Origin of the sequence: Limnothrix sp. FACHB-881, assembly GCF_014698135.1 — a bacterium.
Lineage (GTDB): Bacteria > Cyanobacteriota > Cyanobacteriia > CACIAM-69d > CACIAM-69d > CACIAM-69d.
On record NZ_JACJSN010000012.1, the window covers coordinates 1 to 57,671 of the forward strand.

General features: G+C 55.3%; 46 protein-coding genes, 1 tRNA gene, 1 pseudogene and 1 CRISPR repeat array. Of the genes and pseudogenes, 21 read left to right on the forward strand and 27 right to left on the reverse strand.

Annotation, left to right across the window (positions count from 1 at the left end; genetic code table 11):
* Positions 1-248: 248 nt before the first annotated feature.
* The 3 genes from sfsA to H6G52_RS19110 form a co-directional block, all read right to left on the reverse strand.
* Positions 249-1,004, reverse strand: a complete 756-nt coding sequence (sfsA, locus tag H6G52_RS12015; RefSeq protein ID WP_190528587.1) for a DNA/RNA nuclease SfsA — start codon at positions 1,002-1,004, stop codon at positions 249-251.
* Between the two features lie 213 nt (positions 1,005-1,217).
* Positions 1,218-1,964 (reverse strand): DUF975 family protein, encoded by a 747-nt coding sequence (locus tag H6G52_RS12020; RefSeq protein ID WP_190528589.1) that lies wholly within the window; start codon positions 1,962-1,964, stop codon positions 1,218-1,220.
* A gap of 191 nt (positions 1,965-2,155) precedes the next feature.
* Complete coding sequence (locus H6G52_RS19110; protein WP_199312374.1) at positions 2,156-3,826, reverse strand: type II CAAX endopeptidase family protein; 1,671 nt, start codon at positions 3,824-3,826, stop codon at positions 2,156-2,158.
* A gap of 607 nt (positions 3,827-4,433) precedes the next feature.
* Between H6G52_RS19110 and H6G52_RS12030 the strand changes: the two genes are divergently transcribed.
* From H6G52_RS12030 to H6G52_RS12040, 3 genes are all read left to right on the forward strand, one after another.
* Positions 4,434-5,159 (forward strand): alternative oxidase, encoded by a 726-nt coding sequence (locus H6G52_RS12030; protein WP_190528591.1) that lies wholly within the window; start codon positions 4,434-4,436, stop codon positions 5,157-5,159.
* A gap of 206 nt (positions 5,160-5,365) precedes the next feature.
* A complete protein-coding gene (rsmB, locus tag H6G52_RS12035; RefSeq protein WP_242026352.1) occupies positions 5,366-6,904 on the forward strand; it encodes a 16S rRNA (cytosine(967)-C(5))-methyltransferase RsmB in 1,539 nt (512 codons plus the stop codon).
* 354 nt (positions 6,905-7,258) lie between these two features.
* Complete coding sequence (locus tag H6G52_RS12040; RefSeq protein WP_190528594.1) at positions 7,259-7,480, forward strand: hypothetical protein; 222 nt, start codon at positions 7,259-7,261, stop codon at positions 7,478-7,480.
* Between the two features lie 536 nt (positions 7,481-8,016).
* Here the strand turns inward: H6G52_RS12040 and H6G52_RS12045 are convergent.
* Positions 8,017-8,088 (reverse strand) — tRNA-Val (locus tag H6G52_RS12045).
* Positions 8,089-8,223: 135 nt separating this feature from the next.
* Here H6G52_RS12045 and H6G52_RS12050 point away from each other — a divergent pair.
* Positions 8,224-8,721 carry a hypothetical protein gene (locus tag H6G52_RS12050; protein WP_190528597.1) on the forward strand — a complete coding sequence of 166 codons (498 nt, stop codon included), beginning with the start codon at positions 8,224-8,226 and terminating at the stop codon, positions 8,719-8,721.
* A gap of 345 nt (positions 8,722-9,066) precedes the next feature.
* Here the strand turns inward: H6G52_RS12050 and H6G52_RS12055 are convergent, their stop codons facing one another.
* Positions 9,067-9,261 (reverse strand): hypothetical protein, encoded by a 195-nt coding sequence (locus H6G52_RS12055; RefSeq protein ID WP_099534869.1) that lies wholly within the window; start codon positions 9,259-9,261, stop codon positions 9,067-9,069.
* Positions 9,262-9,528: 267 nt separating this feature from the next.
* On the opposite strand from H6G52_RS12055, the gene H6G52_RS12060 reads away from it, so the two are divergent.
* The 3 genes from H6G52_RS12060 to H6G52_RS12070 all read left to right on the forward strand — a co-directional run bounded on the left by H6G52_RS12060 (position 9,529) and on the right by H6G52_RS12070 (position 16,041).
* The gene (locus H6G52_RS12060) at positions 9,529-12,204 is read left to right on the forward strand and encodes a TIGR03960 family B12-binding radical SAM protein (protein ID WP_190528600.1); all 2,676 of its coding nucleotides are present in this window, start codon (positions 9,529-9,531) and stop codon (positions 12,202-12,204) included.
* A gap of 1,058 nt (positions 12,205-13,262) precedes the next feature.
* Entirely contained in the window at positions 13,263-15,341 is a 2,079-nt protein-coding gene (locus H6G52_RS12065; RefSeq protein WP_190528602.1) for an Rne/Rng family ribonuclease, read from the forward strand.
* A 4-nt stretch (positions 15,342-15,345) separates the two neighbouring features.
* Positions 15,346-16,041 carry a ribonuclease HII gene (locus H6G52_RS12070; protein WP_190528604.1) on the forward strand — a complete coding sequence of 232 codons (696 nt, stop codon included), beginning with the start codon at positions 15,346-15,348 and terminating at the stop codon, positions 16,039-16,041.
* On the opposite strand, the gene H6G52_RS12075 is transcribed toward H6G52_RS12070, so the two are convergent.
* From H6G52_RS12075 to H6G52_RS12090, 4 genes are all read right to left on the reverse strand, one after another.
* The gene (locus H6G52_RS12075; RefSeq protein WP_190528606.1) at positions 16,022-16,612 is read right to left on the reverse strand and encodes a Uma2 family endonuclease; all 591 of its coding nucleotides are present in this window, start codon (positions 16,610-16,612) and stop codon (positions 16,022-16,024) included. The genes H6G52_RS12070 and H6G52_RS12075 overlap by 20 nt on opposite strands.
* Positions 16,613-16,663: 51 nt before the next feature.
* Positions 16,664-17,893 (reverse strand): ATP-binding cassette domain-containing protein, encoded by a 1,230-nt coding sequence (locus H6G52_RS12080; RefSeq protein WP_190528608.1) that lies wholly within the window; start codon positions 17,891-17,893, stop codon positions 16,664-16,666.
* A gap of 68 nt (positions 17,894-17,961) precedes the next feature.
* Positions 17,962-18,540: a Uma2 family endonuclease gene (locus H6G52_RS12085; protein ID WP_190528610.1), complete on the reverse strand. Its 579-nt coding sequence runs from the start codon at positions 18,538-18,540 to the stop codon at positions 17,962-17,964.
* Between the two features lie 8 nt (positions 18,541-18,548).
* Positions 18,549-19,073: a hypothetical protein gene (locus tag H6G52_RS12090; RefSeq protein ID WP_370567701.1), complete on the reverse strand. Its 525-nt coding sequence runs from the start codon at positions 19,071-19,073 to the stop codon at positions 18,549-18,551.
* A 307-nt stretch (positions 19,074-19,380) separates the two neighbouring features.
* On the opposite strand from H6G52_RS12090, the gene crtD reads away from it, so the two are divergent.
* On the forward strand, positions 19,381-20,934 hold the full coding sequence (gene crtD / locus H6G52_RS12095; RefSeq protein WP_190528614.1) for a C-3',4' desaturase CrtD: 1,554 nt from the start codon (positions 19,381-19,383) through the stop codon (positions 20,932-20,934).
* A gap of 12 nt (positions 20,935-20,946) precedes the next feature.
* Here crtD and H6G52_RS12100 read toward each other — a convergent pair whose 3' ends face one another.
* Positions 20,947-21,510, reverse strand: coding sequence for a hypothetical protein (locus H6G52_RS12100; protein ID WP_190528616.1), 564 nt, complete (start codon positions 21,508-21,510; stop codon positions 20,947-20,949).
* A 242-nt stretch (positions 21,511-21,752) separates the two neighbouring features.
* Between H6G52_RS12100 and H6G52_RS12105 the strand changes: the two genes are divergently transcribed.
* Positions 21,753-22,700, forward strand: coding sequence for a YkvA family protein (locus H6G52_RS12105; RefSeq protein ID WP_190528618.1), 948 nt, complete (start codon positions 21,753-21,755; stop codon positions 22,698-22,700).
* A gap of 163 nt (positions 22,701-22,863) precedes the next feature.
* Here H6G52_RS12105 and H6G52_RS12110 read toward each other — a convergent pair whose 3' ends face one another.
* Both H6G52_RS12110 and purS read right to left on the reverse strand, forming a co-directional pair.
* Positions 22,864-23,739, reverse strand: a complete 876-nt coding sequence (locus H6G52_RS12110; protein WP_190356205.1) for a 4-hydroxybenzoate solanesyltransferase — start codon at positions 23,737-23,739, stop codon at positions 22,864-22,866.
* 24 nt (positions 23,740-23,763) lie between these two features.
* A complete protein-coding gene (purS, locus tag H6G52_RS18810; protein ID WP_099534877.1) occupies positions 23,764-24,018 on the reverse strand; it encodes a phosphoribosylformylglycinamidine synthase subunit PurS in 255 nt (84 codons plus the stop codon).
* A gap of 257 nt (positions 24,019-24,275) precedes the next feature.
* On the opposite strand from purS, the pseudogene H6G52_RS18570 reads away from it, so the two are divergent.
* Positions 24,276-24,647: pseudogene (locus H6G52_RS18570) on the forward strand (Fur family transcriptional regulator); the annotation flags it as partial.
* Positions 24,648-24,897: 250 nt separating this feature from the next.
* Here H6G52_RS18570 and H6G52_RS12125 read toward each other — a convergent pair.
* The 4 genes from H6G52_RS12125 to H6G52_RS12140 form a co-directional block, all read right to left on the reverse strand.
* Positions 24,898-25,836, reverse strand: a complete 939-nt coding sequence (locus H6G52_RS12125) for a ribokinase (protein ID WP_099534879.1) — start codon at positions 25,834-25,836, stop codon at positions 24,898-24,900.
* Positions 25,837-25,899: 63 nt separating this feature from the next.
* Positions 25,900-26,814 (reverse strand): homoserine kinase, encoded by a 915-nt coding sequence (gene thrB, locus H6G52_RS12130; protein WP_099534880.1) that lies wholly within the window; start codon positions 26,812-26,814, stop codon positions 25,900-25,902.
* A 68-nt stretch (positions 26,815-26,882) separates the two neighbouring features.
* Complete coding sequence (locus tag H6G52_RS12135; protein WP_190528622.1) at positions 26,883-27,539, reverse strand: HAD-IA family hydrolase; 657 nt, start codon at positions 27,537-27,539, stop codon at positions 26,883-26,885.
* Between the two features lie 27 nt (positions 27,540-27,566).
* Positions 27,567-28,532 carry a lipid kinase gene (locus H6G52_RS12140; RefSeq protein WP_190528624.1) on the reverse strand — a complete coding sequence of 322 codons (966 nt, stop codon included), beginning with the start codon at positions 28,530-28,532 and terminating at the stop codon, positions 27,567-27,569.
* Between the two features lie 187 nt (positions 28,533-28,719).
* On the opposite strand from H6G52_RS12140, the gene H6G52_RS12145 reads away from it, so the two are divergent.
* Positions 28,720-29,190 (forward strand): cupin domain-containing protein, encoded by a 471-nt coding sequence (locus H6G52_RS12145; RefSeq protein WP_190528626.1) that lies wholly within the window; start codon positions 28,720-28,722, stop codon positions 29,188-29,190.
* 44 nt (positions 29,191-29,234) lie between these two features.
* Entirely contained in the window at positions 29,235-29,594 is a 360-nt protein-coding gene (locus H6G52_RS12150; protein WP_099534883.1) for a nuclear transport factor 2 family protein, read from the forward strand.
* A gap of 324 nt (positions 29,595-29,918) precedes the next feature.
* On the opposite strand, the gene H6G52_RS12155 is transcribed toward H6G52_RS12150, so the two are convergent.
* From H6G52_RS12155 to H6G52_RS12180, 6 genes are read right to left on the reverse strand one after another with little or no spacing between them, the layout of a single operon-like run.
* Positions 29,919-30,404: an MEKHLA domain-containing protein gene (locus H6G52_RS12155; RefSeq protein WP_370567702.1), complete on the reverse strand. Its 486-nt coding sequence runs from the start codon at positions 30,402-30,404 to the stop codon at positions 29,919-29,921.
* Positions 30,401-31,204, reverse strand: coding sequence for a rhodanese-related sulfurtransferase (locus H6G52_RS12160; RefSeq protein ID WP_190528628.1), 804 nt, complete (start codon positions 31,202-31,204; stop codon positions 30,401-30,403). The genes H6G52_RS12155 and H6G52_RS12160 overlap by 4 nt, the downstream gene beginning before the upstream one ends.
* A 27-nt stretch (positions 31,205-31,231) precedes the next feature.
* Complete coding sequence (gene dtd, locus H6G52_RS12165; protein WP_190528630.1) at positions 31,232-31,678, reverse strand: D-aminoacyl-tRNA deacylase; 447 nt, start codon at positions 31,676-31,678, stop codon at positions 31,232-31,234.
* Between the two features lie 50 nt (positions 31,679-31,728).
* Complete coding sequence (locus tag H6G52_RS12170) at positions 31,729-32,415, reverse strand: PaeR7I family type II restriction endonuclease (protein WP_190528632.1); 687 nt, start codon at positions 32,413-32,415, stop codon at positions 31,729-31,731.
* Positions 32,416-32,448: 33 nt separating this feature from the next.
* Positions 32,449-33,459 carry a site-specific DNA-methyltransferase gene (locus H6G52_RS12175; RefSeq protein ID WP_190528634.1) on the reverse strand — a complete coding sequence of 337 codons (1,011 nt, stop codon included), beginning with the start codon at positions 33,457-33,459 and terminating at the stop codon, positions 32,449-32,451.
* Between the two features lie 8 nt (positions 33,460-33,467).
* The gene (locus H6G52_RS12180; RefSeq protein ID WP_190354665.1) at positions 33,468-33,947 is read right to left on the reverse strand and encodes a CRR6 family NdhI maturation factor; all 480 of its coding nucleotides are present in this window, start codon (positions 33,945-33,947) and stop codon (positions 33,468-33,470) included.
* A gap of 674 nt (positions 33,948-34,621) precedes the next feature.
* Here H6G52_RS12180 and H6G52_RS12185 point away from each other — a divergent pair.
* From H6G52_RS12185 to H6G52_RS12195, 3 genes are all read left to right on the forward strand, one after another.
* On the forward strand, positions 34,622-35,188 hold the full coding sequence (locus tag H6G52_RS12185; RefSeq protein WP_099534887.1) for a DUF2808 domain-containing protein: 567 nt from the start codon (positions 34,622-34,624) through the stop codon (positions 35,186-35,188).
* Positions 35,189-35,478: 290 nt separating this feature from the next.
* Positions 35,479-36,825, forward strand: a complete 1,347-nt coding sequence (locus tag H6G52_RS12190; RefSeq protein ID WP_242026353.1) for an HhoA/HhoB/HtrA family serine endopeptidase — start codon at positions 35,479-35,481, stop codon at positions 36,823-36,825.
* 568 nt (positions 36,826-37,393) lie between these two features.
* Entirely contained in the window at positions 37,394-37,735 is a 342-nt protein-coding gene (locus tag H6G52_RS12195; protein ID WP_190354664.1) for a hypothetical protein, read from the forward strand.
* A gap of 84 nt (positions 37,736-37,819) precedes the next feature.
* On the opposite strand, the gene H6G52_RS12200 is transcribed toward H6G52_RS12195, so the two are convergent.
* Entirely contained in the window at positions 37,820-38,353 is a 534-nt protein-coding gene (locus H6G52_RS12200) for a pentapeptide repeat-containing protein (protein WP_158234528.1), read from the reverse strand.
* A 140-nt stretch (positions 38,354-38,493) separates the two neighbouring features.
* Between H6G52_RS12200 and coaE the strand changes: the two genes are divergently transcribed.
* From coaE to H6G52_RS12215, 3 genes are all read left to right on the forward strand, one after another.
* Positions 38,494-39,081 (forward strand): dephospho-CoA kinase, encoded by a 588-nt coding sequence (coaE, locus tag H6G52_RS12205; protein WP_370567703.1) that lies wholly within the window; start codon positions 38,494-38,496, stop codon positions 39,079-39,081.
* 47 nt (positions 39,082-39,128) lie between these two features.
* A complete protein-coding gene (gene arsS, locus H6G52_RS12210; RefSeq protein WP_190528636.1) occupies positions 39,129-40,133 on the forward strand; it encodes an arsenosugar biosynthesis radical SAM (seleno)protein ArsS in 1,005 nt (334 codons plus the stop codon).
* 294 nt (positions 40,134-40,427) lie between these two features.
* Positions 40,428-40,877: a DUF3531 family protein gene (locus H6G52_RS12215; protein ID WP_099534892.1), complete on the forward strand. Its 450-nt coding sequence runs from the start codon at positions 40,428-40,430 to the stop codon at positions 40,875-40,877.
* A gap of 51 nt (positions 40,878-40,928) precedes the next feature.
* Here the strand turns inward: H6G52_RS12215 and H6G52_RS12220 are convergent, their stop codons facing one another.
* Positions 40,929-43,643 carry a chloride channel protein gene (locus H6G52_RS12220; RefSeq protein ID WP_370567704.1) on the reverse strand — a complete coding sequence of 905 codons (2,715 nt, stop codon included), beginning with the start codon at positions 43,641-43,643 and terminating at the stop codon, positions 40,929-40,931.
* 235 nt (positions 43,644-43,878) lie between these two features.
* Positions 43,879-44,394: a DUF309 domain-containing protein gene (locus tag H6G52_RS12225; RefSeq protein ID WP_370567705.1), complete on the reverse strand. Its 516-nt coding sequence runs from the start codon at positions 44,392-44,394 to the stop codon at positions 43,879-43,881.
* Between the two features lie 302 nt (positions 44,395-44,696).
* Between H6G52_RS12225 and H6G52_RS12230 the strand changes: the two genes are divergently transcribed.
* The 3 genes from H6G52_RS12230 to H6G52_RS12240 all read left to right on the forward strand — a co-directional run bounded on the left by H6G52_RS12230 (position 44,697) and on the right by H6G52_RS12240 (position 50,045).
* A complete protein-coding gene (locus tag H6G52_RS12230; RefSeq protein WP_190528638.1) occupies positions 44,697-45,473 on the forward strand; it encodes a PEP-CTERM sorting domain-containing protein in 777 nt (258 codons plus the stop codon).
* 344 nt (positions 45,474-45,817) lie between these two features.
* Positions 45,818-46,972, forward strand: a complete 1,155-nt coding sequence (locus tag H6G52_RS12235) for an RNA-guided endonuclease TnpB family protein (RefSeq protein ID WP_190528640.1) — start codon at positions 45,818-45,820, stop codon at positions 46,970-46,972.
* 295 nt (positions 46,973-47,267) lie between these two features.
* Positions 47,268-50,045 carry a CHAT domain-containing protein gene (locus tag H6G52_RS12240; RefSeq protein ID WP_190528642.1) on the forward strand — a complete coding sequence of 926 codons (2,778 nt, stop codon included), beginning with the start codon at positions 47,268-47,270 and terminating at the stop codon, positions 50,043-50,045.
* Positions 50,046-50,065: 20 nt separating this feature from the next.
* Here the strand turns inward: H6G52_RS12240 and H6G52_RS12245 are convergent, their stop codons facing one another.
* Together H6G52_RS12245 and lepA are read right to left on the reverse strand one after the other, a co-directional pair.
* Positions 50,066-53,497 carry a response regulator gene (locus tag H6G52_RS12245; protein WP_099532122.1) on the reverse strand — a complete coding sequence of 1,144 codons (3,432 nt, stop codon included), beginning with the start codon at positions 53,495-53,497 and terminating at the stop codon, positions 50,066-50,068.
* Positions 53,498-54,109: 612 nt separating this feature from the next.
* Complete coding sequence (gene lepA / locus H6G52_RS12250; RefSeq protein WP_099532124.1) at positions 54,110-55,921, reverse strand: translation elongation factor 4; 1,812 nt, start codon at positions 55,919-55,921, stop codon at positions 54,110-54,112.
* Positions 55,922-56,341: 420 nt separating this feature from the next.
* Positions 56,342-57,479: a CRISPR direct-repeat array (repeat unit 36 nt; unit sequence GTGATCAAACCTCTGATGCCGTAAGGCGTTGAGCAC).
* The last annotated feature ends 192 nt before the right edge of the window (positions 57,480-57,671 follow it).

Consider the following 57,671-nt stretch of genomic DNA (forward strand, 5'->3'; position numbering starts at 1 on the left):
ATCCCGAACTCGGTTGTGAAACGCTGTTACGGCGACGATAGTTGGGGGGTAGCCCCCTGCGAAAATAGCTCGATGCCAGGTTAATAATTGAAGAGAGGGGAGGGGGGTTCTAGGTTATGACCTAGAACCCCTCCCCTTTTTTAGCGATGTTTAGAACCACCAAGGCTTGTGGGCCTAGGCTGGTTGAATCAGTAGTGACTGGCTCCTTAGCTCATCCCCAGAGCTTTATAGCAATTATTTGGATTGAACTAGTTAAACTGTTGGGCCGCTAGACCTATAAAGCTGAGACCAGCGGGTGAAACAGAAAAGCGACAGGGTAATACGATCAGTCCTTGTTCGATCGCCTGGCGCAGTAGTTGCCCATAAGTGGGGTCTCGATCGTCCCCGGGGGCGAAAGAATCGCAGTCCGATCGATTGATGAAGTACAGCATGACGGCCTGGGCTTGGGGCATCACGGCCATCATCTCGCGCAGGTGCTTTTGCCCACGATCAGTCACTGTGTCGGGAAACTTGGCTAAGGATCCATCGCTCCAAGTTGTATTCTTCACCTCGATGTAGATAGGTTTGCCGGATGAAGTGCCCTCTAGGAAGAAGTCAACACGGCTATTAGTACCGTATTTCACCTCCGATCGAACTGTTTCGTAAGGTTCTAAATCGGTCAGCAGTCGTTGGGTCAACAGCTCTTTAACTACTCGATTGGGCAGGTTGGTGTTGACCCCTACCCAGATTGGTTTTTGCTGATGCCCAAGAACTTCGATCGCTTCCCAGGTGTAAGCTAACTTGCGCTTAGGGCTGGGATTGTGGGAAAGAAGAACTCGCGATCCAACTTCACAGACACCACTCATGGGGCCCGTGTTGGGGCAGTGGGCGGTAATGATTTCGCCTGAATCTAGTTCAATATCAGCGAAAAATCGCTTGTAGCGCTTTACAAGTTTTCCCTGGGTGGAATTGGGGTAGCAATATAGTTGTATTTCTTGCGTAAAAGATGGTTGAGCGCTAAGCATTAATTCTTCCAACTAAACTTTGATTGGGTTTATCTTAAATGCTCTTAGTAATGAATTGATAGTGAAATTGTAGAGATGAATCATTAGAGATGAATTAGAGAGCCATACTATGCGATTACTGGAAATTAACTTGAAATTAAGTTGAGGTATTTAAATGGAGGTGACAAGTGGTCACCCCCTAATTATTCAGAAAGTTCAGTTTGTGGGACGATGCTAGCTGTTATTGCCTGAATCGCTCATGGCAACTTTGGGTGCTAGACCAAAGATCTGAGAATAGGCGTAGGCGATCGCGCACATGGAAACGGGTGCAGTGACCAGAATGCCAACAAAGCAAAGAATCACGCCTGCCAGATTCAGCAGACCGAGGAGAAAGGAGAAACCAAAAATTCCCCACCAATGTTTGTTAACGACCTTCCGGCTCATTTCCATGGCGGGCCAGAACTGCACTCGCCGATCGATAATGAGAGGCATTCCCATGGAGTAGCAGATGCCCAAGTAGATCGCGGGAATGATGCCGACGAGCAGGAGAATCCCCCCAACGATGAGCAGGGGAGAGGGGGATTCGCTACCTTCGCTCATGGCAGTACCGATGCCCAACAGAATTGCACCGGGCAGCATGGGCAGTGAGGAAATAAGACCGGAAACGAGGGCAAAAAGGAAGAGGTCTCCGAATTGGCTAAAGCCTTCAAAAAAGTCTCCGAAGCTACGAGTTTGCTCTCGTAAAATCTTGAAGCTGTAGATTAAAAAGCCTGCGTTTAAGATTGGGCCAATGACGGAGCTGGCGATCGAGCCGATACCTGGAATAACACCTAAAACGATGTTAATTAGAAGGACGACTACAAAGAAGCCCACTAAGGGGCCAGCGTCTTTCTGAAACATAGACCAGCCTTTGCCGATCCAGTCTCCTGAGTTGACGCTGTAGTCGCGATCGCCCAGTGAAGACCACTCGGGATTTTGCATGGTGATAGACTCCACGACGTTGAAACCAAGCACCCTGAGTCGTCGTCAGATCTTGTAAATCTTGATGACACAAGGGTTTGGCCACAAGCTAGCACCGGACTCCTCAGGGGTCGTCCGATTGAATGAATTTTTAATGAATGGTTGAGGGCCTGCAGACTAGGGCTGGAGGCTAGATTGGCCGAGGACTGTGGTTAACGACTGGAGAGCAGAATCAGGCTGGCGAGCGTGCCGCTGTTCCATAAACCATGCAGCAGGATTGAGGACAGAAGATTGCGCGATCGGGCATAGACCACGCCAAGAACGATGCCCAGGGTTGTGAGCGGCAGGACTTCCGAAAGACTGAGGTGGGCGAGAGCAAAGATCAAGCTGCTGAGGCCAATGGCTCCCCATGGGGGTAGGTAGCGAGTGAGGGAAGGAAGCAGGAAGCCGCGAAAGAGGGTTTCTTCAAACAGGGGAGCCGCGATCGAGGCGGTTAGGAAAAAGCAGGTGATGGCGACGGGGTCGCGGTTTTCAAGGACGATCGAGAGGATGGGATTGCTGCCCCCTTGTCCTTGCCAAATTTGCTGATTTGCCAGGGAAACAAGAATGACGATCGGGAGCGCCACACAGTAACCACCGATGCCCCAGACCAGCCAGCGGCCATTTTGCCATTTGAACTGAAACCAGCCTTCTGGAAGAGGTAGATAGGATTTGACGGCGTAGCGCAGGGTTAGGACGCTCCCGGCGGCCATGAGTCCGTAACTGAAAAGGATGATGCCGGCTTGGGTTCCGCCCGTGAGGGTGCTGGGCTGAATGCCAAGCAGTTGCAGCCCGATCGAGCGGATGAGGGGAACAACAATCTGTCCGATCGCAAAAAAGCCAAGGATGAACACTTCCCAGATGGTTTCACCCGTCCAAGGAACCGTCCATTGCACGGAGGCGAGGGACAGGAGTGAGTTAGATCCCTTCAGGAAGCGTTGCACCAGCAAGACGATCAGGCTAATGATGCCGCAGAGAAGGGCCAGGCCGGGGATGAGGTTAACGGCGGCCAGTTTCAACAGCAGGGACTCGGCTTGCAGGTTGGTTTCGGCGGCCAGGAGGCTGAGTTCAGCCGGCCGCTGTTGCAGACGGTACAGTCTGGCCAAGCTGGCATTGCGGAACCACCCCCCCAAAAATTGTCGGATGTTGTCTTCAATGCCTTGGGCGATGGCGGGTGGTAGCGCTGGGGTGACTTGGTTGGTGATTTGGTTGCGATTTCCCCACAACAGAGCCAAATTTTCTCGAATTTCGTCAAAGTCGCTGAGGAAACTTTGGGGATCGATCGAGTCGGGCACGGGAGCTGAAAGGCGGGCAAGCTGCTGCCAAGTGGTCAATGCGGCGGCGGAATCTCCCAACCGGGCCTGAAGCAGGCCCAATCGTAGGTCTACGGCGGCCAGCTCGCGCAATTGTTGGGCTAGCCGATCGAAGTCAGAGTCTGGCCCCGCTGTGGCTAAGTCGCTGGCCTCAGAATTTGCCGATCGATTGTTCGCCGGGGTGGTTAATTCGCGGATGAATTTTTCTGCACTCAAGGCAGCTTTCTCGCGAAAGGCCTGATATTGCTGGCGAGCATCGGCAAAGGTGCGATCGCCCAACAGTTGCTGCCGCAGGACGGTGATCGGGTCGTCGGTTTCGGTCGGGCGATCGGGCGGTAAGTCCAGTTCTCCCGTGGCCCGCAACATCAGATTGGTTTGATATAGCTCCAGACGACTTTGGATCTGGGTTTGGGTAAAGCTGCCCACCAAGGACAACCCAGAAACCGACAAGGCCAACACGGTCAGCACCACTAAAACCAATCGCTTGAAATTTCCGCTTCCAGTTATTCCCGTCACAATGTTGCTGTCCACCGTTCAAATGCTGTTTTAAAGGCTAGCCAACTCGATCAATTCGACAAATTCGATGGCTTTGATCGCTCGATCGCCCGATCAAGACGATCCACACAGAACTGCATCGCAAAATGCCATGAAATTTAGGAAATCATCCAAATTGTCCAGCCAAAGGTCATGAAACCCTTAACAGCTTACCTGGCCCTTACAAACTTATAAACCACGTTGCGGAAGCTAGTAATCCGATAAGTTCTGATAGATTCCGAAATCTTACTGAATTTATTTGTATCAGTTTTGTAATTTGTTAGGGTTTTTCGGAATTTCTTTAGCAATGCTCGATCGGGTGACTTGACAACTCTTTGGCCGGGGCGAGATTACCTGAATTTGCCTAACTCAGCCCTTTCATCCCTTCACCGCTCAGCTATTTCCTACAGCGGTCGTTAGGATCAAACCAGCTTAGGTCAAAGGCTGGCACGGCGTGACCAGGGTGAGCGATCGAAACCCAAAACCAGCACTCAAAACCAGCACTGGTTCCTAAACAAGGTTATTCGATCAAAATCTTCAACCACAGCTTCCCAGTTCTTCCGTGCCATAGCACCTTTGCCTGCAACCTTCCTGGAGCAGCACCATGATTCGTTTGCTAGTTGGCATTCTTGTTTGGGTGATCAATGTTTTGTATAAAGATCGCCCCTATCCTCGGTTTTACGTGTTGGAAACCGTGGCCCGCGTTCCCTACTTTGCTTACATGTCCGTGTTGCACCTTTACGAAACCCTCGGTTGGTGGCGCAAGGCGGACTGGCTGAAGGTGCATTTTGCGGAATCTTGGAATGAATTGCACCACTTGCTGATCATGGAAGCCTTGGGAGGAAATCGGGTTTGGAGCGATCGCTTGATCGCCAAGTCTGCCGCCCTGGTTTACTACTGGATCATTGTGGGGGTGTATTTGGTGTCTCCCCAATCTGCCTACCATTTCATGGAACTGGTGGAAAAACACGCCTATGCGTCCTACAACAAGTTTTTGCATCAAGCGGAAGCCATGTTGAAAGCGGAACCTGCGCCGGAAATTGCTCAGCGCTACTACCGCGACGGAGATTTGTATCTGTTTGATGAGTTCCAAACGGCCCAAGTGCCCGAAAGTCGCCGCCCAATCATTGACAACCTCTACGATGTGTTTGTGGCCATCCGCGACGACGAAATGGAGCATGTGAAAACGATGGTGGCATGTCAGCAGCCCCAGGATCAGGCCTGTCTGAGTCCCCATGAGGTGGGGAGTTTGGCTGGCAAGACCCCCGAGTCGCTGGAGGTGATCGCGCCGTCTTTGGAGATGACTCCTGATCGCCCGCAAATGGGTTAATCAACGGTTACCGCCCCTATTGCCCCGCAAATCTCTGTGGGACTGGTGGGCCCGGAAACCATGGCAATGACTGACCACCACGGGTCGCCCTCGATCGCTCCTTAATGACCATCAACTTTTCCAGGCGGATCGGGTTTGCCCGGTTCGCCTGTATTCTGGACAGTCTCCCTGTTCTCTATCTGTGCTCCCGTTTTTGGGTGTTTGTCATGGCTATGCAAGGTGCAACGCTTCCTAAAAATCGCGCCCTGGTGGCTCGCCATGCGGCCTTCACGGCCTTGGGGATGATTGAAGCGGGGGCCTATGCGGATGCGGCACTCGATCGGGTCATGCGTCAGTATGGGGATTTGGACGGGCGCGATCGCCGGTTGGTGACAGAGTTGGTCTATGGCTGCACCCGACAGTTGCGGGCCTTGGACGGTTGGATCGATCGCCTGGCGACCCGTTCCGCCCAAGAGCAGCCGCCGACCCTCCGCAATTTGTTGCGGTTGGGGTTATATCAGCTTATTTATCTCGATCGAATTCCAGATTCGGCCGCCGTGGACACCACCGTGGAGTTGGCCAAATTCTGCGGATTAAAGGGGCTAAGTGGGTTCGTCAATGGCTTGCTGCGGGGATATTTACGCCAAAAAGCCAAAAACCCAAACCCGCTGACCTCAGTGGCGGGTCTTGAGCCGGTGGAACGGTTGGCCCAAACCTACAGTTACCCAAACTGGATTGTGCAAACCTGGCTCGATCGCCTGGGGGAAGCGGAAACGGAACGGTTGTGCCAATGGTTTGACCAGCCCCCGACGATCGACTTGCGGGTGAATACCTTGGTGACCGATCGAGAAACGGTGATGGCGGCCCTAACGGCGGCCGGTGTGGCCGTCACCCCGATCGACCACCTGCCCAACGCTCTGCGGCTAGCTGCCCAACGGGGCCATGGGGATGACTCTTTGACAGAAACCATCGTCACCGAGCCAGATTCCCGATCAACCAATGCGCCGGACAATGGCCGGGCCTGGATCGCCACCCTTCCGGGGTATGGAGCCGGTTGGTGGACGGTGCAGGATGCCAGCGCCCAGTTAGTGGCTCTGTTGTTGGATCCGCAACCGGGCGAAACGGTGATCGATGCCTGCGCTGCGCCGGGTGGAAAAGCAGCCCACATTGCGGCTCTGATGCAAGATCAGGGTCAAATTTGGGCGATCGATCGTGCTGGATCTCGCCTGCGGAAGGTGCAAGACACGGTGCGGCGGTTGGGACTGCGATCGATTCGGATGGTGGAAGCGGACAGCACCGGAGGCAAAGCACCCCTGGTCACCGCTGCCCGCAAGCGTGATCGGTCTCGATCGAAATCGGGCCCGATCAGCGGTTTAGAGGAAGTGCCCACCCAGTGCGATCGCCTCTTGCTTGATGTGCCCTGTTCTGGGTTGGGGACGTTGCATCGTCGGGCCGATGCCCGTTGGCGACAGACTCCGGAAACCGTGGCCCAGTTGGTGCAAATTCAGCGAGATTTACTCGATCGCGCCGATGCTTGGGTGCGGCCCGGTGGCGTAGCCGTTTATGCCACCTGCACCGTGCATGAGCCGGAAAATGGGGCAATTATCCGCGACTTTTTGCAACGCCATCCTCATTGGGCGATCGAACCGCCCACCCCTGACTCTCCCTTGGCTCCCTTTGTGACCGCCGCCGGTTGGCTGGAACTGTGGCCTCACCATTGGCAAATGGATGGCTTTTTCATGGTCAAACTCCGGCGACAGCCCTGAAGTCCGTGGGATTTGCGAGCGGCGACCATTATGTTTCAATGAATAGACGAGCAAAATTATGGTCGCCAAAATTATTCATTATTAATTTTTGATTATTAACGGCAATTGTTGCGTTTTGAGCGGGAATTTTAAGAATTGACTACTGATGAATTGACCGCAATTCCAGAACCAGTCAGGATCTGAGCCAAAATTGGGATGTCAGGGAAATCAGGGCAGGATCGAGCCAAGTGTAACGCTGTGAATCGATTTGTTGCATGACCTCGCGCAACAGCTATCGTCTTGTATCATTCCCTGCTGTTGGTGACTGCGCCGGTTATCTTATCAACATAAAGAAAACCTTAAGGAGGGTCTCTCATGAAACCTCTACTGATGCGGCAACTGTGGTCGGTGGTTGAATCGATCCAAACCAGCACCCTCTTAGCTTTGGATGATGACAGTCTGGTGAACTTCTTGGCCGATCGCCTCATGACCGGTTGCCCCGGCATCGATCGCAGTGATCGGGCCGAGCTGGATGGCTACCTGCAAGCCAAAGTTTCCCTAATTCGCGATTTGGCCAACGGTCGCTCAGTGGCTTAGGTGGCTTGCTTGATCGTGGCCCCTGAATCCATCACCAGGCACAGGCTCAAATCTAGCCACATGCTCAGCAATCGAACAGCCGAACCATCGGCACAGCGATCGCTCAATGATCGCTCAATCAATCATTTCTAACCTGCCAGAGGATTGCTCAGAGCAGCGCTCAGAGTAGTTTGTGAATCTGGCAAAAACTGAGTTTGGCAGCAACTGGCAAAAACTTAATCTGGCTCAGCAGTCACTTGGCTTAGCCGAATGGGATATGACGCAATCAAAATTCCCGCCCAGCCGCCCATCAGCGAAATGCCCCAACGATGGACGGCTCAACCATGTGACTGCAAGCAAGCACCGGCACAAAGCTTGAGCATGAGACTCTAAAGCCAAAATCCAAAGCCAAAACCCAAGCCAAAACCCAATTAGCAAAATCCAATTAGGAATATGACTGACTGGCGCTAGCCGTCTCGACGATCACGAGTTGGTGCTAGCAAGCTGGCGCTAGCGGGTTAATTAGGAAGAGTGGTCTGAGTGACCGTTTTAAAAAATGGGCGGTATAGGATTTGAACCTATGACAGCCTGCTTGTAAGGCAGGAGCTCTACCGCTGAGCTAACCGCCCCTAAGGGGTTTGAGTCGTTGTCAGGCGCTTTGACCGCTGACCGGATAACAATATACCAGAGATTTGGAATTTTGCTACGGTTTAGATCGCTGAGATTGCAAAATTGTCCTTTCTGATTGATTCTGTCTGGCTCCGATGGATGGTTTGCCATTGCCCGCTTTGCCCGCTGCGCCGTTGATTAACCCCGCGATCGAGATTGAATCGGAACCTGGGCCGACGGTGGATGATTCCGGGAACTCACCAACCCCGCCCCTGACTGCAAGGCCGGTGCTCTGTTTGGAGCACGATCGGTGGCAATTGTTGGCGGAGGCGATCGACCAAAATTTGGAACGTCAAACCACCTGGGTGCGACCGATCGTGCTGGCGGAATACGCCGATCAACTAGCCCGGGAAGCTAGCGATCGTCCCCAAACGATCTATTCGGAAGAATATGCTGTGGACTTGGTGTTGCCAAGTGCCCTGTTCCGGGCGGCCTTCGATTTGGAACTGCTGAACTTGCTGGCCCTGAAGCCCCATTGCTTGCCCAACATTGAACCGGCGGCGGGCCGCATGGTTTTCCAAAAATTTGTGCGACTACTGTTTGCCCGCAAGCTCCCACCGATGCGGATCAGTGGGCCCCTGGAAGTCCGTTGATTAACCCTCGCTGAGGTGTTGGACAAGGGGCGATCGGGCCCAAGGGTGCTGAGTCGTGCCGCAGCGATTTTCGATCAAGATCTCTGATCAAGGACTTTTTGGCTCAAAGACTTTGACCGAAGCTTGCGATCGGGAGCTGTAGACTAAGACCCCTGACTCAACTGAATTGACTGAATTGAAAGTCTATTTGATCGGAATCCGTGGGGCTGGATTGACTGGATCTCGATCGATTGGATCAGGCCAATCCGGCTGATCGGTTTGATCAGGGATTCGATCAAAAAGTTTTGATCAGGTAGTTGCCATGAAGCTTAAGAGGAGCTTAAGATTTAGGCATCAAGCTTTTGACTAAACGCTCGGAACCAGTTGGATGCGACCTTCATCCATCTCGCTCATGAGAAGTTCCAGCGCTTCATAATCCGCATCTGAAACATAACCCTGGCGGGTTAACTCATAATTGATCTCGTTCTCGATATCGGGAGTCAGTTGGCGGAGATAGAGGGCCTTTTCCACCAACCGCCGGATTGCATGGGTTGCTTTCACGGTCAGCTCCTGTTAATTACGAACAGTTGGCTATTGGTATTGTCGGTTGTTGGTGCGGGAGCTGATGCGATCGCGCCGCTTTTGTCTGCGTGATCTTTATCACCATCGCACGGATGCCCACTGACGATTGAAATTAGCCTATTCAACAAGCGACTTCCTTGGAATTGATCGCTGTGCCACTGTTTTGTCCGGATTGAGTTTGGCTGGATTTTGCCGAATTCGGAAGTTTGCTCGGTACGATCGAACTGAGTCCACTGGAGAATGCCTGTGACCGTTGCTGTAGACCAACTGATCACGACTGAGATTAATCGTCCTGCCCGCTACCTGGGGAACGAACTGGGATCTGTCCACAAGCCCTGGGAGTCGGCCACGGTGCGTTGGGTGCTGACCTACCCGGAAATTTATGAGGTGGGCGCGTCGAACCTGGGCCATGTGATCCTCTACAACATCATCAACGCCCAGCCGCGCCAACTGTGCGATCGCGCCTATTTACCCGCCCAGGACTTGGCCGACAAGCTGCGAGCCAGCCAAACGCCCCTGTTTGCCGTTGAAAGTCGCCGCCCCCTGAGTGATTACGACATCTTGGGCTTCAGCCTCAGCTACGAGCTGGGGGCCACCAATATTTTGGAAATGTTGGCTTTGGCCGGGTTGCCCCTGACTTGGGCTGATCGAGCCGATCGCCCGATTGCCGACTGTCCCTTGATCTTCGCGGGCGGGCAAACGGCCACCTCCAACCCGGAACCCTACGCGGACTTTTTTGATTTTGTGGCCCTGGGTGATGGTGAAGAGCTGTTGCCGGAAATTGGCCTCGTGATCCAAGAGGGCAAAGACGCGGGCCTCAGTCGCCAAGAAATTTTGCTGGACTTGGCCCAAGTGCCGGGGGTCTACGTGCCCCAGTTTTACGAGATGGCGGCCGATGGGTCGGTGCATCCCGCTCGGCCCGATGTGCCGGCCCGGGTGCTGCGGCGGGTTGCCACCCCCATGCCCCACTACTCGATCGGGCTGGTTCCCTATGTGGAAACGGTGCACGATCGCCTAACCGTAGAGATTCGGCGGGGCTGCACAAGGGGCTGTCGGTTTTGCCAACCGGGCATGTTGACCCGCCCGGCCCGCGACGTAGACCCCGAAGAAGTGATCGACGCGGTGGCCGACGGGATGCGGGCCACGGGCTTTAACGAATTTTCGTTGCTGTCCCTCAGTTGCTCCGATTATTTGGCTCTGCCGGCCGTGGGACTGGAGATTAAAAACCGGCTCCAGGGCGAAAATATTACCCTGTCATTGCCCAGCCAACGGGTCGATCGCTTCGATCAAAACATCGCCAATATCCTCGGGGGCACGCGCCAAAGCAGCTTGACCTTTGCCCCGGAAGCGGGAACCCAACGCCTGCGGGACATCATTAATAAGGGCTTGACCAATGAGGAACTGCTGCGGGGCGTGAAAACTGCCTGGGAACAGGGTTGGGACAAAATCAAGCTCTATTTCATGATTGGGCTGCCCGGGGAAACCGATGCGGATGTGTTGGGGATTGCGGAAACCGTCCGTTGGCTCCAGCGGGAATGTGGCGCACGCGGTCGCAAGCGGATTCAGTTCACCCTGACGATCTCGAACTTCACGCCCAAGCCCCACACGCCGTTCCAGTGGCATACGGTTTCAACGGCGGAGTTTTTGCGTAAACAGGATCTCTTACGCCAGGAATTTCGGACGATTCGCGGCCTGAAGGCGAATTTCACCGATGTGCGGATCTCGGCCATGGAAGATTTTGTGGGCCGGGGCGATCGCCGGTTGGGGCCGGTGGTGCGCCGGGCTTGGGAGTTGGGCGCGGGGATGGATTCCTGGTGGGAAAGCCTCGATCGGGCCTTTGGGGCTTGGCAACAGGCGATCGAAGAAGCGGGCCTGCATTGGAAATATCGCCAAGTGGAAGCGGGTGAGTGGAACGCCTTTGACGAAGGAGAATCGGCCGCACCGGAAGTGATCGACCCGGCCGCCCTGCTCGATCGCCCCTTGCCTTGGGATCACCTGGACAGCGGCGTGGACAAAAAATGGCTGAAAGAGGATCTGCAACGGGCCTTGGAGGCGGCCACGGTTCCCGACTGCTCCTTTGAGGGCTGTTCCCATTGCGGGGTTTGTGGCTATGACTTTGGCAATAACGTGGTAGTGCCGCCGCCTGTGATTCCGCAGTTCCAGGGCCACTTCAAGCCCAATCAAACCCGGGCCCAGCGGGTGCGGCTGCGGTTTGCCAAGCGGGGCGAAATGGCCCTGCTCAGTCATTTGGATCTGATGCGCCTGCTCGATCGCGCCGTGCGTCGGGCAGCAATTCCGGTGTCCTACACGGGCGGTTTCCATCCCTCGCCCCGGATTGTGCCGGCCCATGCCCTCTCCTTGGGCGTGACCAGTGAGGGAGAAATTCTCGATCTAGAACTCACGGATCTCTGGCCCCTGGCGCAGATCCAGGCCGCTTTGGCGGCCCAATTGCCGGTGGATTTGCCCTTGCTGGCGATCGAGGAAGTGCCCCTGAAGGATCCGGCGGCGAACCAACTGCTCGATCGCGCGGAATACGAAATCACCGTCACTGCCACCGATGGCGAGGCGATCGATTGGGCCGCTGCCTTGGCTGCTGTGCTCGATCGCCCCGAATGGCTCTGGGAAAAAACCACCAAATCCGGCAAAACCACCCAAGTGAACCTGCGCGATTGGCTAGATCAGGTGCAACTGATTGACCCCACCGAGCCACCCCTGGGCGAATCCGCCACCCTGCGATTCCGGGGCCTCTGCCGCAACGATGGGCAACAACTGCGGCCCGAGCATTTGGTGTGGTTGCTGGAGCAAGCCACGGGCCAAGACATCAGTTTGGTGCGATCGCACCGGTTGCAACTGCTGTTGGCGGCCGCAGTGCGATCGGTTGCATCTCCCGAGTTGGCAATTGATTTGGCAATTAGCAATTAATTGATCGGGCAATTAATTGATCGGGCAACTGAGGCGTAGTCATGTAGCGCGGTTAGGTAGAGGCGATCGTCCATTGGTGGCTGCATTCCTGGGTTGCTGCTGCACGCTGTTACCGTGAACCGTGAACAAGCCTCGCAAATCATTGCAATTCGTAACAATTTGCGAGAAGAGTCGCATGATTCTAGTGAACCCCCCAGTTCTGTGCTAGCCACCTGCTACACTGGAGATGACTGCTAGGCAATTGTCCCGGTGCGCGACACCACCAAAGACAAAGCCTCAGCAGCCGATCGCCTTCAAAATCAATCGAGCCAGGCATTTACCCAGAACGCGCTTAGTGCCCGTCCTCGATCGAGCGCCTGTGCAGCAGCGAAAATATCCCGAGCCACCGCCAATCCTCAGGAATTGCCTCGGCGATTGAATGCCGCCCACGAATCTAACTCTTTGCGGGCAACCACACCTCAGAGCCAAACTTGCTCTCGATGATGTAGGAAACCCGCAAGATGCAGGGTTAAGCTCGTAACATCTGCTTTGGCCAATCCCTGTTAACAAGTCACCGGTTCCAGACTGAGTGAGAGTTGCTCAAGCTGTGCTGGATAGGAGATTTTTAACAGGCCAACAAATCCAACGTGCTTTGATCGAATTGTGTCTGGATCAAGTTGTCGATCGCCATTCAGTCGCAACCCTTTTGGGTCAAGTCTCGATCAAAGCCCCATACCGGGGTCTTCTTGATTGATCGCGAGTTTGTTCGTTGGTTTGGCCCTGCGCAGTTTGCCTCAGTCTTGACTTCTGCTTCTGGGCAATTCCCCGGTCGAGGTGAATGTCTCCGGTATTTCTAGCTGCTCGATTGAACCGAGAAATCAATCGATGCTGTGCTGCTCCTTGATGGATGCAGCCGCACACCCTGTTTGCTTTTCTCGATCGAACCTGCATGAAGCGGTTGGTCAGCGAGCCTTCGATTAATTACTGTCTTATCCCCGGCGACGGTCGCCCCCTGCATCCTCTCGGCGGTGCAGTAGACCGCATGTGGCGATCGCCCGTGAATTCCCAGAGGAATCTGCATGCCCAAACAAATTATCATCGCCGAACAGCACCGCATTGCTGCCGTTTTTAGCGAAGATCGCGTTCAAGAACTGATCGTGGCCACCGGCAGTCACCAGGTGGGCGACATTTACCTCGGGGTGGTGGAGAACGTGCTGCCCGGCATTGACGCGGCCTTCGTCAACATTGGGGATTCCGAACGCAACGGGTTCATTCACGTTTCCGACTTGGGCCCGCTGCGGTTGCGCAAAACCGCTGGTTCGATTACTGAACTCCTCGCGCCGCAGCAAAAAGTCTTGGTGCAGGTGATGAAAGAACCGACGGGCAACAAGGGCCCTCGGTTAACCGGCAAAGTCAGTTTGCCCGGTCGCTATTTGGTGCTAATGCCCTTTGGGTCGGGGGTGAACCTGTCCCGGCGGATTGAGCGCGAGAACGAGCGCCACCGACTGCGGGCCTTGGCCATTTTGATCAAGCCCGCGGGGATGGGGCTGTTGGTGCGCACGGAGGCCGAGGGCGTGGCCGAAGAGGCGATCATGGAAGATCTTGAAGCCCTGCAACGCCGTTGGGAGTCGATTCAACAGGAGGCGGCTTCGACCCGCGCGCCGGCCCTGCTGGAACGGGACGACGACTTTATTCAACGGGTGTTGCGGGAGGCCTATACCCAAGAAGTGAACCGAGTGGTGGTGGATTCCCACTCGGGCATGAAGCGAATTAAGCAGCAGGTGACCCTCTGGGCGGGCAGCAAAACCTTACCGGGCGTGTCGATCGACCATCACCGGGAGCGATCGTCAATTCTGGAATATTTCCGGGTGAATGCGGCGATTCGCGAGGCCTTGAAGCCGCGTGTGGATTTGCCTTCCGGTGGCTACATCATCATTGAACCGACCGAAGCCCTGACGGTGATTGATGTGAACTCCGGTTCCTTCACCCGATCGGCCACGGCCCGCGAAACGGTGCTTTGGACGAACTGCGAGGCGGCCACGGAAATTGCCCGTCAGTTACGCCTGCGAAATTTGGCGGGGGTAATTGTGGTGGACTTCATTGATATGGAATCCCACCGCGATCGCCTGCAAGTGTTGGAACATTTCAGCAAAGCGCTGAAGTCCGACAAGGCCCGGCCCCAAATTGCCCAGCTTTCGGAGTTGGGCTTGGTGGAACTCACCCGGAAACGTCAGGGCCAAAACATCTATGAGTTGTTTGGCCGTGCTTGCCCCACCTGTGGCGGTCTGGGCATTTTGGCCCACCTGCCCGATGAGGCGGATGATGCGGAACCGGTGAGCCTGTTGCCCAATGTAGAAAGTGGAGATCGCCGCAGTATTCCGATGCTGCAAAAGAGTCGATCGAGTGTTGGCAGTCGTCGCTCGGTTTCCCGATCGCGCGAACTCCCCCCGGCCGCTGCGATCGCCAGCCTCCCCAGCTTGGAAGATCCCTTGCCTAACTTGCAGGATTTGGATCTGAGCAACCATCCCAACTATCAAGAGTCCCTGAATGGCAGCAACAGCCGCCGTCGCCGTCGCCGTCGCGGAGGGAACGATGAGCCGGTGAGTCGGCGTGGGGCGGCCAGTTTGCCGGTGGCGGCAGAACCCGAGGTGGATGAAGCACCGTTGGAGCCGCCCACGGTGGCCGCCGCCGCCCAACCCAGCCCCGCCCCAGCCGCCCAAGGCCGCAATGGCCGACCGGAACGGAGCCGAGGGCGCGGTGCTCGGACTGCGGAACCCCGGGAAGTGGTGGCCGTGACCATGACTTCGGAAGAGCAGGAAGTTTATGCCTGGATGGGGGTATCGCCGCTGCTGTTGAGCGATCGACAGCCGGAAAACCCGGAAAGCGCGATCGTCTCGGTGCTGTTACCGGGTCAAACGGCTCCGCCCGTTCCGGCTCCGCAACCGGTGGTGGACTCGATCGAGCCGGCCGAAGGGAATGACCCAGCCCCGATCGCGGCGGAACTGGTTCCCACGGAATCTCTGCCTTTGAATGTTTCCAATGGGAATGGGGCCGAGGAGCCGCCCAGTGGCTTGCCGGAAATCGTGTCCGTCACGCCCGGTGGGGATGCCAACGGCCGGCCGCGCCGCCGCCGTCGTCGATCGAGCACTCGTGCTTAGCCCCATGGGGAGTAAAGCGGTGCGGTCTAGGGATGGGGCGATCGTGACGGAATTGCTGCCCGATCGCTCCCTGACCGACTCCATAGCTCCGGCTCCGGCTCAATCCCCTTGGACTGCGGGGGTGGATGAGGTGGGCCGCGGCGCACTTTTCGGGCCCGTGGTGGCAGCGGCGGTGATTTTAACGGCCGAGGCAGAGAGCGACTTGCGGGCTTTGGGCGTGCGGGATAGCAAGCAACTGTCGGCTCGCCAGCGTCAAGCTCTGGTGGAACCCATTCGCGATCGGGCAGTGGCCTGGGCGATCGCGGAAGCTTCCGTGGCCGAAATTGATCAACTCAACATTTTGCAAGCCACGTTCCTGGCCATGCGGCGGGCCCTGGAGCAATTGCACCCGCGACCCGATCGCTGCTTGGTGGACGGCAATCGACCCATTCCCAACTTGTTTTGCCCCCAAGAAACGCTCATTCAGGGCGATCGACAATCGATCGCGATCGCCGCTGCCAGCATTTTGGCGAAAGTTCACCGCGATGAACAGATCATTGACTTCGCGGCGCAATATCCGGGCTATGACCTAGCTGCCAACAAGGGCTATGGCACGGCGGCCCATCGGGCAGCCTTGCAAACTCTTGGCCCCACGCCGCTCCATCGACGTTCTTTCGCCCCCTGTCAATTGACCCTAAATCTCAGTGAGCTTCCGAGCTAGGGTCAGGATCTGCAAAAGCAATCTGCCGATAAATCGTTTTCACAGATAGGGTCAGCGCGATCGCCCCTAGGTCGATCGCATCGTCTAAGCCATAGTCCGACAATACCCACTGGCCCCGATCGTTCCGTTGAAACACCTCAATGGCCGGGCGATCGACCTGCACCAAAATGTAGGTTTGCAGGGTCTCTAAACGGTGGTAGGCGACAAACTTTGCCCCGCGATCGAAGGACTCCGTGGAGGAGGACAAAACCTCGACAATCAGGGATGGAAACTGCACGAAACGTTCATCTTGGTCGCGATCGTCGCAGGTCACCATCAGATCGGGATAGAAATATTTGCGCCCTGGAACTGCCTGCACTTTGATATCGGAAATATAGACCTCACAGGGGCGATCGGCGAGGGCGTTGGTGAGCGCCGCGAAAATGTTACCGGCGATGCGATTGTGCGATCGGGTGCTGCCGCTCATGGCGATCGGTTCGCCGTCCCAAAATTCGTGGCGTTCCGCTTGGGTGGCTTCCCAGGCGAAGTATTCCTCAGCCGTTAGGAGCGGGCGATCGGGTAGGGCAACCATGGGCAGCGATCGGGCGAGATCGAACCAAAATCTAACTTCAGGATACAAAACCTAGGGATAGAGAGCCTTGCCGGTGCTGGGGTCGAATAGGTAGAGTTGCTCGCTGGGAATCGACAGCCACAATTCATCACCCAGAGCGATCGGGCGATCGGGCGGCAGGCGCACTTGCAACGGTTTGGCCGGGGCCTCTTCTAAAGTGCGCACTAATCCCCGGTCGATCGGTTCCACCAGCGCGTAGGTTTCCGACCCCAGCGCCTCCACTTGCAACACGCGCACCGGTAAATTTTTGGGCGCAGGTAAACCATCGCTCAAGTGTTCTGGACGTACTCCCAGCCATAGCGCTCGGCCGTCGTAGGGTTCTAGGGTTTTGTCCCAAATTTCCGGCAGCGTCATCCGAAATTCGCCATTGGTCAGCAGGGCCGGCCGTTTCACCCACACGGGCAAAAAATTCATGGTGGGCGAGCCGATAAACTCCGCCACAAACCGGTTGGCTGGCTGGTGATAGAGTTCCAAGGGCGGCGCAATTTGCTGAATTTGCCCACCGTTGAGCACCGCAATTCGATCGCCCATGGTCATCGCTTCCACCTGGTCATGGGTAACGTAAACCGTGGTGGTTTTCAGCTTGCGTTGGAGCTGCACAATTTGCGATCGGGTCTCCGTGCGCAACTTGGCATCCAAATTACTCAGCGGCTCATCCATCAAAAATACCTGCGGGTTTCGAGCGATCGCCCGGCCCAGGGCCACCCGCTGTTTTTGGCCGCCGGATAATTCCTTGGGCAGGCGATCGAGCAGATGGTCAATTTGCAACATGGTGGCCACCTCACGCACCCGCTGGCCAATTTCCCGCTCTTGGGCTGACTCGTACCGCAAGGGGGCCGGCAGTCGCCGCGTCAGCCCCACCGCCAAGGGTTCCCATTTTTGCCATCCCTCCGCTGGCGGGGGATTCAGCCGCCGCAGCCCGAAGGCGATGTTGTCGTAGACATTCAGGTGTGGATAGAGCGCGTAGCTTTGGAACACCATGGCCACGTCCCGCGCCTTCGGGGGCAACGGATCGACGCGCCGATCGCCCACCCAAATTTCGCCGCCCGTCACATCTTCCAGTCCGGCAATCGATCGCAGCAGGGTGCTTTTGCCGCAACCGGACGGGCCCACCAACACCAAAAATTCACCGTCCTCGATCGTCAGGCTAATCCGCCGCAACACGGCCGTGGGACTGCCACCGGGCGCGCGATCGCGGGGCGGATAGCTTTTGTAGACGTTATCCAAAACGACACGAGCCACGGCAATTCAACTAGAGCGCAGGTCTCGACCATTATATGGATTGGTCTGTGGGGATTGGTTATTTGGGGTTATTTGGATTCGCGAAACACGACGCGGCGATAAATTTGGGCGATCGGCAGGGTGGCGGGTAAGGTTTTGAGGGCGATCGTTTGGGTTCGATCGCAATAGTCGCAAAATTGCCAGTTTGAGTCATCCAACTTCCAAAAATGGGTGATGAAGGGTTCATCTTGCCGCACCAACAGATATTCCGCAAACTCAGGAATCGATCGATAGAATCGAAACTTATCATCGCGATCGAACAGTTCCGTAGAAGGCGACAGAACCTCAACCAGGAAACAAGGATTCAGCACCTCATCATCTCGATCGTCATGCCGTTGTGGCAGCCCAGCAATCACCATCACATCGGGATAGGTTCCCCGTTGATAGGTAGGAATCCAGAGCCGTAGATCACTGTTAAAAACCTCAAATTGGGTTTGATCCAGTTGGCTAATTAATAGACTGCAAATCTCCGTTGCAATCCGGCTGTGATTAATCGATCCGCCCGGCATTTCCCAAATCAATCCATTGGCATATTCGTGGCGTTGTTCCGATCTTTCCTCAAGCGATCGATACTCAGCCAATGAATAGCGTTGTTCAACCGCTAGCATGATGGTATTTACTCCTCTGGATGGTCGATAGTTTTCAAAATCACTTGGAAGATTCCTAAGATTGTTTGGATTTCTTTAAAGTAATATTCATCTCGATCGATATAGACCGTGCGATCACGCAGTTTCAAAAATTTCCAAGTTGTGCCCGTTGTCACGGCTCCATAAATCCAAGGTAAAGGGCGATTTTCTCGCTCATTAAACAACCAAGCGGCATACATGGTGGCAATGCATTGACCCAAGCCCGCTACGATGTCTTCTTTTTTCGCTTCCACAACGGCGATCGCGGGTGCTGCAATATAAAGCTGCTCAGGACTTAGGCTTAATAGGTAGTCACACTGACCATACAGCCCCCGCTTGCGATCGACTGTGAAACTCCGTCCCGAAAACAGGCTAATTTGGGCATGAACCTGCTTGCGAACTTCCGTCAAAATGGGTGCAATAATCCATTCCGATCGGGACTTTTCCGTATTAATTGCGAGGGCAATAGAAGTCCCTTCGGCCAGGGTTAATTCCAAATAAGGACTAATGGTCACGGATGGAATCTGGCTGAGATCAAAGAGAGATTGATCTTCAATTAAAGTGATGCCAAATGTTTCCTTGACGGTTTTAAGAGAAAACTTGCTGTAGGCCATTTTGGAAGGCTGGCTATCCGCAATTTTGCTGGAGATTTTGCAAATTTGGGCGCACTGGGGAAATCCTGCCCCACCCAAGCCACGATACGGTGACTGAGGCTAGCCCTGGGTTGTCCCGATTATGGCATTCCCTGACGATCGGCCCGGAGATGAGTGATAATTTACAAAAGTTTACAAATTCTGCAACTCATCCTCGGCGCGCTGTCCTATGACCCCAACCACCGCAACCGACGCAAACCGCCCGATCGTGGTGATTGGGGCGGGAATTGGCGGACTGACCACGGCGGCCCTGCTGGCGCGGCGAGGGCGATCGGTCAAGGTGTTTGACCTGGCAATCGTGCCGGGGGGCTGTGCGTCTACCTTTCGGCGGCGGGGCTTCACCTTTGAGGTGGGCGCGACCCAGGTGGCGGGGCTGGAGCCGGGCGGCATCCATCACCGGATTTTTGGCGAATTGGGCATCGAATTGCCGGCCGCCACGCCCTGCGATCCGGCTTGCGCGGTGTTTTTGCCGGGAGAAACGGAGCCGATTTCCGTGTGGCGCGACCCCGATCGCTGGCGGGCGGAACGATCTCGGCAATTTCCCGGTAGCGAACCTTTTTGGCGGTTGCTGGCGGATTTGTTTCGTTATAGCTGGGAGTTTCAGGCGGGCGATCCGGTGCTGCCGCCGGGCAATGCTTGGGATGTGGTGCAACTGCTGAAGGCAGTGAAACCCAGCACTTTGCTGACGGCTCCCCACGCCTTTTCAACGGTGGGCGACCTGTTGCAGCGGTTGGGCTTGGCGGGCGATCGCCGCTTGAAAACCTTTTTGGATATGCAACTGAAACTCTATTCCCAGGTGGGGGCGGACGAAACGGCGCTGCTTTATGCGGCGACGGCGTTGGGGCTGTCCCAGGAACCCTTTGGGCTGTACCACTTGGAGGGCAGTATGCAGGTGTTGAGCGATCGCCTGTTGGAATCGTTAACCCAGGATGGGGGCCAGCTCCAAATGCGCCATCGGGTTGAGCGGATCATCACCGAAAACGGCGAAACCACGGGCGTGGTGGTGCGGAACCTGAAAACCGATGAGACCTGGATTGAACCAGTGGCGGCGGTGGTGGCGAATGTGCCGATTCAGAACTTAATTGAGATGGTGGATTGGCCAAGCGATCGCCCCTGGTTCGATCGCCTGGCCACGGACTTCTATCGATCGCGCGCCGAGAAACTGCCGGAACCCTCGGGCGCTTTCGTGGTCTATCTGGGGGTCGATCGCGCGGCCCTGCCCGCCGACTGCCCGCCTCACCTGCAATTCCTCTACGACTGGGACGGCCCCGTGGGCGAAAACAATTCGCTGTTTGTGTCCGTCAGCCGCGAGGGCGATGGGCGTGCCCCGGCTGGTATGGCGACGATCACTGCGTCCTCCTTTGTTGATCCGCAGCCCTGGTATCGTTGCCGCGATCGAGCGGAATACGAAGCCCTCAAAACCCGCTATACGGAAGAGGCGATCGGCAAACTCGGGCGCTATTTCCAGCTCGATCCGGAGGCGATCGTCCACTGCGAAGCTGCTACCCCCCGCACCTTTGAAGACTTCACGGGCCGCAAGTTCGGCTACGTGGGTGGTCTGGGAATGCGCGTTTCCACCTTTGGCCCCTTCGCGATCGGCAATCGCACGCCGGTTCCGGGTCTCTGGCTGGTGGGCGACTCCACCCACCCGGGCGAAGGCACAGCGGGTACGAGCTATTCCGCCCTCACCACCGTCCGCCAAATGACCGCCGCCGGGTTTTGATGCAGATTCTAGCTAGGGCGATCGCTCCAAAACTTCGTCAGTGACCTGAACCGATTGAAGAAACTCCATTAGCTCTTGAATCACTCTGGATTCACGCAAAGTTGCAACATCTTGCTCAGTTAAATTGTCCATCAACTGAGCAATATTCTTTATATCTTTGGATTGAAAAATTAACTGATCTAAGACCTTTCTAGGCTGATAAGTTGCCTGACTCAGGAGATCCGGGGTAGGTGCATAATCTAACAAGTGTGTCAGCAAAGGAACATCGTAAAAAAAGATGCTTTCTAAAGCTGGAATTGCTGGAATAACCTTCACGGGTGTATTGGCGGCAAGACTGCTGAGGAGTTCTTCAATATCTCTCACTCGTTGCTGAACTTGCTCAGGCACTACCGAATCTGAATCAACTACAACCACCACGGGAGACTGGCGGCGCACAATTAAAGAAAGGGCTAGAGACTTGAGAGCATATAGCCCACCGCCTTCTACAATCTCAACATTTTTGGTTGATTCTAATGGTAGTACTTTCTTCAGTAATTGAACCTCAGTTCGTCCTTGACAAACAATATAGGTTTTCATGGAATATCCCTCTCCCGAACATGTTTCGCCTCTCCCTGTCATAGCGAATAATCTTAGTTTGCTATGATTTTATCCATATCACTCATATGCAAAGATCTCTGTACAAATCAAGAGTGAGCCTGTACACTACCTAGTGGGTGAGGTTAACTCATCACAGTCCCGAAATCTGGCTAGACCGCTTCATAGCCGAGCTGACTAAAGTTGGAATCTCCCCATCGAAAAATTACCAACAGCTTCAAATCATGGGTAATTGGTTTAATTCCGCATTCGATGCCGTTACCAACACGGCAGGTAGCATTGGTCAAGCAATTGGTGATACAGCTTTCGGATTAGTGCAAGCAATTCAAGGCTTGTGGCCATTTTCAGATGACGAAATGGTGACGTTCTTTGCTGTACTTCTAGCAGTCGCTGCGGCTGATGGGGAAATCAGTGAAGATGAAGTCGTTATGATTTTGACTAGCCCCTCTTTTGCCAGTTTATCGGATGAGGGTAAGAAACAAGTTCAAGTGTATTCATGCAATCCTCCTAACTTGCAAGAATCAATTCAAAAACTTTCAACAGCCCATCCAGAACTGAAATTTGGACTCATCTTCTTCATTATCAACTTAGTCTTTATTGATGGTGTAATGACGGATGGTGAAGAGGAAGCAATCAATATTGCTAAAAAGGAGCTAAATATTAACTCTGCTCAAGTTAAGGTTATCCGGGAATTTGTGGAATTATTGTCAGTAGCCAAAAATGATGACACGTCCAATTTGAGAGAGAAAGTACAAGCATTACTTGAACGTATGGAAATGCTTGGTATTCCTGTAAAATCGCTATCCCACTCTGGCGATGAAGAAATCCTTAACTATGTAGAGTTCTCGGATGAAACCTTTGTTGCGAAGATGCAAGGATTTGGTGTTCAGGCAGGGAAGGTAGTTGTCGAGCATGGCTTTATGTTGTGGAATGCTCTACATGATGAATCTGTTCCCGTGCCTGCAAAAGTTGCTATTGTGACTGCTTTGGCTTACTTTGGAATGCCCCTTGATGCCATTCCTGATATTTTGCCTGCTGTTGGGTATAGCGATGATTTGTCTACAATGGCAGCAACAATTGCTTTATTCTCGACCTATTTTAATAATGCCAATATTCGAGATTTATCAAAACAACAAACAGAGGATTTATTTTCAGGCAAATTTCCATGGTGAAAACTTGCGATTGACTGTAATCGAGTTTTAGAGCTAACTCATGAAGAGAAGCTAGAAACGACTTAGCAGCTCTCAATCGGTGGCTCGTTCTGCGGCTAGCTGACCCATGATGAGGATGCTTAGGATCGGAAAGAGTTAATGAACTGATCGCGAATGGCCACCCCTAAAACCAGCAGCCGACCAGCATTCCGGCCAGGAGCACAAAGCCGATCGTCACGTTTTCCGCAAACATTTTGCCGTAGGCCGCGCGGGACAGTTGCCGATCGCTCAGGCGCAGATATTGCTGAACCCAAAGACCGATCGCCCCGAATAGGGTGAGCCAAAAACCAATGTTTAGCTCCAGGGCCAAAGCCGTGTAGGCCAACAACAGGGCCGTACCCGCATAGAACGCCCCGATCGCCTGGGGAGCCAAATCGCCAAAGAAGAGGGCGCTGGAGTGGATGCCCAACCGGCGATCGTCCTCCCGATCGGCCAGGGCATAAACCGTATCAAAGCCCAGCGTCCAGAGCACCACCGCGCCCCATAGTAACCAGGCCGGCAAGTCCAAACTGGGCGGGTCGATCGCCGCGCTCCAAGGAATCAGCACCGCAAACCCCCAGGCGATCGCCAGCACCAATTGCGGAACCGGAAACACCCGCTTGGCCGCAGGATAGAGCGCAATCACCGGCACAGCCGCCACAGAAAGCAGCACGCTCAAGCCATTCAAAAAGGGCAACAGCCCGGCCGCACAAAGGGCCGCCACCAGCATCACCCCCACGCCCACTTTCACCGAGAGCGATCGGGCGGCCAGGGGCCGTTGTTTGGTGCGTTCCACCTTGGGGTCAATGTTGCGATCCCACAGGTCATTCACCACGCAACCGGCGGCGCTAGTGGTGATTGTGCCCACCACCACCACCAGCACCAGCAGGGGATGGGGCCGGCCGTCACTGGCCAACACCAAGGCCCACAGGGCCGGAATCAGCAGAATCAGCCGCCCCGCCGGTTTGTCCCAGCGCAGCAACCGCACGATCGCCCGCCCTGTTTGCTGAAGGTTGCCCATGGGTGAATGTGGGGATGGGTGCGTTTAGGCAATTTCGATCGAGTAGTTTTCGATGGTGGGGTTGGCCAACAGGCGATCGCACATTTCATCCACTTGGCTGCGGGCCGCTTCTGGATCCGTCGCCGCCACGGTCAGCTCAATGTATTTGCCAATGCGGACAGAATCCACCCCTTCATAGCCCAACTGCTTCAGGCCGGACTGCACCGCCACACCGGCCGGATCGAGCACAGAGGGACGCAGGGTAACGTGGATTTTGGCGCGATATTGCTGGGTACTCACGGGGCTAGAAACCTCTGGGATGGCGACGATCGAGTTGGGGGAACCAAGGGTGATGCTAACTTTTGGGTTGGGATTGAGCAACCACGGCAATCCAACGATCAAGACACTATCTTAAAGCGAGGGGGGCCGGTTCCAGCAGCCAGGCTGCGGGAGTTCCCTCGGGAGCCAGATTCCGCCAGGAACCGGCTGAAAAACCTGATTGAATAGGAAAAGAACCACCCCGATCGAGCCAGCATTCTTCGGGGTCTGAGATCGCCATGAAACGACCCCTGACCCGAAACCAAGAGCGTGTTTTGCAGGTGCTGCAAACCATTGAAGGCGAAATTTCTGCCCAAGCGCTCTACATCAAACTGCGCGATGTGGGGCAAGGCATGGGGCTGGCCACGGTTTATCGGGCCCTGGAAACCCTGAAGCTGAACGGGGCGGTGCAGGTGCGAATGCTGGCCAGCGGTGAATCGCTCTACAGTTTTATCAAGAAAGATCGCCACCACTTGAACTGTATCCAATGTGGGCGATCGCAACCGATTCATGAATGTCCCGTGCAGGATTTGACCCAGCGATTGAGCATGGAGCACCGGTTTCGGGTGTTTTATCACACGTTGGAGTTTTACGGCCTGTGCGATCGCTGTAGTGCGCGGGATGAGGGAACGGGCGATCGGGGTCATGGCGATCGCACCAATCACCAAGAGAATCACCCAGAAAGTCACCCAGAACCAAACTTGCCTAAGGTGGATTGTGCCTGCCATCCCACTTCCTTGGCAGACTCATCTAGCTCGGTGCAACTCAGTTCTTTGGGCGATCGCTTCGATCTGGGGGCCGGCTCAGCGGGAAGCTGAGCGGATCCCGAAAAAAGACTTTTACCTTTGGGCACAGTCGGAATTAGTTCGATGCGTTTTGGGCCAGAAAAGCCGTCAGCTCTCCAGCGTTGGGCAGGGCAGATTGGGCCCCCGATCGGGTGGTTGTGAGTGCGCCCGCCGCCGCTGCTCGCCGCACGGCCACCGAGAGGGGTTGTCCCGCCACCAACGCCGCCGCCAGCGCTCCATTGAACCCATCACCCGCCGCCACAGAGTCGATCGCCCTGACCGGGAAGGCCGGTTGCCAAAAACAATCCGTCGGCCCAGCCACCCAAGCCCCTTGCTCGCCCAGGGTCACAATGGCCCCCTTGGCTCCCAACTCCTGGAGCCTGGTAGCCGCGCGGGCCGCATCCTCGGGGGTTTGCACCGGGAAGCCCACCAGTTGGGCCGCTTCCGTGGCGTTGGGAGTGATCCAATCGATCGCGGCCCAAAGTTCCGGGGGGAGGTGCTCGGGAGCCGGGGCCGGATCCAAAAGGACGATCGCCCCGGCCGCTTGACCCGCTTGGGCCGCCGCCACCACGGCCGCCAAGGGTACTTCCAGTTGCAATAACAGGGCGATCGGGCGCGGCGCACTGCCCAAGGAGCGCTGGAGGCGATCAACCTCAGCACCGCCCACGGCCTGGTTAGCCCCGGGCAGCACGATGATTTGGTTTTGGCCCAGGCCATCCACCGCAATCCAGGCCTGGCCCGTGGGAGCCAAGGAGTCGATCGCCACCCGGCTGACATCAACCCCGCTGGTTTGCAGATCTTGCAATAGGATTTCCCCGATCGCGTCTTCACCCACGCGGCCAATCAGAGCCGTGGCCGCTCCCAACTTTGCCGCCGCGACGGCCTGATTCGCCCCTTTGCCGCCGCTGGCCTCCCCGATCGCCCCAGCCAAAACCGTTTCTCCCGGTTGTGGCAACTTGGCCACCGCCACCGTGCGATCGGCATTAATGCTGCCCAAAACCCAAACCTGTGCCATAGTCTGCCCCCCGATCGATAACAGGGAACTCCCGTGGGCGAATTCCCCAGATTTGGGGCCAGTTTACGGCTGGACTCGGGTTCCATACACATCCAACTCCACCGGCCCCGCCACGGCTCCAATGCCCGTTGCTGTCCAAGCCGCTTGCATGGCTTCACCCACGGCCGCCGCCTTGTCTCGGTGGGCCAAGGCCAGCAGGGTTGGGCCCGCTCCGCTAATCACCAACTCATAGGCTCCCGCCTCGATCGCCGCCTGCCGTACCGCCTCAAAGCCGGGAATCAGGGTCATGCGATAGGGTTGGTGAATCCGATCCTGCATGGCAGTGGTTAGCCAATCGCCGCGCCCTTCGTTGATGCCCCGCAACAAGAGGCCTAAGTGAGCCGCATTGAAAATGGCATCGGCCCGGGAATAGCTGGGGGGCAACACGCTGCGAGCCGCTTCGGTGGATAGCTCAAAGTTGGGAACTGCGATCACCGGTTGAATTGAGGAATGCCAAGGCACTTCGCATTGGGTCCAAATCCCTTCGCGATCGGCCGCCAAGCGACAGCCCCCCAACAGGGCCGGCACGATGTTATCGGGATGGCCTTCCGTTTCGATCGCCAGGGCCAACACCTGGGCCGGCGACAGCGCCCCCCCTAACAAATAGTTTGCTCCGGCAATGCCCGCCGCGATCGCCGTGGCCGAGCTGCCCAATCCCCGGGCCAAGGGCACACCCAAGCCAATCTCAATCCGCACCGGGTAAGGCGTTTCCTGCGCCAGTTCAAACACCTTGGCGTAGGAACGATAAACCAGGTTGGTTTCATCCCGCGAGACGCGATCCGCCTCCGTGCCGGTGGGAATAATTTCTAAGCCCGACTCAATTCGGGTGAAGCGAAATTCGTTGTACAACGCCAACGAAGCCCCCAAACAGTCGAAGCCGGGGCCCAAGTTGGCGGTGGTGGCAGGAACGGTGACGGTAACGGCGTTCAAGGAGGTCATGGCTAAAGAATGGCAATCGGCGGGCGGCGATCGCGGCTGCGGTCGATCGCGCCCAGAGCCACTACACTTTACCGCCGGTTTAGCCACAGGGCCCGCAGCCCCGCCGCTGTGGCCCCTTGGTAGTCATCCTCCAAGCTGTCGCCAATGTGCCAAGCGGCCGCCGGTTCACAGCCATGCTGGGCCAGGGCCGCAACAAACACGGCGCGATCGGGCTTGGCGGCTCCCACCTCCGTCGAGAGGGTGAAACTCTTGAAATAGCGCGTCAAATCCAACGCATCCAACACGCGATAAAGCCGCGTATCAAAATTGGAGAGAATCCCCAGCTCAATGCCCAACCGCTGCCACTTGGCTAAGGTGTCATGCACTTCCGGATACACATACCAAGGGGCCGCCGTGGCAAAGCGATCGTAAAGCGCTGCGAAATAGGCCGCGAAATCCGGAATTTCGGAAAATAATCCCGCTTGCGTAAACGTTTGTTCTGCCAGCCTTTCCCACCATTGATATTCCAGATGGGGTAATTGATCGCGATCAACCCCTGGAAAAACACAAGGATCCGCCGCCTTAAAGCAATCATAAAAGGCTTGATTTAAGGCTTGATCATCGAGTTGCAACCCAAAGAGTTGATTTGCCATTTGGGCATATTGCTGACCCACACTTTCCGCCACGCCAAATAGCGTGCCCACGGCATCGAGAAAAATCACTTGAGGATAGTTTTTTTGATTCATGAGCTGCACGACATCTTGAATGAATTCTCAGTCTAAGTTGTTTGATTGGGGATTGTTTGATTGGGGATTATTTGATTGGGCGCTGCTCGATTGAACACTGCTCGATCGCGCCGCTGGTACAAAAACCTTCAGTTGGGCCGGCAGCACTCGAAATTCAGCGGGCGTGGTGGTCGATAGCTCCCCATCGGTGTTGATGGACTTGGGACGACTGGTGATGATTTTTAGGGATGTGGCCTCGATCGTCCGTACATTCACGCAATCATTGAGGCGACCGGCGTGCATTGCAGGCAAAAGCGGCAACATTTGCCACCAATGGGCAATTTCCAGGCTGTATAAATCGAGCCGTTGATCATCAATGGAAGCATCCCAAGCCACGCTTAGGCCGCCACCATAATAGCGACCATTACCCACCGCAATTTGCACCGTTTTGACTGTTAGCAGTTCACCATTTACTTCAATTTTTGCGGTAAAAGGACGCGATTTCCAAAGGGCTTGGATGGCAGCAATCGCGTAGGCAAACACACCCCAACGCTTTTTGATTTCGCCGCTCAATTGGCGAGTGATGCTGACACTTAACCCCAGGCTGGCCACATTGAAAAAATAGCGATCATTCACTTGCCCCACATCGATCGCCTTGGTTACCCCTTGGGCCACCACTGCGCAGGCCTGTTTCAAGTCCGCCGGAATTGCCAACGTGCGCGCCAGGTCGTTGGCGGTTCCCAGGGGCAAAATGCCGAGGGGCAACCGAGTCTCGATCAAGGCTGGCAGGGCCGCATTCAGGGTTCCGTCACCACCGCCAATAATCACACAATCGATCCGGCTGGCATATTGCCGAATCAGATCGCGAAAATCGCTCGATCGCTTGGTGCTGCGAAAAATTAGCTCGAACCCCATTTCATCCAAAATGGCGATCGCCCGGCCGAGCAGTTGCCGCCCTCGGCGCGATTTGGAATTCACTAGCAGCAAGGCCCGCTGAGGAGCAACGGAGTCCATAATGCACCCGCGATCTAAAAAGGAAAACGGTTTCTAACGGTTTCTATTGTGCCATTGCCGCTCCCACTGTTTGGACAGGGCGATCGCGATGGGGCATTTTTTGTGAAGCAAGGGCCGCTAAACTCCTAGGCTAAAACTGGAGAATCGATCGATTCACATCCCTTGCGCGATCGCGCCCAGCAACTCCATGGAACCTAACCCGATTACGGCCAACAATGTGCCCGCCCAGCGTGGCCAAACCATCTATCCATCACCCTATGACGCGGTGGTTAAGGGTCGATTAAAGCGAAAATTGGGCGATTACTTTCAATTGTCAAACTTTGGGGTGAATTTAACCGAACTTGCGCCCGGTTCCGCGTCGGCTCTTGCCCATTGTCACTCTAAACAAGATGAATTTATTTTTGTTTTGGCGGGAACGCTCACCCTCATTGTGGGCGATCGGGAATTTGAGTTGCATTCCGGTGATTGCTATGGCTTCAAGGCGGGAACTGGCATTGCTCATCAACTGATCAATCGATCGCCTGAAGATGCGGTTTATTTGGAAGTGGGCGATCGCACGGCGGGCGATGAAGTGACCTATCCGAACGATGATTTAAAAGCTTGTCAACAAATAGATGGCTCTTGGGCTATCTATCATCGAGATGGTCAACCCTATTGAGATCCCCTAAAATTCCAGGCGATCGACTCAATGAGGAAAAACCAATGCTGACTCAATCCCAGGCCCAGGAATTTGCGCAAGAGTGGGTGGCGGCTTGGAATAGCCACGACCTCGATCGCATTTTGAGCCACTACGAGGAAGATGTGGTGTTGATTTCCCCGATCGCGGCTCGGCTCTTGGGTGACCCGACGGGAAGGGTGCAAGGAAAAGCTGCCCTTCGTCGCTATTTCCAAAAGGGGTTGGAAGTCTATCCCAATCTCAAGTTTGAGCTGTTAGATGTGATGTGGGGCATCGAAAGTTTGGTGCTTTACTACATCAATCAACAGGGCACGCAGTCGGGTGAGTTGATGAAACTCAGCAGCACGGGCAAGGTCTCCCAGGTGATCGCTCATTACAACAATTGAATCACGCAAATCGCCAACCATCCTGGTAGGGGCGCACCGCCGTGCGCCCTCGATTCGCTTGATGGTTGAATGCGTCATTCATGATGAAAATGACTAGCTAAAATGTCATACGTGGCATGAGGTAAATGGTCATTTATCCTTGATTCGCTTGATAGTTGAATGCGTCATTCATGATGAAAATGACTGATTAAACCGTCACATGCGGTACAGGGCGCACAGCGGTGCGCCCCTACTGGGGGTGAATGATAAAAATTTGATCATTGCAAGTTTTAATTGGTTGCAATTAAGCAGCTTAATGAATTGATTTTGATGAATTAACTCGTATCAATTGACTGGTTTAATTTGCTGGAATGTGGCGGCTTGACCGTAGGGTTGGCCTGCTTCATTGACTAGGTTCCAAATCAGCCCATCGAGGATCCGAAATCGACGACCCGTTTTGGAAATTCGCACCCCTTGATAGTTGCTGATATAGCCCCGATCGGCTGCTTCTGCTAACATTTTGGCTCGCTCTTCTCGGGCGATCGGCTCGGCGCTCAACCGAGATGGCAACTGCACAAACTCATCCCAACTCAGCTCCCACAACTCGATCGCCCGTTGGTTGGCATAGTTAAAAATCGGGTCAGCTTCCGTGCCGTGGGACACCACCACAAAAGGTGCGTGAAAAATCCGACGCGATCGCTCGATCGGGTCGAGATCCGCCGATAAATCCCCCAGCGATCGCCCCACCACCTGCTGGAAACTGGCCCAGAGGCGATCGACATGGCGCACCACCGCCGGATCTTGCCAAATTTCGATTACCCGATCGCTCACGAGGCATCTCCCAGGCTGGATTGACAGTGGGGGCAGGTGTCGAGGTCGCGATCGACCGGCCGACCACAGGCGCGGCACATCTGATACGTCCCCGGTTGCAAGCCATGTTGCAGCGCCACCCGTTCATCAAACACAAAGCATTCGCCCTGCCAGGCGCTTTCCGCCGGGTCAACGGTGGCTAAGTAATTGAGAATGCCGCCTTCTAGTTGATAAACCTGCTCGAACCCTTGGGCCAACAGGTAAGCGGAAGCCTTCTCGCAGCGGATGCCACCCGTGCAGAACATGGCCACCTTTCGATCTCGCTGGGGATCCAGCAGCCGTTCCACCGCGTCGGGAAATTCCGTGAAAGTCTGGGTTTCTGGGTCGATCGCCCCCTGAAACGAACCGATCGCCACTTCAAACTGGTTGCGCGTGTCGATTAGCTTCACCTCCGGATCGGCGATCAGCGCATTCCAATCGGTCGGAGCCACGCGGGTTCCCGTCCGCTCCGTGGGGGCCACCGGTTGGTTGAAGGTGACAATTTCCCGCTTCAGTTTGATTTTTAGCCGCTGGAAGGGCATAGCCGGGGCGATCGACTCGCGCGCGCTCAAATCCGTGAGGGCTGGGTGCGATCGCAGGGCCACCAACATCTGATCGATCGCCTCCCGAGTACCGGCGATCGTGCCGTTGATCCCTTCTTGGGCCAGCAGCAACGTGCCGCGAATCCCCAAGGCTCCGGCGCGATCGAGCCACTGCGATCGCCAATCGGCCCAATCATCCACCGCCACAAATTGATAGAGCGCGGCCACCACCACCGTCATCTTCTCTCTCCGCTAGGAATCCAGACTCTAGGAATCCAAAATTAAGGTCACTGGGCCATCATTGTCGATCTGGACTTGCATCATTGCGCCAAACCGGCCGGTTTCCACGCGCAAACCACTGGCCCGCAGCAATTCCACAAAGCGATCGTACAGGGACTCGGCCCGATCGGGCGCGGCGGAGCGATCAAAACTGGGTCGCCGCCCCTTGCGCCCGTCGCCATAGAGCGTGAACTGACTGATCACCAGCAGTTCGCCGCCAATCTCAGTGACCGACAAATCAAACCGAGGATTCGCCGCCGCCGGATCGGGAAACAGCCGCAAATCCAGACATTTACGCGCCATCCACTGCAACTCTGCCTCCGTATCGGTCGCGGCGATCGCCACCAACAGGTTCAACCCCCGGCCAATTTGCCCGACAGTTTCCCCCCCGATCGCCACACGAGAAGCCGTCACCCGCTGAATTACGACCCGCATTGTGCCCACATCTCAAAACTGATAAGCCTGGCATCGAAAACTTATGAAAATCAAAGCTCCAGCGCTGCAATGACTCGTCCCAACAGTGAAACCATAAACCCTCGAAACGTCAATTCAGGCTCTGGCTGATCATAGATTTTTGATTCTGTTCCCATTTGAGGAGCAGTTAAAAAGCAAGCAGAATCATACAACCGAGAGCGGATTAGCTTGATGAGTAGTTGCTGATATCGAGTGACATAGGAAGCACCTTGAAATTCCTCAAAGACTGAAAAATGAGGCTCCTTGATTGAAATTTGCCGATGAGCAGCTTCAGCATCTTCAAGCAAAAGGAAATAGCCTAACCAGGGACGCGGTGAAGGATAGAATGCTCCTTTTTCGTAGGCATTCCATAGATCAGTTGCACTACCCAATGCTTCTTCAGTTCGGTTGTTAAAATTATTCCCAAAAGACCCAACCTGGGATTTAAATTCAATTGCAGCAACTAACCGATGATTGATAATCACTAATAAGTCCCAACTTTTTTCTGCACGAAACCACCCTGGCAGCTCTGTATCTTGTTTCCAGTAAATGCAACTCTCCTCAACGCCAGCCGTGATTAAGAGGCTGGCAACTAATTCACGAAAATCATCAAGATGCTTTCCTGAACGGACTGCTTGAGCAGACTCAGATCGTATTTGCCAAAACCGTTGAACAGCAACCGCCAGCCTAGTATCCAGATCTTGGAGTACATTTTGCATTTCAGTTATTTTTAAACACTAAGGTTTTAATGATTAGCAATCAGAATGCAGCATCACCGTAGTTTTGCTGAACAGGCTTGTTAGTTCCTGGGCTAAACGGTCATAGGATTGTTTTAGGTATGTGGGGTCAATTTCATAACCAATGCTATTGCGTCCACACTGAGCAGCCGCGAGGGACGTTGTTCCTGTGCCAGAAAAAGGATCAAGCACCACATCACCTACAAACGAGAACATTTTAATTAATCTTGTGGCTAATTCTAGGGGATAAGGAGCCGGATGATGACGTGTTGATGCACCTGGAATATCACTCCAGATCTGTTGAAACCAAGTGCGGTGATCTGTTTCTGGAATAATACTCAGCAACTTAGTTGTTAAGTTCACTTTTCGATATCCCCCTGGCTTACGCTGCATCAAAACAAATTCAATATCGTTTTTGATGATTCCGTTGGGTTCATAGGGTTTACCCATAAAAACCGTGCCATTTCCCTTTGATTCTAGGGAAGCATTGGCGATTTTGTGCCAAATGATGGGAGAAAGATTATCGAAGCCAATTGCTCTGCAACTTTCTTGAATGGAAGCATGAAGAGGAAATACGGAATGGCGGCCATTATTTTTTCGTCGAGATAAGCAAACATCACCCACAACGCAAATTAATCGACCGCCGGGAGCGAGTAGTTGAAAGCACTGCTCCCAAACTAAATTGAGTTCATGAATAAATTGATCATAATCGTCAATTTCCCCCATTTGTCCTTGAATTGAGTTGTAAGACTTTAGGTTCCAATAGGGCGGCGAAGTCAGAATGAGATGGACACTTTCGGGTGGAAGATTCAGGCTTGTTCGGGCATCACCCAGATGAAGATGATGTTCACTAGGCCAATCAGCAACCTGCTCTTGGATGAGCTGCATGAGCCGAGTGTCTTTCGCAATTCTGGGAATGGCAGTCTGAATATTACTCAAATCGCCAAGGGCTGATAGCAAGGTGCTAGTTAGTTTTGGCTGCTCTTCCAAGGCATTGAAAGGGCTGGTGACCGGAGCGGAGATCATGTTAGTACCTAACTCAAATCCAGCAAGTCGAAAAAGGACTCGTCTAGGTCGTAGCCCAGCATTTGCGCCATGCCCTGAAGCCGCGATCGCGTGCCAATTCCTTGGGTTTTCAGCCAGTTGGCTAATACAAAAATCTTGCCCATCACGAATAGTTCCAAGGCTTCGGGATTGAACTGAATTCCGTCGGTGGGATGGAATTGGTGAGGAACCAGCATGGCCGCATAGCGACCGAGTTCGCCTGCTTTCCAGTCCAAAACAAAGGGCAACCAAGGATAAACCGCGTCTGCCCGCAGAAACCAGAGCCGCACTTCGGGAATTTCCGACAGCTCGCGGGGGTCGGTGGGGTCGCGGGGCAGGTCAATGGTGAGTTGCACTTGTTGTTCGGCGGCGGCAATGCCACTGGCCAAGAGCGGCTCGATCGCCCGTTGAATGGGGCTGAGGTCTAGGTTTTGGAGATGATCCGCTGTGATCGAAATGGTGATTGTCATGCCATTTTGCTCCCGGTGCAAATTCTGAGGGCTAAATCACAGCAAGTGGCGCGGGGTTGGGGCCCGACCATGGTGCAATTTGCCTTTCGTTAGTGTCGCGCGGGGGTGGGCCCTTTTGGCAAACCAGAGCCACAGGACTGCTAATCGTTGGCCCAATGGCAGCTAATGGCCCATGGGATTGGGGGCGAACTCGCGTCAGTGCAGGATCGAGAACCCGTGAGCACCCCCTGAATTTGAGCGCTCCTTAAGTTTGAGCCTTAAATTTGAGCCTTGAATTTGAGTATTTCTTTGAGCCTCTTTTGGAGCCTCTCTTTGAGCGCCGCTTGGCGCGACAATTGGCGAGCGATTTGGGTTGGGGCGATCGCGCTCCCCACAAGCGGTCAAAGTTTTGATACGCTTTGTTTAGAAAATTGGTAAATCTTGGCCATTTTTGTGCTGTCTTAGTGATCATCAACGATACCTATGGGGGTGGGGCCCAAAACCCAGTCACCATCAGCGATCGACAGCGTTTCACCGGCAAATTCCCTCGGCAAAACTCTTCGGTGAGTCTTCTGAAAATGAAAGCTTTCGATGAGTTGCCCCGGCGAGCTTTTCGCGGTGAAAATTCCCGATGTCCAAGGTTTATCGCCGCTTCATTGCTCCATTTGTTTGGCTCCAATTGGGAGACACCATCCATGCCCTTTAAGTCTTTTGCCCCGGCTTCGAGTCAGCCGCGTGCCCTGTCGCAGCGTTGGGTGCGTCGCGGTTTGGCAGCCTTGGCCGCGCTGAGTTGCAGCCTGGCAGTTGTGCCGGCAGTGGTGGCGCAGGAGTTGCCTGGATTCACGCTCTTTGGTGGCCCCCGTCGCGAAAGTCAACTGAGCTTCCGGCTCGATCGGGGTCGTGAAAGCTCCTGGGATCGCTACCGGTTGCGGATTCCGGCTCAGAACCTGGCGATCGCCCAAATCGCGATCGACTATCCCGACTATTACAAGGGACGTTTCGACACCGATCGCATTGATGTGCGGTACAAGAACGGTGGCGAGAAGGTTGAGCTAGATCGGGTGGTTTGGAATCCGGAAAACTACACGATCGAGATTTATCCTAAGGAACCGATTCCCTCGGGTAAGCAGCTTGAGGTGGTGCTCAGCAATGTGCGCAACCCGGATATGGGCGGGATGTATTACTTCAACTGCCGGATTTTGACCCCCGGTGACACGCCCTTGCTGCGCTATATCGGTACCTGGCTGATTCAAATTACCTAACGTTCAGCTCCGGTATGGTTCTGGGGAGCCGAGCGCCCCGCCCTTGCCAGCCATTTTGAATCCGAAGCGGGCGCGAGTCTGTTTCGGATTTCGCTTTCTGGCTCCCCTGATGTCTTGATGTTTTGATGTCTTGATGTCGATATGGGCTGGCATTCAGTTCGCAAGGGGCTTGTGCTCAGAACCCCTAGAAACCCGGAAGCCAAGAAACCTAGAACACCTGAAGCCTCTGGATCACCTGGATTGCCTGGAAGCTCTGGAAAATCTGGAACATTTGGAACCAAACAACCGCAATGGAATTTAGCGTTATGGGACTTGGGGCCAATCATCAACAAAACCCACTGAAACGCCTGAAACAGCGCCTAACAAAACGCCTGGGTTTAATATTTTTCGGCGGGCAAACGCAACCATCGCCACGGCCTCAACTGCAATCGTCACCATGGCAACCGTCGTCATGGCAACGGGCGATCGGGGCGATCGGGCTGGCGGTGTTGCTCTGGGCGATCGCCCTGGTCGGCCCAATTGCCTCCGCCGTTGCCCTGGTGGATGACAGCGCCACGGCCCAGCGCCCGGCGGAGGTGGCGGCTCCCCGCAGCAACAGTTTTGTGACGGCGGCTGTGAACCGGGTGGGTGCGGCCGTGGTGCGCATCGACACGGAACGCACCGTGACCCGGCGGGTTGACCCGTTTTTTAACGATCCGCTGTTTGAGCGCTTCTTTGGGGATGAGTTTTTTCGGCAAATGCCCCGAGAACAGCGCCAACGGATTGCGGGGCAAGGCTCCGGCTTCATTATTGAAAGTGATGGTCTGCTGTTGACCAATGCCCATGTGGTAAATCGGGCCGATCGCGTGACCGTGACCCTCAAGGATGGGCGGGAGTTTGATGGGCGCGTGCTGGGGGCCGATGAGGTCACCGATTTGGCGGTGGTGAAAATCAGCCCCGGCAATGAACGGTTGCCGGTGGCTCCCCTGGGCGATTCGGATTTGGTGCAGGTGGGCGATTGGGCGATCGCGGTGGGGAACCCGTTGGGGCTGGACAACACGGTCACCCTGGGCATTGTCAGCACCCTGAAGCGATCGAGCGTGCAGGTGGGCATTCCTGACAAGCGCCTAGACTTCATCCAAACCGACGCGGCCATCAACCCCGGAAACTCCGGCGGCCCACTGCTGAACGATCGGGGCGAGGTGATTGGCATCAACACCGCCATCCGTGCCGACGCGATGGGGATTGGGTTCGCCATTCCCATCAACAAGGTGAAGAGCATTTTGCCCTTGCTGTCGAAGGGTCAGGCCGTGCCGCATCCGTTCCTGGGCATTCAGATGCGCACCTTGACTCCTGACTTGGCCCGCAAAAACAACAGCGACCCCAACGCCGCCATCATGCTGCCGGAAGTGTCGGGGGTGTTGGTGGTGAATGTGATTCCCGATTCGCCTGCGGCCCGGGGTGGCCTGCGGCGGGGTGATGTGATTGTGCAAATTGATGGCACGGGGGTCACCAGCGCGGAACAGTTGCAAGGACTGGTGGAACGCAGCCGCGTGGGTCAGGCCCTGGCCATGACTGTGCGACGGGGCGATCGGGGTGGCAATCAACAGCTCTCGGTGCGCACTGGACAAATGCAGGATTTTGCGGACGATCGCTAGGATTCAACCCCGATCGTTGCCATCCACCTTCTGCGCCAATGGTGCGTCAATCGTGCGTCAATGTTGTGCCCATGGTGCGCCAATGGTGCGCCAACGGTGCGCTAATTGATTGCTCGTTCCAATTCAAGAAAACCAGCGCCAGGGGTCGATCGATCCCTGGCTTTTGGTCAACGCCGATTTTTGATGAGCTGGCAGGCAATCGAACATCGCGTCAGTCTTCAGCAATTAGCACTAAAAAGCTGAGAGTGCTAACAGATTGCAGCCCATAAAACGAAATTTTTGTATCAATTGAGTCTTTTATAACTTGAGATTTTTACAAGGTTGTTGCATTTGCCAATAAATTTCTAAAATCATTGCCAAGCTCAAAAAATTTGCGCTAATACATAAAGTCAAGAATCAGTTCATAGCCCCCATTCACAGCTCAGAACGAATCAGAACGAATCCCTTTTCATTCAATTTCATGACCTTCACCGTCTGCAATCACCTTCTCAGCCCTTGAGACATGCGCTCGGAGAAGATTGCGCCTCTATTTTTCAGAAATGCCCTTTGAAATTTGTGGGAGTTTGCCATGGATTACACATTTGAAATTGTGGGTGTGTCTCCAGTGCTGCACTTTTTTCATGAGCAACAACAGTTAATTGAGCGATCGCCCGCTCCCCCTGTGGAATATATCGGTAGTTTTCAATGCACGCTGGATGCCACCTTGGAATCGATCGAACCGGTGCTTTGGCGGCATGATTGGTCTTGGAATGATATTTCCGCCACGGTGGTGGATTTTTGGATGCAAAATGCTGATGCGATCGCCTTTTGGAAACATCGCCTTGCGGACGCGGGCCAGGGCAGTTTAATGGTGTCGCGGTTGGGCAATGCGGATGGGTTGCGCCAGGAATTTGAGGCGCTGCTGAGTTAAGCCAACTAGAGCCGAATGAAGCCAAAGTCGGTCAGCTTGCGCCCAGGTTCCGAGGCAGCCTCGGGGCCTTGGCTAACTCCAGGCCTAAAGTCGAAAACCCGGTGGCAGTTGGGCCCCGCTCAACTTAGCCCCGTTCAGTTCCGCTAGGGTCAAATCTGCGCCGGTTAAGTCCGCGTTGGTCAGGTCAGCGTTCCTGAGATTGGCATAAAACAACACGGCGCGATCGAGCTTGGCCCCACTCAAAAATGCTTGGAATAGATTGGCATTGGTCAAATCAGCCCCGGAAAGGGTTGCACCAATTAGATTTGTCGCCTGAAACTTGGCCTCAAACAACCGGGCCCCCGACAGGTCAACCCCCTCCAAATTCGCCCCCGTGAAGTCAGCCCCCGACCAATCCGTATTCGCCAACTTCGCCTTTGATAAATTCACCCCCACCAACCGCGCTCCAATGAAGCTGTTGCCCGACAGGTCGGCTTCGCTGAGGTCGCAACCGCTGCACTCGTTGGTGCGTCGCAATCGCAGCAGATCATTTTCCGAGAAGGCTCGCACCGGCAGGGCCGGGCTACTCAACCAAGCGCCCACAAGAGCAATGCCGATCGCGCGGTGAACCTTCAACATGGGGGTGCAAAAAATGGGGCAGGGAAAAAATGGAACCAGAATTGCAGACAGGAGACAAGGCCAAACAGCCCCAACAAACCGGGATGCCATCCCTACGATTATTGTAGGAGTTCAGTCCCGGAATCAATCAGGGGGCCCAGGTGCGAATCATTGGACTTACGGGCGGCATTGCCACGGGCAAAACCACAGTGTCAGACTATTTGGCAGAACGCTATGGATTGCCGGTGTTGGATGCGGATCAGTTGGCGCGATCGGCCGTGGAACCGGGGTCACCCCTTTTGCCGGCGATCGCCCAGCGGTTTGGTGCTGATGTGATTGGTGCTGATGGCTCGCTCGATCGACCCCGTTTAGGCGAAATTGTGTTTCAGCAGCCGGCCGAGCGCCAATGGTTAGAAGCCCAAATTCACCCGATCGTGCGGGCCCATTTGTTGGCTGGAATTGCGGCTCATCAAGGGCGATCGAACAGCATTGTCTTAGCCATTCCCCTCCTATTTGAAGCCCAAATGACCGATTTAGTCACGGAAATTTGGGTGGTTAGTTGTGAGCCAGCCCAGCAATTGCACCGGTTAATGACCCGAAATCATTTGACGGTTGATCAGGCCCAAGCTCGCATCAACAGCCAATGGCCACTGGCACAAAAAATGGCGCGGGCCGACGTGGTTTTGCACAACCAGGGAACTTTACTAGAGCTATTTCAGCAAGTTGATCACGCCTGGGAAAGTTGTTAACAAGTTTCAAGCTTCAAGTTGGATCGTTAGGAAGTTCTAGAAATTTCATGCATAGTCCTGTGATTGCCGCCGTTGATTCTCCGCGTCCTTTTGCCGAAGCCCTTGGCACTTGTCTAACGAAGCGCACCATTCGTGTGTTGCAAATCAACCTTGGCAAACGCTGTAACCTGGCCTGCACCCATTGCCATGTGGAAGCGGGGCCAAAACGCACTGAAGCTATTAGCCCGGAAGTCTGTGAGCAGTTAATTGCCATCATTCAGCAATTTCCACAGATTCAAACGGTGGATTTAACGGGCGGTGCACCAGAAATGCACGATGGCTTTCGGGCTTTGGTGCAAGCGGCGGCCGCTGCCAAAAAGGAAGTGATTGTTCGGTCAAATTTAACCATTTTCTTTGAGGATGGGTTTGAAGATTTGCCGGACTTTTTCCAAAACTATCATGTGCGAGTCGTGGCTTCGTTGCCTTGTTATCTGTCAGAAAATGTCGATCGACAACGGGGACGCGGTGTGTTCGATCGCTCCATTGCCGCCCTCAAACTCCTAAATCAGCGGGGCTATGGGCGAGATCCAAAACTGCAAATCGACTTGGTTTATAACCCACCAGTTCCCACGGGGGCTAATTTTTCACTGCCACCGGCCCAAGCGGGTTTGGAAGTGGCCTATCGTCAGCGTTTAAAAGCTGATCACAACATTGATTTCAATCATTTACTGACCATCACCAATCTCCCGATCGGGCGGACTAAATTAGCCCTGCAAGCTCGCCAACTGGAAGCCGATTATTGTCAGTTTTTGGCTCAAAATTTCAATGCCGACACCGTGGCAGGGTTGATGTGTCGTGATCAGCTATCGGTGGACTATCGAGGCTATCTTTACGATTGCGATTTTAACCAAATGGAGGAGATCCCAGCCCGATCGCCCGATGGTAAAATGCTGACCCTGGCGGATCTGTTGGCAGCCGGTTCCCTGGATTTAATCCAAACGGTTCAGACCGATCGCCACTGCTACGGATGCACGGCCGGCGCTGGTTCCAGTTGTGGCGGCGCGTTGCTTTAGGCAGCTCCCGTTGATTTCGATCGGTTGAGTTCATCCATGTAATTCAGTTCAATCCAGTCAACTGACAGCCCTTACCTCGCTAACTAAGCACAGCCGATCGTAGGGTGGGCAATGCCCACCAAACCGTTGCCTCATGGCATCTGCAATATGGCGTGCCGATTATTTTCAGTAAAGGCTGTAGTGCATTAGCGGCTGGTTAATGCTTGCGATTGCGTTGGTCTATTGAATTGAATTCATTTGACTGATCGAATCAATTCAGTGATTGGCAATTCATCCCTTTTCTCTCTCTTTTCCATGGACATTCAATTTCGCGAGTTTGACCCCTTTAATGTTTGGATTTGGCTGGAGCTGGACACCGTTCCAGGACGCATGGAGCAGCAATACATTGAAGAGGTTTTTGATTCCTGGTTTTTCTTAGGGAAATTAGGTGGATTCAATGCCGAAAACGCGCAGGTTCAAGAGGTGGGATTGGACTTGAGCTATATGGAATATGACAGTGAAGTACTGGATCAATCGATGATGGCCCTGATGCACAACATGGGCGAAGTGGAGTTTGAAGGAACCCGCGCCCGTTGCTGGTTTGACTTGGGAACCAGTGATGCGATCGCCCTGGATGTGTTGATCAATGCCTTTGCTCAACTGAGTCGAGAATTTTTGGAAATTCGCCGTATTAGCATCGGTGGTGAAGATGAAGATTGGCCGATTGATGAAAGCAAACGCCAATCTAGTTCGGATTTCAATTAATGCAGCTAATTTAGCTAATTCAGCTAATGCAGCTAATCCAGCAGCAAGCACTTAATCATTGCCAGTCAATGGGCCACGAACTACTAAAATTGTGCCTTGAAATTGCTGGGCGATCGTGGCCGGCAAGTTGCCATGAATGACCTGTTTGAGTAGGCTTTCTCGGCTGGCTCCTAACACAATCACTTGGCTATCTAGGCTTTCGGCCAAGTGCAAAATGGTTTCAGCCACCTGATCCGCACAGAGAGCCAGCGCCGTGACTGAAGTGGGGCTGGTTTTGGTGAGTCGAGCGGTGGCCTGATCCAAAAGATCGGTCGTCCAGGGTTGCGCCGCCGATTCGCTGAAGTCCGGTTCCTCGCTGGTGGCCACCTTGGGCACGACTTGACAGAGGGTGACGGCGGCTGATCGGGTCAGGCCCAACAGCGGCGGCAACAGATTCAGGGCCCGCTCCACATTGGGCCCACCACTAATCGGCACTAACCAGCGATCGAGACTGAGCATGGCTTGCACCGCCTCTTGCTGACGAATTCGCGGCCGTTTGAACAGGTCTTCTCCCCATTTCACCAACATGATTTCGCAGGGGGCATCGTTTAACAGTCGGGCGATCGAGTCGCCAAAAACCGGCAATCCCGGCCGGGCGATCGCCCCTTGCCAACCCATAATCACTAAGTCGATTCGCCGCCGTTGAATCACTTCCAAAATGGCCTCGGCCGGATCCCGGGCCAAGCAAATTTGGCTATGGATGGAGATGCGCCATTGACGACCGGCACGGGTTGCCCGTTCAAACAGTTTGCGCATGGGGGCCACCAGCGCCGGATCGATCGAGGTTTCCGCCGGGGACTGACCCACAGGAACCAACATCACATGCAAGCATTCCACCTCCGCCTGTCGATCGCGCGCAATGGCCAGCGCCAACCGCAACAGCCCCAAGGCCGCCGCTGGATTGGCGATCGGCACCAAAATTCGCGATCGCCCCGTGTTCGGCCCCCGGGTTTTATAGATGGCATAGGCGGGCCGGCGCGGCTGCTGGGGATTAATTTCTCCCCCCAGTCGTTTGGACTCAACGCGCAACAGATCGCTGCGCGTGACAATGCCCACCAGCCTTTGCCCTTCCAAAACGGGCAGTCGTCCCAGTTTGTAGCGACTGAGCAAAAAGCGAATATCCGACAGCCGATCGTCAATTTGCACCGCGATCGGCTGGGGAGTCATGGCCGCCGTCACCCGATCGGTGGCGGCCAAATCCTCGGCATCCAAATCCGTGATGTCCGATTGGGTCAAAATGCCCACCAAATTTCCCCGATCGTCCACCACCGGAAAACCGCGATGGTGCGAATCGGCAAACCGTTGGCGAGCCGTTTCCAGGGTTTGGCTGGCCCGCAGGGTTTCCACCGGATGATTCATCACATCCTTGGCCGTTAAATCCGCTAGCAAATCCACATCGGGAATGGGTTCCGACTCCAACCCCTTGAGGGCCAGCAGTCGATCGTATAAAGATCCAGAATCCAGGCGATCGGCCACCAAATAGGCCACCGTGGAACCAATGGTGAGCGGCAACACCAAGTTAAAATCCGCCGCCATTTCAAACACAATCGCGATCGCCGTGATTGGCACCCGCGACACCGCCGCAAAAAATGCCCCCATCCCGGCCAGAGCATAGGTGGCGATCGAGTGGGCCCCCACCAAGGCCCCCACCACACTGCCCAAGGCGGCCCCCAAAATCAGCGAAGGGCCAAACAAGCCCCCCGGCGCACCGGAACCAAAGGCCACCAAAGTCAACAGGAAATGGGCCCCAAAGGCGATCGCCGCGCCCTGCCAAGCCGTCCCCCCCAGCACCAAATCTTCCCGCAGCCAGCTATAGTTCCAAAACGCCGCTGGCAACATCGCCATACCCAGTCCCGTAATTCCACCAGCTAGGGCCATCCGCTCCGGCAACCCCCATTGCAACCGGCGATAGAGACCCAAACTGGCAATCACCCCCCGATTGAAATTGGCTCCCAACCAACCGGCCAACAAACCCAACAACAGGTAGGCCGGAATATCCCGCGCCGTAAATTCCGTGGCCACCCGCGATAGGTTCAAGCTCACGGGCAAAATATCACCGCCCAAGGACTGTGCCACCACCGCTCCCACAAAGGCCGCCAACAGAGCCGGCCCCAGGGTCAAACCCGACACATCATGCAGCAGCTCTTCCACCGCAAACAGCACACCCGCGATCGGGGCATTAAACCCAGCCGCCAAACCAGCCGCGGCCCCGGCAGCAATTGTTTGGCGACGATAGGCCGGCGAAGTGGGAATCCAACGACTGAGTTGGGCCGCGATAGAAGCGCCCACATGCACCGTGGGCCCCTGGCGACCCAGGGTTAACCCAGACCCCAAGGTGAGCGTGGTGGCCAATAATTTGACCCAAACAGCCCGCCAATCCAGCAGGATCGGCCCAAAGGCCAGCTTGGCCTTGACCTGCGGAATGCCGCTGCCCCCAGCGTCCGGCGAAAAGCGCTGCACCAACCAACCAGCCAGCCAACAACCCACCACCCCCACCGCCGCCAACGCCAGGGCCGGTAAGGGGCTACGGGTGGCGATCGCGATCCGCTGGGTTCCCACCCAAGCCGCCCCCCACTTCATCAACACGGCCGCCAACCCAGCAATTAGCCCGATCGTGCAAGACTCCAGCAGGGCCAAGGTCTTGGGACGCATGAATGGGCGTACCCACCGCAGGGGATGCCATTGCTCGCTAAAGGGGTTGTAGCGGTGATACCAGTCGTTTGCCACAAACGCGCTTCCTGAAAACGATCACGCAGCATGATCGCGCCGAACGATCCGATCAGTCAGGAGGCGAGTGCCAATGGCCTCACTGCCAACCGACAATCGTTATAAGGGGTATTTAAGTCCTACTCGATTGCTATTTCGCCCAATTGAATTTCAATGGGGATGTTTTTGAATCTTACCGATCAATCGGACAGATTTAGAGAATTGTGGGCAAAATCTTGCTACCAAGTCCCTTTTTTTACGGGGTTTCTTCTCCCGAGCAGGCTTGGGCGGCCGGCAGAATACGCGGCAAAGATGGCTGAGCAAATGATTCTAAATTTCCAGACTCCAGAGGAAGCAACCCAGTTCGTAATCCCAAGGCGATCGCGGCAGTTTCTACCCGATCGGGCCCCATTACTTGAATAAAGTGCAAAACATCCGCCACCTGGGCAATGAGCTGGTTTACATCAATTCCACTGTAGTGATCGTCATATTTATTTAAGCGGCTCAGCCCTTCACCCAACAAAATTGCAGCCCCACGCCAATTCAAATTACTGAGGTGATGGAGCGCCACCGCCACTTGCAAAATCCCTTGATAAAACGTGCGCTCCGGCTCATTCGCCACCACCCATAATGCCTCGATCGTGTCGTGGCAAGCATAAAACTCCCCACGATTAAATTCCTCAATTCCTTGCCAAAACGGAGTGTTGGGTTGTGATTCCTCAATCATGGCGCTGGGTAATGGGTCAGGGATGAAAAGGCGCGATCGATCCACAGGGCGATCGTCATCGTCTCAAGATCGTTTTAGGCTGATCTTTGGATGCCGCAGGTGCGCCAGTCCCGCCAACGAGAATTGCACAAAATTTTTCCATCTAAAAGATAGTTCTTAAGAACAGCACAGATCCAGTTCGACAGCCCCAGGATCAACCCTTGCTCATTCGTGGCCACCATCACATCGTAGGCCGGGTAAGCAAGTTTGAGGAACTGACGTTTAGCAACATTAAGTCACCTCGGTGCTGGATCGGTCAGCCGCTTTCAGGATCTCCTGGATAACCTCATCTTTAAAAGGTGACCCCTATGAATTCGATGCAATTGGGATCGGTATTGACTCGCTCGGTAGCGTCAGTAGCCACAACGATGATCGTTGGGCTCGGTTCACCTGCCCTAGCTGGCGCTATTAACCTGAATTTCACCAAGTTAAATGGCTTGGCTGGCTTTGGGTATACAGCTATCTATCGTGCAGATCTTTCTGGTTTGGGCTTTGATCTGCAATCTTTGACCATTCAAGATGGAAGTTTTGGACTGGGTGGAGCAACCGGACAGTACAGTGGTTTTGACTTAGACGCAATCCGTCTAAGCCGTACCCTGATTGATGATGCTTCTTCGGTGACTGACCTGAGTGGCTTGGATGTCTTTGACTTTTCTCCAAGCAAAACCCTGTTTTCTCCAGGCACTCAACGTTCTCCAGAAGATGCACCTAACCTATTTGGCTCGATCGGAAAAACGATCAATCAAGGTCTAGCAACGCTCAATAGCTTTGATGCGGTATTTGACTTCTGGGAAGGGTGGCAAGGCTTTCTGAGCCTAGGTGATGGTGGTCGGATCAGCTTTGATCTGACCTCTGCCGTTGAAACTGTCAACCCACTCTACCTATACCTGGCTGAAGTGGGGGATAATGGAGAACTGGCGGCTGGCTCGATTGTTGCCTCTGACAAACCAGTGATTACTCCTGAGCCGGAAACTCCCCAGTCAACTCCTGAACCCTCGCTATTGCTGGGATTTACACTCCTCGGATTGTGGGCTAGTTCAAAACGTCAGCCCCCACAGAAAGTGGAAGTTGCCAAGCATCCTTAGTGCACAAACCAAAGCCAAGATCCAGTTACTTGCAACGCTCACCCAAGACTTGGGGTAAACAGAACTTGTAGTCAGGCAAGCAACTATTTACCTGGATGCTTCACGGGCATGGGGGAAGTTACTTTCCAATCAGTCGCTTCCCCCATGCCTTTTTTCTAATGAAATGAAAAGCAAAAGCCTAGAAGACAGAGTTACTGTTGAGATTGCTCCATTGTTAAACCTAATTCGTAAAAAAAGCCAAAAACACCGATGGAGGGTTAATCAACAGTGATTGACTTCCTTTCATTTGCTCATATTCTCTGAAAAATGCGAATCCATCCTAAAGGCTGTCATACAATGAACAGATGCTACTCGGATTCAAAACTCAACTCAAGCTCAACAACCAACAACGCACCGCATTAGCTCGCCATGCCGGTGTCGCGCGTCATGCTTGGAATTGGGGTTTGGGACTGACTAAGAGCATCCTTGACCATAACCAATTACATCCCGAAGACAAAATCAAATTCCCATCGGCCATTGATTTGCACAAGTGGTTGGTAGCTTTAGTTAAATCTGAACACCCCTGGTACTACGAAGTCTCCAAAAGCTCACCCCAGAATGCTTTACGCCATTTACGGGTGGCTTGGGATCGATGCTTCAAAAAGACTTCAGGCGCTCCTAAATTCAAGAAAAAGGGTCGTCATGATTCTTTTGAACTGGATGGAGCTATTCATATTAAGGGTTTGAATAAGATTCAGGTTCCTAAGATTGGCATCCTGAAGACCTATGAAGCCTTGCCTCAAAATGTTCAACCTAAATCAGTCACCATCAGCCGCCAGGCGCATGATTGGTTTATCTCATTTCGGATCGAGATCGAACCTGTCATTACGCCTAAATTGGTTGATGTTGTAGGTGTTGACTTGGGTGTCAAATCCTTAGCGACTCTCAGCACCGGAGAAGTGTTTGAAGGCGCTAAAGCCTACAGACAACTGGAGTCCCGGCTCTCTCGCTTGCAATGGCTGAATCGCCATAAGCAAAGAGGATCTGCCAATTGGAAAAAAGCTCAATCAAAGATCGCCCGGTTGCATCAGCGAATCGCCAACATCCGTAAAGACACCATCCACAAACTCACGACCTACCTCGCCAAGAACCACGGCACGGTAGTCATTGAGGATCTGAATGTGTCCGGAATGATGGCGAATCACAAGCTAGCCAAGGCGATTCAGGATATGGGCTTCTATGAGTTGCGGCGGCAACTAGATTACAAGACAAAGTTGTATGGCTCTGAACTGGTGATCGTGGATCGTTGGTTTCCATCGAGCAAGACTTGTTCCCGTTGTGGCACGAAAAAAGAGACCCTATCCCTGTCAGAGCGGGTGTTTGATTGTGATCACTGTGGATTGCAGATTGATCGCGATTTGAATGCTGCGATTAATCTGCAAAGGGCGGCCAGTCCGGTCGTGTCAGCCTGTGGAGCGGATGAAGCTGACTTCGCCGCGATGAAGCAGGAAGTTTCCTGATTGGTGCATTTGCTAGTCAATCGCAGCAATTGTTAGTGAATTAGTGACGGTTCGATGACCTCGAAGCAAGCAATAGTCTACGCCTGTCTGTTATGACGGAAACGTACAAGTTGTCTGCCGGTTATCAGGTCGCACGGGAGCATGAAAACCTTGTCTCTGGCTTTTTAGAGCGGGGAGTGTCAATGCCAAGCTCACTCGTCAGGCCTAATCCCAGGGAAATGCAGTTGCCAGGCGGTTGAGGTGGCGTTCCCGCCGAAGCGATCTAGATTGGAGGCGCTGGTTTGGGAAAAACACCATGGGCGATCGAGGGCGGCTGGGACTGCTGGTGGTGCTGGTGGGCTGGGGGCTGGGGATGGCGATCGAACCGGCGATCGCCCAAGATTACCGATCTCCCCAAGGACTGGTGAATTTTGCCGATTGGTGTCGGCAGCGCGATCGACTGGATCCGGCGGCGCGGCACACGGTGGGAGCCTTGTTGCGGGTAGCCAAAACCGAGAATTGTGAACAGGCTTGGCGCAATTTGGCGGCCCTGCCCGTGTTGGATTTGTCCAGCCAAAACATTCAGGATTTGCAACCGATCGCCGCCTTCAACCATTGGCGGGCCCTGTCGCTGCCGGGGAACCAAATTCGGGATTTGCGACCCTTGGCGGGGATGTCGTCCTTGCGCCAATTAATTTTGGGGTTCAATCAGGTGCAGGATCTCTCGCCCCTGCAAGACCTGGATCAGTTGGAAATGCTGGATTTGACCCGTAATCAAATCACGGCACTGCCCCAGCAGCCGGGATTGGCCCGGTTGCGATCGCTGATTTTGTTGGGTAACCCCCTGCGGCAACATACCTGCCCGTTTCGGCCGATTACGGTTTGTCTGTTTGATGATCCGGGGGCCCCATTGACGGCGCGGGCCCAGGCGGCGATCGACCAGGGCAATTGGCCCGAGGCGATCGCCCAGTTGCAACAGGCCCGCGACCAGTACCAGGCCTTGGGCGATCGCTCACGGCTCGCGAAAACCCAGGTGCAGTTGGGCAATGTTTATCTGCAATTGGGGGAATTCGCCCGCGCTTTGGAGGTGCAGCAGGCGGCCCATGGGGTGATTGCGGAAACGGGCGATCGGCCCACGATCGGGCTGGTGATGGCGAATTTGACGGAAACCTATGAGCGTTTGGGTCAATATCACCAGGCGGAGGCTTGGCTCGATCGGGCGATCGCCAATGCGGCTGAACAGTCCACCGCCGCGATTCCCCTGGATGGGGGGCTGTATGAACTGCCCAAACAACAGGGTTATTTAGCGGCTTGGTTATCGCAAGTGCAGTTGCGCCAGGGCAAGGCGGCCCCAGCGGTGGTCAGCGCCCAGCAGGGGGTGCAATTCTATAACCTGCTGCCGGAGGATTATCCCGGCAAGGCGATCGGGATGACCAAGGCCCAGTTGATGTTGGGTGAGGCCTTGCGGGCGGTGGGTCGCCGTTCGGAGGCCCGCAACGCCCTGGAGCAGGTGCGCCAGTTGGCCCAAACCCATGGCGATCGCCCCGGTGAGGCCCAAGCCTGGGAACAGTTGGCCCTGTTGGCCAATGATGCGGGCGATCGCGAGCAGGCCCGGGCCGGTTTCGAGGCCGCCTTGGCGATCCATCGGGCCACAGGGGCCCGGGCCGAAGAGGGGCGTTTGTTAACCCGTTTGGGGGAGTTTTATTTACAGCAGCGGGCGGCTCCTCGGGCGATCGACCATCTGTTTCAGGCGATCGAGCGGTGGGAATCGGTGCGGCCGGGCCTGAGCGACGACAACAAAATCGCCCTGGCAGACACCCAAGCCCAAACCTATCGCCTGTTGCAAGAGGCTTTGATTACCCAAGGTCAGGCGGGGCAAGCCTTGGAGGTGGCGGAACGGGCCCGGGCCCGGGCCTTTGTGGAACTGTTGGCCGCCCGATCGGGCCATTTGGCCAACCAGCCCCGCCCGGCGGTCAGCCCACCCCCCACCCTTAGCCAAATTCAGCAGTTAGCACGCGATCGCCGCTTGACTTTGGTGGAATACACGATCGGCCAGCGATCGCTCCACATTTGGGTGGTGAATCCCCAAGGAGACGTGACCCTGCGCACGGTAGCGATGGCGGGAGCCTCGGCCGAAGCCACCCTGGCTACCCAAATTCAAGAGCTGCGGCGAACCCTGCCCCAAGGACAACTGCTGGCGGCAGAGTTGCGCCGTCAACTGAACGGGCTGCATCGGCAACTGATCGCTCCGATCTCGGACTTGTTGCCCACAGATCCCCAGGAACCGGTGGCGATCGTGCCCCAAGGGCTGCTGTTTTTAGTGCCCTTTGCCGCTCTGCAAGCTGAGGATGGTCAGATGCTGATCGATCGCCACAGTTTGTTTCTCACCCCCGCGATTGATGTGTTGCGGTTGCAATTTGCCGAAACCCCGCCCGATCGCTCCTTAGCATCCGATGTGGTGGTGGGGGTCGATCGCGCGGCCCTGGTGGTGGGCAATCCGGTGATGCCGGCCGTGCCTCCCGTTTGGGGAGCGGCCCCCAGTCCCCTGAGCAATTTACCCGGGGCCGAATCGGAAGCGCGCCAAGTGGCCCAACTACTTCAGGTCAAGCCGCTATTGGGGGCCCAGGCCACCAAAGGCGAAATTTTGGATCGGATTACCCAAGCGCGCCGAATTCATCTGGCCACCCATGGTTTGTTAGATGACTTGGGTAATTCGGGAATGCCGGGGGCGATTGCCCTTGCACCGGCTGCCGGTGATGACGGCCTTCTCAGTGCCGGTGAAATTATGGAATTGCGGTTGGCGGCGGAACTGGTGGTGCTCAGTGCCTGTGATACGGGGCGCGGCCGAATTACCGGCGATGGGGTGTTGGGGTTGTCTCGTTCTTTTTTGGCGGCGGGGGCCGATCGGGTGGTGGTGACCCTTTGGAAAATTCCCGATGAACCCACCGCAATCCTGATGGGCCATTTTTATGCAGCGCTTCAGCAGGGGAGTTCGCCCGTGGCGGCCCTGCGCCAAGCTATGATCCAAACCCGCGATCGCTACCCCAACCCGTTCCAATGGGCTGCTTTCACGGCCGTGGGTCGGCCCGACTGAAGATTGAGCATGGGCCAGCCCTAGTCTTCTAGGTTGAGATTGACCGAGAAGGTCAACACCGTTTCATCAACGCCCTTCAGTTCCAAGGGCCCCACTTTTTCGATGTCGTTTTCATCCAAATAGTCCGCCACGGCCGCCGACACCAAAACCGTGCCCGGTCGGGCCGCTTGCTGAATCCGAGAGGCGATGTTCACGCAGGGGCCAATGGCCGTGTAGTCCGATCGCTCCGCACTGCCAAACATGCCCACCACCGCCGTACCCTGATGAATGCCGCAGCGGAACCGGACAGGGGGAATGGCCTGCTCGCCCCAAACCTGATTCAGTTGGTGCAGTCGTTCGGACATTTGACGCGCGGTGCGCACGGCCCGCTGCACCTGCTCGTTGGGGGTGGCTTCCTCGGGCGCACCGAACAGCACCAAAATCGCATCGCCCATGAACTTATCGATCGTGCCGCCGTTGGCAAAGGCAATGTGGGTCATTTCCGACAGGTATTCATTCAGCAGCTCGGCCACCTTGCGCGATCGCACCGTGTTCGAGAGCTGCGTGAAGCCCACAATATCGCTGAACAGCACCGTAATGAGCCGAGGCTCCGGTTGCAAGTCCAACATCAACTCGCCCGCGGCCGCCTTGTTGACCAAGGATCCCGGCAAAAAGCGCCGCAACACCGATTCGGTCAAGTAGGCGTTGAGTTCCGAAACCTTGCGCTCATTGGCCTTGAGGGCGATCAGGTTATGGACTTCCGCCAGCAATTCCCGATCGTCAAAGGGCTTGGCCAGATAGGCATCTGCGCCAATTTCTACCCCTTCAACCCGGGTGTCGGCATCGGCCTTGGCCGTCAGCAAGATAATTGGCGTGCCCTGGAGGGCTTTGTCTTGGCGCACCTGCCGAATCAGGTCTAACCCGGAAACCCCCGGCATCATCAGATCGGTCAAGATCAGATGGGGTTGGTATTGCTCGGCGGCGGCGATGCCTTCGGCCCCGTTGCGGGCCACAATCACCCCGTATTGATTCCGACGCAAAATGCTGCTGACATAGCTCCGCAGGTCGGGGTTGTCGTCCACCACCAGCACCAATGGTCGATCGCCCAAGTCCTGCGGTTCTGGATCCGGCAATGGATCGTTGGCGCGGGTGGCGGCATCATGCTCCAGCAATTCGGCGGCCAGGTCTGCCAGCTCGATCGCGGCGCGGCTGCCTTCGATCGCCACCGGTTGCTCGATCGTTCGATCGGGCGGCAGGTGGGTGGAACCCCGGTCTAACCAAACGGAGAAAGTTGCCCCCTGGCCATAGTCCGACTCCACCGTCACCCGCCCGCCATGGAGTTCCACCAACTCCTTCACCAGGGCCAGGCCCAGACCCGTGCCCTCGTAACCCCGACTCACGGAACCTTCGGCCTGGCGGAACCGTTCAAAGAGGTGGGGAATTTGGTCGGCCCGAATCCCGATCCCCGTATCGCTCACTTGCAACAGATAATGCTGCCCCGTGGCTTCCACCGTGACCGTGATCGTTCCGCCGCGCGGCGTGAACTTCATGGCATTGGAGAGCAGGTTATAGAGCACCTTATCGAAGCGCTCGCTGTCTAGATAGGTATCGGGGCAGGGGGTGAGGTTGGCCACCAGGGCGATCTCCTTGCGATCGCAGTAGGGGCGGAAGGATTCCAAAATATAGCGGGCAAACTCCGCCAAATCGCAGGGGCGGAAGGTGGGCTGCATTCGGCCCGCATCCACCCGCTGCAAGTCCAGCAGTTGATTCACCAACCGCAACAGTCGCCGCGAGTTCCGTAGGGCCACGTCGGCCTGCTCGTAGGGCAAGCCTTGTTTTTGATTCACCGCCGCTTCCAGGGGCCCAATCATCAGGGTCAGGGGCGTGCGGAACTCGTGGGAAATGTTTTGGAAAAATTCGGTCTTCTGCCGATCGAGCGCCAGCAGTTGTTCCGCCTGTTGGCGAGTAGTTTGGTAGAGGCGCGACTGTTGCACCGCGATCGCCGCCTGGACGGCCACCGCTTGCACCAGCTTGATTTCCGTGCGCTTCCAGGGGCGGGGATTGGCCTGGCGCAGGGAAATGCTGCCGATGATTTTTCCCTCCGAAAGCAGGGGAACCACCAACAGGGCCCGGGCCTGCTGCTTCAGGGGCAAGCTGGCGGAGAGGCTGCTTTCGTGTAGGTCATCGAGGGCGATCGGCTGTTGGGTGTCGATCAGTTGTTGCAAAACGGGGTTGCTGACGATCGGGGCGATCGAGCGGGGCAGGGGTTCATGTTGCCGGGCCGCCGCCACCGGATCCACCTGCTGGGGACTCCAAGACCAATCGTGATGATTGCCGCCCAAGGGCGGAACCTCATCAAACCCCACACATTGCACATACTCATCGTCCTTGGTCCAAAGGGAGAGGGCGCAACCGTCGGACTTCAGGGCCTGGCGTAACTGCTGGGTGATGGTGGCAAAGATGGTTTTGGGTTCCAGGCTCGATCGAATGGCCGTGGCGATCGCGTTCACCAGGGCTTCTTGATCGGCCAGGGCACGCACCCGATCGTAGGCCCGCGCTTGGGCCAGGGCCAAAGCCGCCTGATCGGCCACCGCCACGGCCAACTGCAGATCTTCCTCGCTCCAGGGCTGCACCGTTTCGCAGCGATGGAGCGCCATCACGGCCATGGCTTCCCCGCGATAGACCATCGGCACGATCGCGCTCGATCGAATGCCCAACCGCTCAAAGGCCGATTGCCGCCCTTGCCAAACCGGTTCCGAGGTTTGCAGCCGCTGATCCGTGGCCGCATCATCCACCGACGTGGCCGACTCCACCAGCCAAACCGTTTCCCGCAAACTTTCAAAAATCGTTTCGATCGACTGCTGAGTCACCGCCGTGGGATCGCTCGACCAATGGACAAACTGCTCATTGGTCAGGTGGCCATCTTCCACGGGCCGCAACAAACAGCAGTTTGACTGCAACGCCTGGCCCACCGCCTCCACGATCGTTTGCAGCATCGTGCGCGAGTCCATGACACTGCGCACCGTGGTGGAAACCTCGTTGAGCAATGACTCCCGCCGCAGGGCTTGGCGCAACTCCCAAGTGCGCGATCGCAACACATTGTGGGTTTCCACCGCCTTGCGCACCGAGGCCTTCAGATCCTCGTCATCCCAAGGCTTCGTGACGTACTTAAACACCTTGCCGGAGTTGATGGCCTCCACCAGGTCATCCACATCCGTGTAGCCGGTGACAATAATCCGCATCACGTCCGGATATTGCTCGGCCGTCAAACTCAAAAATTCCGTCCCACTCATCAGCGGCATTCGCTGATCCGAGATGATGACGGCCACGTTGGGGTCTTTGGCCAAAATGTCCAAGGCTTCTGGGCCATTGTTGGCCCGCAAAACCTGGAACTCTCGATGCAGCGTTCGGTAGAGCAAATCGAGAATATCGGCTTCGTCGTCAATGACCAGGACTGTGGGCTTGGTCATCATGGGGCTTGCCCCCCAGCCCCGATCGGGTTGCAACCCAGGCTGTGGTGCTGGAGAAACTGCGGGCCAAGTTGCCGTTGGGAGTGAAGAAGCATCCATTGTGGGAGCAAAGAGCCGGCCATAGCGCCCTAGCGCGGGATGATGGGGAGTTGAAATGCCAAAGGGCAACGAACAACTGGTCGATCGCTTCAGCCAACGAATAGTAAGGGTTTAGGGCATTGGCGACTGCGAGTTTTCAGAACAGGTTACCCAGGGACTGATGCCGGATGGAGTAGGACTCAGACCACCGATCAGGCTCTTGGCGAATTTTGATGACCTATTGTAGTTCGGAGCGCCGCTGACTGGCTTCCTTCCCACTCGGCCTCGATCGGCTTTGTTCCGTGACCCAGTAAGGACTCAATGTTCCTTACGCCCTTTGCGGAACGAACTCCGGATGCGACTGTGGGAGGTTCACCGGGTGCATGGGGATGGTGAGTCCCGATCGCCCTGCAAAAGTCCCTGAAAACAGCCCTTAACCCCCACTGATCCGAAAGTTACGCCAGAATGCACCCTAAATTCTCAAGCTTTGAACCATCTTGCAAGGGGTTGGCTCCCATGGGCCCCAGGTCGATCGCCCTATTCCCGATCGATTTTTAACACGGCCATGAACGCAGATTGGGGCACATCCACCGTGCCGATCGCCTTCATCCGCTTTTTCCCTTCCGCTTGCTTCTTCAGCAATTTCTTCTTCCGGGAAATATCACCGCCATAGCACTTGGCCAACACATCCTTGCGCAGGGCGGGGATCGCTTCACTGGCCACGACTCGCGAGCCGATCGTGGCCTGGATTGGCACTTTGAACTGATGGCGCGGGATCAACTCCTTCAGCTTTTCCACCAGGGCCCGGCCCACGTAGTAGGCCTTATCCCGGTGGACGATCGCGGAGAGGGAATCCACCCGATCGCCATTAATCAGCACATCCAGCCGCACCAGCGGATTTTCCCGGTAGCCAATCAGAGAATATTCCATGCTGGCATAACCGCGCGATCGCGACTTCATTTGATCAAAAAAGTCCGTTACCACCTCCGCCAGCGGAATTTCATAGATCAACGTTGTCCGGCCCTGGGTCAGGTAGCGCATATCCACAAACACCCCGCGCCGCGTTTGCGATAGCTCCATCAACGTCCCGACAAAGCTTTCGGGCGTGATCATTTCCACCTTCACGTAGGGTTCTTCGATTGTTTCGCGATATTGCGGCTCCGGCAGCTCGCTGGGATTGTCAATCATCACCACTTCACCATCAATCTTGGTGACGCGGTAAACCACCGAAGGCGCGGTGGCGATCAAATCCAGGTTATATTCCCGCTCCAGCCGCTCTTGCACAATTTCCATATGCAGCAGCCCCAGGAAGCCGCAACGGAAGCCAAACCCCATGGCGCTGGAGGTTTCTGGCTCGTAGCTGAGGGCCGCATCGTTCAAACGCAGGCGATCGAGTGCTTCCCGCAGCTCGCCAAACTGATCGGAATCCGTCGGAAACAGCCCACAAAACACCATTGGCTTGGCCTCCGTGTAACCGGGCCAAGGCTCCGTCGCCGGTTTGCTGACCAGGGTGATGGTGTCGCCCACCCGCGCATCGCCCACGGCCTTAATCGAAGCGGCCAAGTAGCCCACTTCTCCCGCGTGCAGCTCATCGATCGGGCATTGATTCGGGGCCAACACGCCCAATTCATCAATTTCGTATTCCTTACCGGAGGCCATCAGGCGCACTTTGTCGCCCTTTTTCACTCGGCCATCCATGACGCGGAAATAAACAATCACACCCCGATAGCTGTCGTAATAGCTATCAAAAATCAGGGCCCGCAGGGGTTTGTCTACGGTGTCCGCTGGCGGGGGCACTTTTTGGACGATCGCTTCCAAAATCTCGCGGATCCCGATCCCTTCCTTGGCCGAGGCGTGAATGGCCTCGCTGCAATCCAGGCCGATCGTGTCTTCAATTTCGCCAGCCACCCGATCGGGTTCTGCGCCGGGCAGGTCGATCTTGTTCAAGACCGGCACAATTTCCAAATTATTTTCCAAGGCCAAATAAACGTTAGCCAGGGTTTGGGCTTCCACCCCTTGGGACGCATCCACCACCAGCAGGGCCCCTTCGCAAGCGGCCAAGCTGCGGGACACTTCGTAGGAAAAGTCCACGTGACCGGGCGTATCAATCAGGTTGATCACGTAGTCGTTGCCGTCTTTGGCCCGGTAGTCCATCCGCGCCGCTTGCAATTTAATGGTGATTCCCCGTTCCCGTTCCAGTTCCATGTTGTCGAGGAACTGTTCTTTCATGTCGCGCGCGGCCACTGTGCCCGTATCTTGCAGCAGGCGATCGGCCAGGGTCGATTTACCGTGGTCAATGTGCGCCACGATCGAGAAGTTACGGATGCGCGAAACGGGAACGTCGGTCATAGGAGCGGAACGGTAGGGCAAACGGGGAAAGGAAGCCAACCGCATTGTAACGAATTCCATAGCGTCTAATTCGCCTTGGCGCTCTGGATTGTTTGGGGCCGATGGAGCGATCGGGCTTTCGGCATGGATCGCGATCGGGCGGGAGCGATCGGGCGGGCTTGTTGCCCAAAAACAAGCACCTGGGGCGGTGGCGGCGGGGCGAGGGGCTGGAAGGGTGCAGAATGTTGATGGGGGTTGGGTTTGGCGATTTTTGGGATCTTTGGAGATGCTTGTAAATGGCTGAAAGGGTGATGGGGCAAGGGTTGGGCGATCGGCAAAAGGGCGATCGGGGGTGATGTTTTGGCAGATGCGGGGCGATCGGCTAAGATGCTTGTAAGGTTCCATTTCGGCGCTTGTCCCGTAAGGGTTTCAAGCGGCGGGGTGATCAAACCTCTGATGCCGTAAGGCGTTGAGCACGCTTGGCTTTTGCAGTCGCTAAAAACACAGCGCTAGGAGCGTGATCAAACCTCTGATGCCGTAAGGCGTTGAGCACTCTATATCCTTGGTGATTCCCAGTTCCTTCGCGCGACTCAGTGATCAAACCTCTGATGCCGTAAGGCGTTGAGCACTGTACAAAGATCCGGGGTAAATAGGATCAGCCCCCTTGAGTGATCAAACCTCTAATGCCGTAAGGCGTTGAGCACGGAGAATACCTTTGTAGTATCGCGATTGATTTTAGTGATCAAACCTCTGATGCCGTAAGGCGTTGAGCACGCATTGGCTCCTACCTGGAAGATCCTAGGTTAGCTCAGTGATCAAACCTCTGATGCCGTAAGGCGTTGAGCACAGGTGTCCCGAATTCTTGATGGTTTTGCCAACTACCGTGATCAAACCTCTGATGCCGTAAGGCGTTGAGCACAACAAACAGCCGGGAGTCTCTGCTTTTTGGTTCCGCGTGTGATCAAACCTCTGATGCCGTAAGGCGTTGAGCACTACACCACCCAAGACCGAACCGCTCCCGTTCTGCCTGAGTGATCAAACCTCTGATGCCGTAAGGCGTTGAGCACTCAAAACCTCCTTATGTAGGGGTCTAGTCGTGTTTTTTGGGTGATCAAACCTCTGATGCCGTAAGGCGTTGAGCACATGTCAGCGCTGGTCACTTCCGAGGGGAACTCGTACGAGGTGATCAAACCTCTGATGCCGTAAGGCGTTGAGCACGTGACACCCTTGTGTGGAATGCCGCGACCGCACGATTTGTGATCAAACCTCTGATGCCGTAAGGCGTTGAGCACGAAAACTTGGCCAACGCGATCGAGCTGGCTAATGGTGATCAAACCTCTGATGCCGTAAGGCGTTGAGCACCTGGTGAACCGGCCCCACCTGGGAACGGCTCAGGTGAGTGATCAAACCTCTGATGCCGTAAGGCGTTGAGCACCAACCAATCAAGCTGTAGCGGCCATCAACCAAGAGGTGATCAAACCTCTGATGCCGTAAGGCGTTGAGCACCACTTGCAGCCAAAGCCGTTTGGCGGATAGTTCGTCGGTGATCAAACCTCTGATGCCGTAAGGCGTTGAGCACAGCACCGCACAGCACCGCACAGCACCGAAAAACACTCGTTTCAGCCCTGTTCTAAACTTTCCAATCCCGTGAGGTGGTGAGTCTGTCGTCAGATTCGCCACCTCACCTTTTTGATCGCCTCCACCTCCTTCAAATCCTTTCGCATCAGTAGAAACCCGTACTCCCCAAAATCGGAGTTTTAACCCGCCGATT

Bases quoted from the DNA above. Each gene is read 5' to 3' on its own strand.
- H6G52_RS12200 (WP_158234528.1), bottom strand. From the start codon at position 38,353: ATGTTGAAGGTTCACCGCGCGATCGGCATTGCTCTTGTGGGCGCTTGG.
- H6G52_RS12065 (WP_190528602.1), top strand. From the start codon at position 13,263: ATGCCCAAACAAATTATCATCGCCGAACAGCACCGCATTGCTGCCGTT.
- H6G52_RS12190 (WP_242026353.1), top strand. From the start codon at position 35,479: ATGGAATTTAGCGTTATGGGACTTGGGGCCAATCATCAACAAAACCCA.
- H6G52_RS12140 (WP_190528624.1), bottom strand. From the start codon at position 28,532: ATGGACTCCGTTGCTCCTCAGCGGGCCTTGCTGCTAGTGAATTCCAAA.
- sfsA (WP_190528587.1), bottom strand. From the start codon at position 1,004: ATGCTTAGCGCTCAACCATCTTTTACGCAAGAAATACAACTATATTGC.
- H6G52_RS12240 (WP_190528642.1), top strand. From the start codon at position 47,268: ATGGGCGATCGAGGGCGGCTGGGACTGCTGGTGGTGCTGGTGGGCTGG.
- lepA (WP_099532124.1), bottom strand. From the start codon at position 55,921: ATGACCGACGTTCCCGTTTCGCGCATCCGTAACTTCTCGATCGTGGCG.
- arsS (WP_190528636.1), top strand. From the start codon at position 39,129: ATGCATAGTCCTGTGATTGCCGCCGTTGATTCTCCGCGTCCTTTTGCC.
- H6G52_RS12235 (WP_190528640.1), top strand. From the start codon at position 45,818: ATGCTACTCGGATTCAAAACTCAACTCAAGCTCAACAACCAACAACGC.
- H6G52_RS12070 (WP_190528604.1), top strand. From the start codon at position 15,346: ATGGGGAGTAAAGCGGTGCGGTCTAGGGATGGGGCGATCGTGACGGAA.
- H6G52_RS12075 (WP_190528606.1), bottom strand. From the start codon at position 16,612: ATGGTTGCCCTACCCGATCGCCCGCTCCTAACGGCTGAGGAATACTTC.
- H6G52_RS12110 (WP_190356205.1), bottom strand. From the start codon at position 23,739: ATGGGCAACCTTCAGCAAACAGGGCGGGCGATCGTGCGGTTGCTGCGC.
- H6G52_RS12230 (WP_190528638.1), top strand. From the start codon at position 44,697: ATGAATTCGATGCAATTGGGATCGGTATTGACTCGCTCGGTAGCGTCA.
- H6G52_RS12125 (WP_099534879.1), bottom strand. From the start codon at position 25,836: ATGGCACAGGTTTGGGTTTTGGGCAGCATTAATGCCGATCGCACGGTG.
- H6G52_RS12180 (WP_190354665.1), bottom strand. From the start codon at position 33,947: ATGACAATCACCATTTCGATCACAGCGGATCATCTCCAAAACCTAGAC.
- H6G52_RS12135 (WP_190528622.1), bottom strand. From the start codon at position 27,539: ATGAATCAAAAAAACTATCCTCAAGTGATTTTTCTCGATGCCGTGGGC.
- H6G52_RS12170 (WP_190528632.1), bottom strand. From the start codon at position 32,415: ATGCAAAATGTACTCCAAGATCTGGATACTAGGCTGGCGGTTGCTGTT.
- H6G52_RS12150 (WP_099534883.1), top strand. From the start codon at position 29,235: ATGCTGACTCAATCCCAGGCCCAGGAATTTGCGCAAGAGTGGGTGGCG.
- H6G52_RS12160 (WP_190528628.1), bottom strand. From the start codon at position 31,204: ATGACGGTGGTGGTGGCCGCGCTCTATCAATTTGTGGCGGTGGATGAT.
- H6G52_RS12105 (WP_190528618.1), top strand. From the start codon at position 21,753: ATGGGTAATTGGTTTAATTCCGCATTCGATGCCGTTACCAACACGGCA.
- H6G52_RS12245 (WP_099532122.1), bottom strand. From the start codon at position 53,497: ATGATGACCAAGCCCACAGTCCTGGTCATTGACGACGAAGCCGATATT.
- H6G52_RS12145 (WP_190528626.1), top strand. From the start codon at position 28,720: ATGGAACCTAACCCGATTACGGCCAACAATGTGCCCGCCCAGCGTGGC.
- thrB (WP_099534880.1), bottom strand. From the start codon at position 26,814: ATGACCTCCTTGAACGCCGTTACCGTCACCGTTCCTGCCACCACCGCC.
- H6G52_RS12085 (WP_190528610.1), bottom strand. From the start codon at position 18,540: ATGCTAGCGGTTGAACAACGCTATTCATTGGCTGAGTATCGATCGCTT.
- H6G52_RS12050 (WP_190528597.1), top strand. From the start codon at position 8,224: ATGGATGGTTTGCCATTGCCCGCTTTGCCCGCTGCGCCGTTGATTAAC.
- crtD (WP_190528614.1), top strand. From the start codon at position 19,381: ATGACCCCAACCACCGCAACCGACGCAAACCGCCCGATCGTGGTGATT.
- H6G52_RS12215 (WP_099534892.1), top strand. From the start codon at position 40,428: ATGGACATTCAATTTCGCGAGTTTGACCCCTTTAATGTTTGGATTTGG.
- rsmB (WP_242026352.1), top strand. From the start codon at position 5,366: ATGGCTATGCAAGGTGCAACGCTTCCTAAAAATCGCGCCCTGGTGGCT.
- H6G52_RS12020 (WP_190528589.1), bottom strand. From the start codon at position 1,964: ATGCAAAATCCCGAGTGGTCTTCACTGGGCGATCGCGACTACAGCGTC.
- H6G52_RS12100 (WP_190528616.1), bottom strand. From the start codon at position 21,510: ATGAAAACCTATATTGTTTGTCAAGGACGAACTGAGGTTCAATTACTG.
- dtd (WP_190528630.1), bottom strand. From the start codon at position 31,678: ATGCGGGTCGTAATTCAGCGGGTGACGGCTTCTCGTGTGGCGATCGGG.
- H6G52_RS12195 (WP_190354664.1), top strand. From the start codon at position 37,394: ATGGATTACACATTTGAAATTGTGGGTGTGTCTCCAGTGCTGCACTTT.
- H6G52_RS12175 (WP_190528634.1), bottom strand. From the start codon at position 33,459: ATGATCTCCGCTCCGGTCACCAGCCCTTTCAATGCCTTGGAAGAGCAG.
- H6G52_RS12040 (WP_190528594.1), top strand. From the start codon at position 7,259: ATGAAACCTCTACTGATGCGGCAACTGTGGTCGGTGGTTGAATCGATC.
- H6G52_RS12185 (WP_099534887.1), top strand. From the start codon at position 34,622: ATGCCCTTTAAGTCTTTTGCCCCGGCTTCGAGTCAGCCGCGTGCCCTG.
- H6G52_RS12030 (WP_190528591.1), top strand. From the start codon at position 4,434: ATGATTCGTTTGCTAGTTGGCATTCTTGTTTGGGTGATCAATGTTTTG.